This is a genomic window from Bacillus sp. 3103sda1, from assembly GCF_024159135.1.
Lineage (GTDB): Bacteria > Bacillota > Bacilli > Bacillales > Bacillaceae_G > Bacillus_A > Bacillus_A rhizoplanae.
The window spans coordinates 2,703,501-2,761,171 of sequence record NZ_JAMYWS010000001.1 but is presented as its reverse complement, the minus strand read 5'-3'; the positions used below and the strand labels follow the sequence as shown (position 1 = coordinate 2,761,171).

The following is a 57,671-nucleotide window of genomic DNA, read 5'->3' as shown; positions in this document are numbered from 1 at the left end:
CTAATCACTACATCATTAGTGAAAGTAGGATTCTATAAATTTTGGAGGAAGACATATGAAAAAAAAGGTTCTCCTGTTTACAGATTTGGGAATTGATGATGCATTTGCTATGCTGTACACCTTTTTTCGTAAAGATATTCAACTTGTAGGGATTGTAGCCGATTATGGAAATGTATCAAGAGAAAATGTAATAAGAAATATTAACTATTTGAAGTACATAGCGGGAAGAAAAGAGATACCTGTATTCCTTGGTGCTTCTGTACCGTTGACAGGTATATTGGTTCAGTATTTCCCTGAGGTACATGGAAAAGTCGGATTAGGACCTATCATTCCCCCTGAAATTTCTTATCCAGTTTATCCTTTAAATGATATTTATCAAATTATACATTCAAATTTAGAAGACCTTATAATTATCAATTTGGGAAGACTTTCTTCGCTAGCTACGACCTTTGTATTGAATTTAGAAACAATGCGAAACGTAAGAGAATGCATTTGCATGGGCGGAGCTTTTTTCTATCCAGGTAACGTGACTGCCGTGGCTGAAGCTAACTTTTACGCAGACCCTTATGCAGCAAACTTAATTCTGCAGCATGCGAAGAACTTAACAATTATTCCGTTAAATGTAACTCAACATGCGATTGTTACACCCGAAATGGTCCAGCAAATCGATGCATTTCATCGGAATACACAGGATCTTGCAGGACTCATCATCAAACCTATGTTAGACTATTATTATAATTTCTACTCCAAGTCTAATCCTGGTATAAGCGGAAGCCCTATGCATGATTTTGTAACAGTGTGGTATTTGCTGAATCAAGAGGCTGTTAGCCTTTCAAGAGTACCCATTAAAGTTATTCCTGATCAAGGAGAAGGATTTGGTCAAAGCATTGCAGACTTTCGTTTTGTTACTAATCCAGGCTATAAAACACATAATGTAGCTTTTCAGTTTGATTATGAAAGATTCAAGAAGGATATTATGGAAACGTTCTTAAAGAAGAGAGTGTAACATACTTTATTAACTTCAGATAATACGGATTATGTGAATGAAAAGTCACTTCACTTAACGTACAGGAATTCGACTTTTTAGGTTAAAATTCGCTTAGCATACAAAATTTCCGAAATGTTGGCTGTACCCCATCGCCATCAAGTTAAGAAATGCATTGTTCCTCAAAACGAAAAAAATGAGCCAAATTCTTATAAATAGCTGTAAAAAGGTAAAATTTTCGTTATGAGGGTGTCTTAAAATCTTAGCTTGATGGGTATGCGTCAGTACCCCAATTAGGCAGACTAAAAATTTTAGTCTGCCTAATTGTTTTTAAATGGATAATTTATATGTTTATTTATTATATCTTTGAAGAAATGCCGTAACCTTCTCTTTTGCAAACTGAGTACTCAAACTACCTGGGTTTATATCGAATCCATGGTCAACGTCTGGAAGAAGGTAGAATTCATGAGCTACATTTTTCACATTCAGTTCTTTGTCTAACATTTCACCTTGTTCTACTGGAACTATACGGTCACCTGTTCCTAATAATGTAATGGTCGGTGGTGTGTTGTCTTGAATATAATTGATCGGTGAAAGTAATTTATATCGTTCGGGAAATTGTGAAACAGTGCCTCCAATGTACTCTTCCATAACACCGTGTACATAATTAGTGCTCGGATTATCATTATAAAACATTGTCATATCTGCTGGCCCATACATGTTAATGACAGAGTTAACATGTACTTCTGGAACATTAGTTGAGGCTGGTAACTGTTCTTCCCCCATACTATAAGCAGCCAACATAGCGAGATTCCCTCCTGCCGATTCCCCCATTACATTTATTTTATTCGGATCAATCTGATAGGTATCTGCATTCTGTAATACCCATCCTAGTGCTGATTTGATATCTGCTACTTCATCTTTCCATCCTGCTTGTGGGGGCATACGATATTGTACGTCAAAAACGGTGTATCCTAGGTCATTTAGCCATTGTTTCCAGTGTGGAGCTTCCCCTTTATCACCCGATACCCATCCTCCTCCATGCACTAGTACAACAGCAGGCTTTAATTTGTTTTTTGAAGTCTCTTTGGCTGGCCACACATCCATCTTTAATTCAATACCATCCGTAGTTTTTCCATACACTACATTCTCCATGGGTTTTGTTGATATAGTTTGGCTGTTGAAAAAGTGGGAACTAAGAGAAACAGTAGCGTCTTTACTGTTAGCATAGCTCAACATACTAGTAATTGGCTGTACAGTTAGAAAGATTAATAGTAGTGACAATGGTACTAAAATCACCTGTGCAATTTTGGCTTTTTTCCAAAAAGCTAGTATTAAAAGAACTATTATGAACAGTGTTACAATTAATAGAGACACTGGAAATAACGCTGTGGCCCAAGCGAGTGAACTCATTAATTTATCCATATCACTTGGATTCAGAATATAGTACGATATTATGCCAATGATAGGGAATGCTACTAATGTTAGGATGGTCAAAATCCACTGTATAATGCCTCTAGGTCTCCAAGATGTTGTATGTTTCATTTTTATTTAACCTCCATATTATTAAGATTTTAAGTATAAAGTATTTTCATCTCATTTGCTATTTAATAAATGTTTATTTCGTATACGCTTTATAAACAAAACAATTGCTGTTTTATATTAAAAACTTCTTAGCGTGGGTTTTTTCCGAAATGCTGGCGGTACCCCATCGCCATCAACTTAAGAAATTGATTGTTCCCCAAAACGAAAAAAATGAGCCGAATTCTCATAAATAACTGTAAAAAGGTAAAATTCTCGTTATGGGGGTGTCTTAAAATCTTAGCTTGATGGGCATGGGGTGAAATCAGATGATAATAAATAAGGCATACAAATTCCGAATATACCCAAACAAAGAACAAGAAATCTTAATCGCTAAGACTATTGGTTGTTCTCGCTTCGTATTCAATCGCTTTTTGGCGCGTTGGAATGACACATACCAAGAAACTGGAAAAGGATTGACATACAATTCTTGTTCAGCGGAACTAACACAAATAAAAAAGGAATTCGTATGGCTAAAAGAGGTAGATAGCATTTCCTTGCAATCTACACTTAAGAACCTTGCTGATGCGTTCACTCGTTTTTTCAAAAAACAAACTGATGCACCTCGCTTTAAGTCTAAAAAGAATAAGGTTCAATCCTATACAACAAAACACACAAACGGAAATATTGCAATTGCAGGAAACAAAATAAAATTACCGAAACTTGGCTTTGTTCGTTTTGCAAAATCAAGAGAAGTAGAAGGGCGTATTTTAAATGCTACCGTTAGACGTAATCCAAGTGGGAAATACTTTGTTTCAATTCTTGTTGAAACAGAGGTGCAACCATTAGAAAAAACAGGTTCGTCTGTTGGTGTTGATGTTGGATTAAAAGACTTTGCTATTTTGAGTACAGGAGAAGTATTTTCTAACCCAAAATGGTTTCGTAAGCTTGAAGAAAAATTAGCGAAAGCACAGCGTATCCTTTCCAATCGTGTGAATGGTTCTTCGAATTGGAATAAGCAACGTATCAAAGTCGCTCGTATTCACGAACGAATTACTAGCGCAAGAACAGACTACTTGCAAAAAATCTCTACTGAAATTGTCAAAAACCACGACATCATTGGTATTGAAGATTTGCAAGTATCGAACATGCTAAAAAATCACAAGTTAGCAAAAGCAATTAGTGAAGTATCTTGGTCACAATTCAGAACAATGCTGGAATATAAAGCGAAATGGTATGGAAAAGAAGTAGTTACTGTATCTAAAACATTTGCTAGTTCTCAACTGTGTTCGTGTTGTGGCTATAAAAACAAAGACGTTAAAAATCTGAACCTTCGTGAGTGGGAGTGCCCTTCTTGTGGTATACATCACAATAAAGATATTAACGCAGGACAAAATCTTAAAAACGAAGCCATAAGACTTCTAACCGTAGGAACTACGGGGCTAGCCTACTAAAATAACCAAAGGATACTTTGGTGTTCATAGGAATCTCCCACTTCAAGCAACCTGTAAGGGTGTTAAGTGGGGGTAGTTCAAACATAGATAGAGGTGAAAAAAGATGATGCTGCAAGAGATGGCACTTCGTATATTTGTAGCTATATTGGCAGGAGCACTTATTGGAACAGAACGCCAGTGGCTTCATCGTATGGCAGGATTAAGAACGAATGCTTTGGTTTCATTAGGAGCATGCTTGTTTGTTTTATTGTCAGTTATTGTGACAGGGGAATCTAGTCCAACCCGGATTGCAGCTCAAGTTGTTAGTGGAATTGGTTTTTTAGGCGGGGGCGTCATTATTCGAGACGGCTTTAGTATTCGTGGTTTGAATACTGCTGCAACATTATGGTGTTCTGCAGCTGTTGGGACTCTTGTCGGAGCAGGTTTTTTAACAGTAGCTATACTAGGGGCGTTTGGAGTTTTATTAGCTAATATTTTCCTTCGTCCAGTTGCATTATTTATGAATAAAAAATCAACTGATCAAATGCCAGAGAAAATGAATTATGTGATAACTGCAACATGCTCTAATAAAGACGAAGTGCATATTAGGTTGTTGCTAATGCAAGTGCTAAATACAGAAGGAATTCAGTTAAGAGAACTATATAGTGAAGAGGTTGAAGAAGGTAAAAAAATAATGATTCGAGCAGTTTTACATTGTGATGCTAAGAAAACAGCTTTTATTGAAAAAGTGGTGAATAGCCTTAGTTTAGAAGCAGGCGTTACAGCTACTGGATGGAAATCTATTTCTGGACAAGAGGTTGATTAATGTTTTTTTATAAAATTAAAATAATAAATTTGGTACATGTCAAAGGTCAAATGTTTAATATGGAAACGCCATCATGAAAGGATGAATCAACACATGCACTGTGTTGATTCATTTTTTATTTAAATTACATTTGAAATATTTAGATTATTCTGTATAATGTAAAACAAAACTTTTTAAATCCTACAGTGAGGCGGTCAAAGATATGAAGAATGTGAAAGAAATGATCAAAATTGAAGATATTCTCGTTGCGTATAATACGTTAAAAGATGTGATTCGAAATACATCTTTAGAGCGAGATCCTATTCTATCAGAGAAATATCAATGTAACGTATATTTAAAACGAGAGGACTTACAAGTTGTTCGTTCCTTTAAAATACGCGGTGCCTATAACTGTATTAGCAATTTACCGATGGAAGAGTTGAAAAAAGGAGTTGTATGTGCTAGTGCGGGTAATCATGCACAAGGTGTAGCTTATACATGTCATAAATTACAAATTCCAGCAAAGATTTTTATGCCAAATACAACACCAAGTCAAAAAGTATCACAAGTGCGCTTTTTTGGGGGAGATTACGTAGAGGTGATGCTGCAAGGAGATACATTTGATAGTTCTTATGGGGAAGCAGTAAAATATTGTGAAGAGCAGGGATTAACATTTATTCATCCGTTTGATGATCCACATGTGATTGCAGGACAAGGGACGATTGGTGTAGAAATTCTACATGATACGGATTGTACGATTGATTACATGTTTATGGGAATTGGCGGAGGAGGCTTAGCAGCTGGAGTTGGAACATACGTAAAAGGAATTAGTCCTTTAACGAAAATTGTTGGGGTTGAACCAGAAGGTGCTGCTTCTATGAAAGAGGCGTTTGCGCAAGGAGAGGTTGTTAAGCTTCCGCATATTGATTCGTTTGTGGACGGAACAGCGGTCAAACAAGTTGGTTATCTTACATATGAAGTTTGTAAACGTGTACTAGATGATATTGTCGCTGTACCAGAGGGGAAAGTGTGTACGACATTACTTGAACTTTATAATAAAAATGCAATTGTTGCAGAGCCGTCTGGTGCCCTGCCAATTGCAGCGCTTGATTTATATAAAGATGAAATTCGTGGAAAGACGGTTGTTTGTATCGTCAGCGGCGGCAATAACGATATTGATCGGATGCAGGAAACGAAAGAGAGATCGTTAATTTATGAGGGACTGAAGCATTATTTTATTATTAATTTTCCGCAGCGTCCCCGTGCTTTGCGTGAGTTTTTAGATAACGTTCTTGGGCCTAATGATGATATCACCCGTTTTGAGTACACGAAGAAGAACAATAAAGATAATGGTCCGGCTTTAGTTGGAATTGAACTTCAGCAAAAAGAAGATTATGAGCCTCTTATTAGACGAATGGAAGAACAGGGCGTACGTTATATGGAAATCAATCACAATCCAACATTATTCAATTTATTGATCTAAAAGGGGTATTGAAAATGAATTTAGAAAAAAAGAAGTCAGGTGAAGAAGAAATAGCAGAACTGAAAGAGCTTGTGAAAGAATTGCACGGTTCCATCCATCAACTGCAAGCAGAAGTGCAGCAACTGCGGCATGAAAGACCAGTTGTACAAATGAAAAAGAGAATTGAATGGACGCCAGCAATGATTGGGCAAGTTGGAGGTTTAATTTTAGGTGCTCTTGCAGTTATAGGTATCTTTTGGTGAAGAAGAAAGGTTTGCAGCTCATGCTGCAAACCTTTTCTACATTAAATAACGTAAATAAATATACACGTGTGATAAAAGTAGGGCAACAATAGTTAATGGTAACCCGATTTTTAAGAATTCCATGTAAGAGAAACCGTATCCTTCCCGTTTTGCAATTCCTGCTACAACGACATTGGCAGAGGCACCAATTAGCGTACCGTTTCCTCCTAAGCAAGCTCCAAGAGATAATGCCCACCATAGTACTTCAATTTGCGGAGAATCCGGTGAAAGTCCAAGTCCGCTTGCTAAGTTTTGAATAAGCGGAATCATTGTTGCTACAAACGGAATGTTATCAATTGTGGCAGAAGCAGCACCAGATACCCATAAAATTAAGATGGATGCATAGCCAATATCTCCATTTGTTACATCCAATACTTTCTGTGCAAGTGAGGAAATAAGTCCAATATCAACAAGTGCACCGACAAGAACGAATAAACCTGCAAAGAAGAAAATTGTTACCCATTCAATATGAGCAAATACATTTTCTATCTCGTGTTCTTTTACACCGATTAGCATTAAAAGGACAGCACCAGTCATCGCAATTACAGCAGCATCAACATGAATAATAGAATGAAGAATGAATCCAAGTATTGTTAATGCTAAAATTGATAAGGACTTAACGAGTAAGCTGCGATCACGAATGTAGTCTTTTTCATTTAAAGACATCAGTTTCTGAATTTGTTCGTCGGTTGTTTTTAATTTGTTGCGATACATAACATATAAAATAAGTAATGTAACGGCAGCAATAATGGTAACAATCGGTGCTAAATTCAGTAAAAACGCATTAAAATCAAGATGCTTATTTGCAGATCCAATCATAATGTTTGGCGGATCACCAATAAGTGTCGCTGTTCCGCCAATGTTAGAGAATAATACTTCTGAAATTAAATATGGAACAGGAGCTACCTTTAAAATACGTGTAATCGATAATGTAACTGGTACGACTAATAAAACGGTTGTTACATTATCTAAAAAGGCAGAACCAACTGCGGTTAAAAGGGATAGGAGCAGTAAAATTCGAATTGGTTTTCCGCCGGCTGCTTTTGCAGCTTTAATAGCCACATATTCAAAGACACCAGATTGACTTGTAATATGTACGAGAATCATCATCCCAATTAATAGAGTAATGGTTTCCCATTGAATATGTGTAGTAAAGGCAGTATGTAAATCTACAATTCCCATAATAACCATAATTGCAGCCCCAAGCAAAGCAATGACAGCACGGTTAATTTTTTCTGAGATAATAAAGCCGTATGTTACTAAAAATACAGCAATGGCAAAGTAATATTGCCAGTTTGCAACTTCATGTGCTGAATGTTCCAATGTGTTCACCTTCTTTTTTAATATCCTATACATAGTTGTGTATAAAATTGTCGAAATACATTCCTCTGCATAAATTTCATTGTAGCAAATTCGCATACAGAAAGAAATGAAAATACAGAACACACAAAAAAAGATATGTAATTTCACATACCGTATTAAAAATATAAAATAAAAAGCAAAAAAATAGGCAAAGTAATCATTGTCCTCTATTATAAGAGATAGCAATTTACATTATTTTTTCGTAAACTGATTAAAAGAGGTGAAATCCGATGGAAATAATTACAGATACTTCTGTCGTACAAAACGAGATTGAACGTTTTCTAAATAATGATGTATACCTTCATTTAGAAACAACGAACGGTGCATATGCTTCGCATGTAAATGAAAAAACGATGACAGTTGGGGCATTTGTGCGTAATGCAGTAATTCGCTTTGAACGCGGTAAAATTACGGGAACGAATCCATACCGTATTGGTTTAAAAATGGAGCACGGCTGGGTATATGCAGAAGGTGTAACACATTGGGAAAAAGATGAGAAAAATCGTCTTTTATTAGCAGGTCATGATGAAAAAGGACGTCTAGCAGTTGCGCTGCAATTAAGTTTAACGCCATTTGCATAAGGAGTGAGATTATGGAAAGACACGTACTTGTAGTATTTCCGCATCCAGATGATGAATCATTTGCAGCGGGAGGAACAATTCGTCAATATCGAAATAATGGAATACCTGTTACGTATGCTTGCGGAACACTTGGGCAAATGGGACGTAACATGGGGAAAAATGTATTCGCAAATCGCGAAACGATTCCAAGCATTCGAAAACAGGAATTAGAAGAAGCTTGCCGGGCAATGAGCATTGAAGATCTACGTTTACTTGGTTTCCATGATAAAACATTAGAATTTGAAGATGTTGATTTTGTAGCGGATAAAATTGAAGAAGTGATTCATGATGTGAATCCTTCCTTAATCATCACATTCTATCCAGAGCACGGTGTACATCCAGATCATAACGCATTTGGACGCGCAGCTGTTCGTGCGGTAGAACGTATGCCAAAAGAAGAACGTCCAGTTATTCATGCAGTGGCGATTACGAAAAATCGTGAGGAAGTATTAGGAAAGCCAGATGTAATTAACAATATAAGTGACGTATTAGAGCAAAAGCTAGCAGCGCTTCGTGCACATCGTTCGCAAACAGAAGCGATGTTAGAAGAGATGGAAGCAAAGCTAAAAAAACAAGACCCAGCGACATTAAAATGGTTACAAGGTGAACAATTTTGGACGTATAAATGGGAATCATAAGCTAGAAAAAGTAAATTTTCTAGCTTATGATACAAAACGAGATGCTGCAATTATGGCATCTCGTTTTTTGTTAGATAGGCACATTTATCTAATCTCTCTCATACAATACAAGCGAATTGTAGAAAGAGGAGGTAATAATCATGGATTATTCACACGAAGATGTGCATGGAGACTTTCGAAATGGTTATCAGTTGAGCGGAGAAGTGGTTTCTAGTGTTGATCCGTATGTTGTGCAAACGTTACAAATGATTGTTGGGAAAAATGTTGTCGTGGATACAATGCGTGGTAGCGTGCATGGCGTATTAAAAGCTGTCAAACCAGATCATATTGTAATTGAAGAAAAGGATACACCTTTCTTTATTCGAATGCAGCAAATTGTTTGGGTAATGCCGGAATAATAATACACATGAAACAACCTTTATCTTTCATACATCAGTAATGATGGCAACGATGAAGATAAGGGGGCTTCATACCGATGATAAAACGAATTGACAAGTTGATTATCCCACTCCCTGACCCGAAGTATGCTGATGCAAACGCAGCGGCTGCGGTGCAAGAATTGTTAGGCGGCCGTTTTGGTGAGATGTCGACACTAAATAACTATATGTTCCAATCTTTTAACTTTCGCGGTAAGAAAAAGTTAAAACCGTTTTATGATTTAATTGCCAATATAACAGCGGAAGAATTTGCACATGTTGAATTGATTTCAAATGCAATTAATCTTTGCTTAACTGGAACAACGCATGCGGGAGATCCTGATATTGGAACAATGAAAGCTGCGAAAGATAAACGTAATACGCAGCACTTTATTTCAACCGCACAAACTACTCTTGTCGGTGATTCAATGGGAAAAGCATGGAGTGGAGATTATGTGTTTAATAGTGGAAATTTAATACTAGACTTATTGCATAACTTTTTCCTAGAATGCGGAGCACGGACAAACAAAATGCGTGTTTATGAAATGACAGATCATCCAACAGCGAAAGAAGCAATTGGATATTTACTTGTCCGCGGCGGCGTTCATGTTTTGGCATACGCCAAAGCGTTAGAAGTAGCAACAGGTGTTGATGTGGCAAAAATGCTTCCAATTCCAAGCTTATCTAACAAAGTATTCGATGTGGCAAGACGCTTTGAAGATCAAGGTGCCCACTTAAAACTGTACCGTTTTAGTGATAATGATTACACAGACTTAAATAAAATTTGGAAAGGAAAGCACCCGGAAGATGGGCAGCCGCTTCAAGTTATCGATGGCCCCCCACAAGGTGCGCCAATTCCAGACTTAGATGAATTGCCAGAAGAATTTGCCCCAGGGATATCACAGGAAGATTTCTTTGAAATTGTGAGAAGGTTACAGAGATCGGCTGGGTTGTAGGGGAGAGTGTTTGAAAAAAATCCCAACATCTGTTACTAGTGTCAGATAAATTATCATGCTTTATTTTGAATGAAAAAACCGATGTGAATTGGTTTTTTCATTTTTTTGTATTTGTTGATTTTTAGTGAATTAAAAATAGCTATTAAAATTATTTAAGAAGTGAAAATTATAAGTGTATCGGAAGACAGTGTATACCAGAAAGTGAAGTTCATCGCATTTTAAGATTGAACACATAACAAACCATAGCTATACATGCTCATGTTTCATCGAACAAAAAGGAGATTTAGAACGTCGGATTCAAAATGTACAATAAAAAATGGAACATATGAATTTCGAATTGGCTCACATTTTTTCAAACGGTACATTAGGTGAGCATAATTCACGCTGCTGCATCATATAAATTTAATAGCGTCTATGAAAATCATAGAAGTTATTCCAAGTAAATTTATATAACGAGAGGGGGAGTATAAATGAATAAAACGCTTTCTACAAAATTAGTTGTTGCAATTGGAATCGGTTCAGCAATATACGGTGTATTAGGATTATGGGGATTTTCCATTGCACCGAATACTTTCATAAAACCAGCGCTGGCTTTATTAACGATTTTCGGTGCTATCTTTGGACCAATTGCAGCTTTATTAATTGGACTAATCGGTCATACAATCACAGATGCCATTGCTGGCTGGGGCATTTGGTGGGGCTGGGTGTTAAGCTCAGGAATCATTGGTTTATTTATGGGATTTGTCCAAAAGCGCTCTACATTTAGTGTGAAAAATGGAAGGTACAGTAAAGGGGATATTATCCACCTTTCTATTACAGGTGTAATTGGTATTCTTTTGGGAATCATCTTTGCAGGTGTATTTGACATTCTCATTATGGGCGAGCCGTTCGATAAGATTGCTATCCAAGTAGGCGGTGCGATTATCGCAGATGTTCTCGTGTTTTTCATCCTCGGTTTACCAATTGTGTTAGGACTTGCGAAAGCCAATAAAAAGAATACTCAATTAAAGATTGAGAAGTAGGAATATACATATGAAACCGATTATTTCTTTTGAAGATTTCACATTCCAATATAAAAACGTAGCTGAACCGACGATACAGGATATTACCTTTCATATTTATCCTGGCGAAAAAGTATTAATCGCTGGGCGAAGCGGATCAGGAAAATCTACATTAGCTCATTGTATCAATGGGCTCATTCCTTTTTCTTATGAAGGGACAAGTACAGGAAATCTTTCTGTATGTGGTATTGACCCTAGACATACGAGTATATTCGAGTTAAGTCAACGCGTAGGAACGATTCTACAAGACCAAGATTCCCAATTTATCGGATTAACAGTTGAAGAAGACGTTGCGTTTGCAATGGAAAATGATTGTGCGGAGCAAGGGGAAATAAAACAAGTTGTAGAACGTTCGCTTAAAGAAGTAGACATGATTAAGTTTCATTCACATAGTCCTCACGATTTATCAGGGGGACAAAAACAGTCAGTTTCTCTAGCGGGCATACTAGCTACAAACGCTGAGATTTTGCTATTTGATGAACCTTTAGCGAATTTAGATTCTGTAAGCAGCCAAAAAGCAATCCAACTTATGAAAAAGATTCATAGACAAACGAATAAAACAATCATCATTATTGAGCATCGCATTGAAGAAATGCTCGATCTCGACTTAGATAAAATCATTCTTTTGGAAAATGGCCGCATCGTAGCAATCGAAGCACCGACTGATATATTACAGACAAATGTTTTACAAAAAGTAGGGCTAAGGGAGCCAGTATACATAGAAGCATTAAAAACATTGGAATATCCATTCTCGAATGAAGAAGTTTATCCAATAGAAAATATTAATTCTCATATATTACATGAAACGTTATCAAAATGGATGTTACAAAACCCAATACATACAGCAATATGTGAAAAAGAATGTATATGTAAAATAGAAAATATATCTTTTGCATATCCAAACAGTAATTTTGCATTGAAGGATGTATCTATGTCTATATACAAAGGTGAAGTACTCGCTCTTTTAGGAAACAACGGTGCTGGAAAATCAACATTTGCTCATATCATGACGGGAATGAAAAAAAAACATCAAGGTAAAATTCTTTTGGAAGGAACTGATATTACAACATGGTCAATCCGGAAGCGGGGAGAGGCCATCGCTTATGTGATGCAAAATCCTAATCACATGATTACACAAGCAACTGTTTGGGAGGAAGCTGCATTTGCTTTAAAACTGAAGAATGCTTCAGAAGAAATGCAGAAAATAGTAGAAAATGTATTACAAATTTGTGGTTTATATCCATTTCGAAATTGGCCGGTACAAGCATTAAGTTATGGACAAAAAAAGCGTTTAACGATAGCCTCAATTCTTGTTACAAATCCCAAACTTATTATTTTAGACGAACCAACTGCAGGACAAGATTATTTTCACTACAAAGAGTTTATGATGTTTATACAAAAATTAGCGAAACGTGGAATAGCTTTTTTATTCATTACACATGACATGAACTTAGCGCTAGAATACGCAAATCGGGCGATTGTACTACATAACGGAGAAATCATTGCAGATGATGCAGTAACTACCGTGTTGGCAAACGAGCGTATTTTAAAGCAGGCAAATCTCCGTGAGAGCTCACTTACTGGCTTAGCGAAACATGGGAATATGCCAATTCCACAGCTATTTGTTCAATCTTATATGGAAGCAAGGAGGAGGGATCATTCATGAGTAAGATGGGGACACTATATATAGAAGGTAAATCATATTTCCATCGTATGGATGGCGCTGTAAAACTAATCCTATTTATTATATGGATGATTCTCACATTCCTATTCTTTGATTTTCGTATTTTATTATGCTTATTTCTAATCGGATGCATACTACTAGGCATCGCAAAAATTCCAACGCGCAGCATGTTGATTATTTTTAGTGTTATTTTCACATTTAGTATTCTGAATTCCATCATGATTTTACTCATTACCCCAACACATGGATCGGAGCTAACCGGTACATATACGTCACTTCTCCATATTGGCTATGCAACTATTACACTAGAAACTCTTTTTTATGCAATGACACTATCATTAAAATATTTTACCTTATTACCGTTTACACTTATTTTTATTTACACAACACACCCGAGTCAATTTGCAAGCAGCTTAAACAAAATTGGACTGCCTTATAAAATTGCTTATGCAGTTAATATTGCACTGCGCTACATTCCGAATATACAAACGGAATACGAACTCATTAAACATGCACAGGAAGCAAGGGGAATTCCATTTCATAAAGGAGAAGCAACTCTTTTTCAACGCATTAAAAATCGAATGACTATTTTTTGGCCGCTTGTGATACATTCATTGGATCGAATTGATACTGTTTCGAATGCTATGGATTTACGCGGTTTTGGAAAAAAGGAGAAGCGAACATGGTACTATAGGACGAAAATGCAGCATCTTGATTATATGGCTATTCTTATTGGGATTTGCATTTTGATTATTGCTATTTATTTGAAACTCACAATTTTTTATTCGTTTTGGTATCCTTTATGAGCATTAAATGAATATTTGGTGGCTTGCGTATAATAGATGACAAACGAAAATAGGGTATTATCCAAGTCAAAGAGTACTAGTTTTATATCTTGTAACATGCGCTTGCTCCTTTTAAGTCCTCCTTTTTAAAGAATTAATCGAGTCTATTAATGCATTCTTTACTTTGATTTTAGTATAATTGATATAGTTATCAGTAGGAAATAATTTCAAAAGGGGGAGTTGGTTTTGGAAAGAGTTAACGTGGTTTCAGCTTTAATTTATGATGATAATGAGAATATATTAATAGTAAAAAACATAAAGGGTGATTCTTTTTATTGGAGCCTTCCGGGCGGAGCAGTTGAAGGAGAAGAAACTTTAGAACAGGCTATAATCCGTGAAGTAAAAGAAGAAACGGGATTTAACGTTGTTGTTACCGGGTTGAGTTCCGTTAGAGAAATGTTCTTCGAAGAAAGAGGTCATCATGCTTTAATCATTACTTTTCATGCAAAGATTATTGATGGTGAAATAAACATTAATGATCCTGATAATGATATTGTTGAAGTAAGGTGGGCAAATAGTGAATCAGTAAATGAATTAATGCCATCCTTATATGAGAGGCTAAAAATAAATTCTGATACTAATAAAACACCGGCTTTTTATGCATTTGAAGGTACCAAATAAAATCGAGAAAAGGTTTTATTATTGATAAAAGAGTAGGATACATAGGGATTTTGTTATAAACATAAGAGAATCGTTCCTTTTGATTGGTTTGGTTGTGGTGACTTGATTATATCAGAAAAAGGCGATTTATATACAAAGGAAGAGGCTGCCCAAAAGTTTTACTTTTGGGACAGCCTCTTTCACTATATAAAGGGGAGTGGAACCTATTTTACACCAACTGCATCATATGACTGCTTCACAGCTGCCACTTCTGCAGAGTTTGCGCCGTATAAATCAGCTGCTGCTTGTACTAAGGCAGCACGCGCTTGACTAAAAGTTGCAGATTCAGTTAAGTATACTGTATTTGCACGATAGTAAATTGCACCTACTTTATCTTTACCAACGCCATTCACTGTTACACCATAATGTGTACCGCCATTTGCTAATAAGTAAGCAGCTTTATTGATAATACCGCTATTTGTATGAACGCCGCCATTATCGCTCGTTCCAGTATAACGTTTAGAGTAATGATCTGGGTCACCATATTTTGTTGGATCGCTCATAGAACGAAGCGCATCCCCAGCTTGACCAGGCGTATAAATATCTTCACCAACTTCCCAATCTGGATTACGGTTATCATAGTATTCTATTAATGTTCCAAAGATGTCAGAGAATGCTTCATTTAACGCACCAGACTCATTTTGATAAATGAGGTTTGAACTATATTCTGTCACGGCATGTGTTAACTCATGTCCGACAACATCGATACCACCGGAAAATGCAATAAATGTAGATCCATCTCCATCACCATAGACCATTTGCGATCCATTCCAGAAGGCATTGTTATAATTTTTGCCATAGTGAACCGTAGATTTTAACGGTGCACCAGCATCGTTATAAGAATTGCGGTTAAAGGTGTTTTTGTAATAATTATATGTTACACCTGCATAATAATGAGCATCCACTGCTGCTGCATCGGATTTAGCATTAAAGACGTTATCTGTATCTGCCCATAACGTTCCCGGCAATCTTGTCCGGTTGTTCCCATTGTATGTGTAAATTGTTGCACCGTGTGTATTATCTTGTAAATAATAACTAGATCCAGAGAGTGTTGTATTAATAGACTTTGTATCGCCTAATACCCCTTTACCGGTTCCTACTGTACTTGTACCTGTTACAGGTTTACTTGGAGCCGTATTGTCATTTGTTGCATTGTGGATTGTATTATATTTGTTTAAAACTTTACCGCTATCAGCTTCAATGAAATAATAATAGTTTCCTGGCTCTGGATCTAAGAAATTCAATTTTACAACATATGCATATGTTGTTTCCTCACCATTTTGATATACATATAAGTCCGCAGACGGCTCTACTTCATATTTTGGGGTAAATCCTAAATCTTTTTGTGCGATTGCAATCGCTTTTTTTCCTTCAATTTTATTTTTGTTCTTCAATTTCTCTTTCTTATCTAAATCAGGTGCAACTGTTCCTGATACAACCTTTAATACACCATCTTTCCCAACATGAGCTACTTGAGTAGATCCCCATACTGGTACACCTTCATATATTTGCTGTAAACGGATAACTGTTGCTTCTCCAACAGGGTCTTTTATAATCTTTTGTACTTTAAAGGATTCTTCTGCACTTTTTTCGCCTAGTTTATAATCTTTTTTAGCAGTGTTTAAATAATCAAATACAACAGATTCTGCCTTCTTTCCTGATGCACTTGTTAGATTGCCCGATACAAACTCTGGAGACTGTACCGTCTCATTATATTTCTTTGTGGAAAGTACGTTCTTTGAATCTGCAAACGCAGAGCTTGTCCCTCCAAATGTTGTCACTGCCATTCCAGCTGCTAACACAAGTGCTAGACTCTTTTTCTTCATCATTTTTTCCCCCTAACAAAAATTTTTAAAAAGAGAGTAGCTTAATGGTAGCATTAAGTTTCTATTATTAGAATACTGAAAATTCAAATAATTTATTTCTCAAGTTTTCTAGAATTTTGATGAACAATTTAAAAAGAAAAGCTGACTCGAGAAGTCGTTTTTCAACAATATTTGATTCAGCTTCTTTATTGTTTAAGTATCTATTAAGATTGATTAAAATCCTTTAAGAATGATAAAAAATGAAATAAACTCAATCTACTTTTAGGTACTAATTGTTGCTTTGAAATAAAGTTTGATTAAAACGTAGCTACAAACGTTGATTTAATAACAAAAAAACGCTCATTTTGAAAAAAGATTGATCAAAATGAGCGTTTTTTATTTCAGTTGGATATAAGTTTTTATAAAAAAGTTTGATTGAAAATCACTTAGAATTCTTTAATTGGAAGAGGAAAAGTATAGCAAATTTTTTACAAAAATCGTGACTTTATTCAAAACATCGCGTCTTTTTTATAAACGTCGTAACTTTATTTTAAAGCCACAATATCCTGAATGTGATTTCCATTTATTGGACAGATGGCGGTGAAATCGTTAGATGCTACCTCACCCCCTATTTGGTGCAATATTAATGACTAGAGATTACAGGATTCGAATCTCTAGTCTATTTATCCTTTTTAAGATACGAAATATTAATAATATTTAAACATTTACTTTATATTTACTTTACAAAAATATCTTACGCTTTTAATTAACAAATACTTTTTGATTGTTAAATTTCTAGATTAAAGGTGTGAGAGACTTTGAAAAAAATAGTAGTTGGGTTCGCTGCGTTATTTTCCTTTATCACATTAATGTTTTTACCTATTAATGCATCTGCCCACACTGATAACAGTGAAGGGTATTCGAAAATTACGATGGATAGGGATAAGCTTCATGTAGAATTGCAGCTTGATTTTTTCGAACTGGGGAGGCTGATTGATTTTGGTGTTAGTCCAGGGGATCGGGAAGAGATGCTGAATACAGCATTAGAAAAACATCGTGATGCTGTAGCTGAATACCTTGATTCCCATGTTGAGGTATTCACCGATGGAGCGAAAGCAAAAGGCTCCGTTAATTCAACAAAGATTGAACGCAGGGTGGGACGGGAGTATGCCAAAATTGGGCTTGAATTTCCAGCTCCTTCAGCCAAATCTTCCATTCAAATACATTATAGTGTTTTCTTCGATGACAATGATACGATGCATCGAAATATCGCTTCATACGACTTAGAAAATAAAAAAGGCCAATTTATTTTCAATACAGAAGACAGGGAACTCAACGTCGGAAAGGATAGCGCAGCAGGACAGTTTTTTCGCTTTGTTCAACTCGGTTTCCACCATATCATGATCGGCTATGATCATATCCTTTTTGTTATAGCACTCGTATTTGGAGCCCGCCGAATAACGGACGTTCTAAAAGTAATTTCTGTATTTACCTTAGCCCACAGTATTACTCTTGGCTTAACAGCGTTAAAATTGATTCACTTCCCTGCAGCCATTGTCGAACCGCTCATTGCTCTAAGTATTGCATTTGTAGCAGTAGAAAATTATTTTGGCTTTTCATTAAAATATCGATTTGCAGTTGTATTTGGGTTTGGACTTATCCACGGGATTGGCTTTGCTGGTGCTTTACAGCTTGCTAACGACGTGACCTGGAGATCACTGTTATCGATTTTGTCATTCAACGTTGGTGTAGAAGCAGGACAAGCCTTAATTATTCTGATTTTATTTCCTTTACTTGTGTATATCCGCAGGTTTCAATGGTCCACTGTCGTACAGGCAGCAGCGACGGCTGGTATTTTTGGAATCGGGCTGATTTGGTATTTCGAGCGTTTCTTCGCTTGATAAAATAACTAAGCTTTTAAGGTGGTGGTACGAACATTACTTATTGAGGTTCAAATTATCGGGGGAATTTATATAAAAAATCAGGAGGAGAAATCATGAAGCCAATAGAAGCCAAAGGGAAAAATATAAAACAAAAACTTAAACCTGTTGCTGCAGTTGTAATGTGCGGCCTCGCTTTTGCTGCTGTAGTTAAACCAGTTGTAGCGGAAAATCCTACAGCAACTATAAAGGGTACAGTCTTCGCTGACAAAAACGGAAATGGGAGCCGTGATGGGAACGAGGAGGGCATTCCGCATGTTTCCGTATCTGACGGTAAAAATATAACGGTTACAGATGATCAAGGAAACTATACGTTAACGATTGATACAGATAGACGTCAGGACGATATTGTTTTTGTAACAACCCCAAGTGGATACAGCGTACCGACTGACAAAAACAAGACACCTCAGTTTTACAGACAGCTTGGCAATGTGCAGCCTGGGGAAACAAAGGAGCAAAACTTTGGTCTCCTACATACGCCGGAAAGCAGCAATCCTAATTTCAGCTTTGTCAACATTGCCGATGTTCACGTCCAGGCAGGTACTGCAAATAATCGTGAACGCTTCACAGATCAGTTAGCACAAATCAATGAATCAACCGGAAATCCGGCATTCATCGCCGTAAGCGGGGATTTGACCAACCGGGCAGACCCAACAGAATTCCAGGATTATACTGCGAGTACGGCAACATCTTCTCTCCCGGTTTATCCGGCAGTTGGGAACCATGATTTTGGGCCGGGAACGGATTATCAAACGAGAATTAACCGTTACCGTACTTATCTTGGACCGGAGTGGTATTCATTCGATTATGGCAATAGACACTTTGTAACATTAGAAAATGTATTGGGTTTCAAAGAAACTGATCAATTCGAGTGGTTAAAACAGGATCTTGAACTGAATGCAAAAGACAAAGAAGTTGTTGTATTTGTTCACAAACCGATGAATACTCCAGAAACCCCGACGCCAGAAAATACGAAGCAATTTATTGATCTTCTTAGCCAATATCATACGCGCTTGGTGATGGTAGGACATACTCACGTCAATGATGTAGCCCAGGACACAATTCCAGGCGCTAACCATGTGACAACCGTTTCTAGTGCCTATACAATTGACCAGATGCCGAACGGATTCCGCATGGTTACCTTCCAGGGAGACAAGCAGGAAGAGCAATATAAAATGTATGACGTGAAGCAAAGCGCGGCGATTGTTCATCCTGCAGCAGGCAGCGAAGTTCCACAAGGAAAAATGGACATTTTGGTAAATGCCTATAACACAACAAGTAACGTCACTAAGGTTGAATACCGTATTGATGGCGGTTCGTGGAGAAAGCTAAAGCAAAGCAGCGGTATGGCCTGGTATGATCAATGGGATGCTGGAAAAGCAGACAAAGGTCAGCATGCCATTGAAGTTAGAGTAACAGATGATGGGGGCAAGACTTGGGTTAAAAATAATACGTTTAGCATTGTTGATAATGAAACTCGGATTAAACCGAAGAAGGGAACAGACTGGTCGATGTTCCACGGCAATGCCCAGCATACCGGGGAGGCAAAAGATACACTTGCAGCTGGTCTGAGCCTTGATTGGACATACCGTACACCTGGAACAATCCTTACTTCGTCACCTGCCATTTCAAATGGTGTGGTTTATATTGGTACACGTGATGAAAGCGGTAATGAGCATCACGCTATCCATGCAGTTGACCTTGAGACAGGAAAAAAGCGGTGGGAAGTAAAAGCAGACGCACAGGTACAAGCTTCGCCTGCTGTTGCAGACGGAATTGTATATGCTTCGTCGATTCGCGGTACACTTTATGCCATGAATGCAGAAACCGGAGAGGTAATTTGGGAACAGACTGTTGGGAAGGATGAAGTACAGCGCGCTTGGATGTACTATTCTCCAACGGTAGTAGATGGAGTAGTCTACCAGGCATACAGCACAGGCAGCGGCGGTAAAATGATGGCTCTTGATGCCCGCACAGGTGCAGAAATATGGAATGTTCCTTTAGCTGGCGGCTGGATTGTAGAATCCACTCCTGTCGTTCAGGACGGGAAAATTTATGTTGGAGGAGATGGCGGCTGGCTGATCTCACTTGACGCTTCAACCGGTAAAGAATTATGGAGGAAAAAACCTGTTGGCGGCTGGATGCACTCTATGCCTTCTATCTCGGATGGACGGATATATATGGGGTACGGCGGCGGTTTGCTGGTTACTCTTGATGCAGCTACGGGCAAAGAGCTATGGCGTTACAAGAGCCCGGATTCATCCTATATTGCTGGCGATACAACTGGATCCTCTCCTGCAGTAGCGGATGGAGTGGTGTATATGGGATTCCCGGATGGAAACGTAGCTGCGTTCGATGCAGCCACTGGTACAAAGAAGTGGAGCTATCGCACGAAGGGTGGGATTATTTCTTCTGCGGCGGTTAGTGGTGAAACTGTATTTATCGGCTCGAACGATGGAAAACTTCATGCATTTGACAAATTGACCGGACAACCTTTATGGGAGCACGAAATAGGAGCATGGGTAGCTTCTTCCCCGGCTATTTCCGGAAATACGTTAGTTGTGGGAGCATTAGACGGGAACCTGTACGCCTTTACTCCAGGAGGAAAGGCTGCACAACGCTGGCCGAGACTATCTGGACAGGTAACGGACAGTGTAACAGGAGAACCGATTGGAGGGGCAACGATTGTTGCGACAGACAGCCAAGGAAACAGCCAGGTTTCTACAACAAATGCTGACGGACAATACCTTATCGGACTGCAGCCTGGCAAATATTCTCTTACAGCTAAACGTAGGGGCTATCAAAGCGGTGCGCCAGTTTCCGTAGAAGTTGCCAGCGGGGAAGTGAAAACAGTTGCATTTAAAATAAGTGAAATCACAGCACCTGTGGCAGGAATGTCCCTGGAAGCGCCGGATTTTAATGCTGGAAGCCCGCGGCTCGATGCCATGACGGGACAAACCTATCACTATATCATGAATAACCGCATCCAAGCGACGATTTCCTCACAAATTGGCGCTAATAACCTGGCAGGTACATTTCAGCCAGGCTGGCTTGGGGACATTGCCTTGCTTGATGACAACGCACTGGAAACGCTCGATTGGAGTGAATGGATCCTTTCACCGACAATGAACGATCCAAAGCGTCCTTGGAACCGTGATGGAGAGTGGCTGTCATTATCGAATATCGAAACGGTTGGCGATACCATCCAGGCATCCGGACAGGCACAAATAGATCCTTCTATTAAAGCTTCTGTTACGTATCGGGCACTTCCAAATGCACCGGTGGTAAAGTTTACGCTCGAATTGGAGAATACGGGTGAGAAGGATTTCAATGGTTATTTCCAATACCTGCTTGATCCAGACAGTGCAGATGACACAGCGTTTGTTCCAGGGATTACGAAAACAAATCCCGGCTTCATGACTTCAGGATGGACTGGAAACTATATTTATGACGGTCCGAAAACTGCCATCTCCAGCCCTGCTCATGGAATTGCTTGGACGAAGGACCAGCCCTCCGGATTAAGTGCTTTTGGATATATCTTCGGAGCATCGTTTGATGCTAGCATGAAAGCTGGCGAAAAACGTACGATTAGCTGGTATCATATTACGGACTATCCTGCCGACGGAAGCAATCCTGCAGCAAATATTGCTAAATGGGCAAATCAACTTGCTTCCATTGATCCGGATGTTGGTTTGGAATAAAGTTTGATCAGAAATGTTTTGCAAACCCTTATTTAGTGAGAACCGAAAAGAATCCATTTTGAAAAAAGATTAATCAAAATGGATTCATTTCTTTTTGGATGAACTTTTCGTTTTATAAAAAAGTTTGATCAAAAATGCGTAAATATATAGAAAATAAAAAGAAGCTGATCATGTACATATAGTAGGTAATCAGCTTCTTTTTATTGTGAAATAGACTTTTTCAATGCCCTCTGTAGCTTTTGAATTAAGTTTGATAAAAAGTGTGTGATAACGTATTTCATCGCAACTTTTTTATAAACGTCGCGACTTTGTTTTAAACATCGTAACTTTTTTATAAACATCATGACTTTATTTCAAAGCTACACTAATAGTTTTTTATCCATTTTGAAAGTCTGTGAAAGAAATTCAATAATAGTGATTCATGAATCATTTCCATAGCCCTAGATAGGAATCTTTACATAGTGTATAGAATATCCCAAAACAATCTTATTTTTTAGTTGAAGGAGATGTTGAAATGGAAGTAACCATTCGTCCCGTTCAGATACAGGATGCTAGCGCAATTCATCGTATTTGTATACAAGATGCAGTTTTGCCATATATGGTTTTCATGCCAAGTATGCGAGTAGATGCTATGGAAAATAGAATTCGTAACTTAGGACATAATCAATTTGAATTTGTTGCGGAGTTTGATGGTAATGTTGTTGGATTTGTAGGTTTAACGCAAGGACAAGGACGAAGATCGCATTCGGGAGACATATTTATCGGTGTAGATAGTGAATATCATAAAAAAGGAATTGGGAAAGCATTACTCACAAAAATTCTCGATCTTACGGACAATTGGCTAATGCTTGAAAGGGTAGAACTTGGCGTTCTCGAAACAAATCCTGGTGCACAAGCGTTGTATGAAAAATTTGGCTTTATAGAAGAAGGAACAAAGAAGGGGAGTTTAAAAGCAAACGGTAAATTTATTGATGAAATTATGATGAGTCGCCTTCGTCCAAATGGTCTGGTTATGCAAGCGTGATTATTGTGTAATTACAATAAAGTCATAGACTAAACAAGAAAAAGGTATAGGCTACATTCAAATCCTCATCATATTTTTTGAAAATATGATGAGGATTTATTTGTTTATGCTTTTTTCATTTATCTAAAAGCGAATGAATGAGGTGACTTCTTTGTTTAAATGGAACAAAGAAAAAAGTAATATAGCCTTCTGATAAAGTAAACCAAAATAATGAAATGATAGAGAAAACAACGTTTGAATACAAACGTTGTTTTTTATGTACTTTTCTTACAATTTGTCTTGTTATTTCTTAAAAGGTCATTTTATTTCAAATAATGTTGTAACAATAATACTGTATGATGCATAGCATAAAGTATACACTGTATGACATATAGTATATAAAAAATGAGGTGGGTGAATGAGTACATTATTGAATTCATTAACGACAGAGCTTAGGAGAGGAACGTTGACATTAGCCGTTTTAAGTCAATTACGAACACCCCAGTATGGATATTCACTTGTTCAGTTATTGGAGGAATCGGGCATTACCATTGAACAAAGTACCTTATATCCATTGCTTCGCCGATTAGAAAAACAGGAATTAGTGACGAGTAGTTGGGATACATCAGAGAGTAGACCCCGTAAGTTTTATGTTTTAAGTGAATATGGGTTAGAGATCTTTTTGCAGTTAAAAAAGGAATGGCTTAAGAATTCGAAAGAACTCTATAGCTTATTAAAAAAGGAGGAAGACGATGAATCTGATTGAGATTTATATACACGAAGTTACTCGGAGACTGCCTGAAAAAAATCGTGAGGATATTGCTCTAGAGTTACGGTCAACCATAGAGGATATGCTGCCTGATGATTACAGTGAAGAAGATGTAAAGGCGGTTCTTGAAAAATTAGGGAGCCCAGTCACAATGGCTAATGGTTATCGAGACTGGCCAACGCACTTAATTGGTCCCCGCTATTTTGATGGATATGTGACGCTACTAAAAATGATTTTACCGATTGCCGCTGTCATTTCGTTAATCTCGGTGATTGCCGAACATTTTATTGGATATAGTGGAGAACAAGCGGTTATAAGTATTGTTTTTAGTCTTATAGGCAAAGGAATAGGGAGCATCATTGAAGTAGGGATCTACGTATTCTTTTGGCTAACACTTGTGTTTGCTATTTTGGAAAGAGCAGATAAAGGAAGAGATGAGGAGCCATTAACAGCAAGCTTTAAAAAATGGACACCTGATGATTTGAAAAATATCCATAATATTCCTAAGAAAAAAGCGATTTCAAAGGGCGAAGTATTTGTAAGTTTAATGTGGACTGCGATTTGGTCAACTTTTTATTTTTATGCAAATCATCTTGTAGGTGTATATGAACGCAGTAGAGACGTACTTGAATTCGTGACCCCAACTTTTAATCAGGAAGTTTTACTTGGATATTGGCCAATCGTTCTTGTTGTAATTGGTCTCGAAATAGCATTAGCTCTTTATAAATTATTAAAGGGGCAATGGACAAAAGGAATAGCAATTTGTAATACTGCACTCCAGCTTATCGCAACCATTGTATTCATTGTTATAGTAACAAATCCGAATTTGATGACCCAAGACTTTATTACGTATATGGCTGATTTATTTACCATAACAACTAATCAATTTAAAACATGGATAGTTGGCGGTGGAATTTTCATCTTTATTTTATTTACAGTAATCGGTGTATTTGATGGCTTCCGTAAGGCTAGAATTCGTTAATATATTTGCTTATTAAACTACCATTACGTACTTTAAAATTAGAATAATCATGTTGCTATTGTATCCTTGAAATAAAGTTGAACCGTTTTGAAAAAGATGAACTGTTTATAAAAGTTAAACCGTTTTTATGGTTAATTAAGAAACTGTTGAGTGATAATAGAGTTGTTCCGTTAAAGGGCCATAATATTGAATAAGAGATCACATAAAACCTGATTTTTTTGTGCTAACAGGATTCTGAAAAAACCAAAAACGTTGATTCATCTACAATGTATAAAACTGTATAAACGATAAAATATGAATAAACACCAATCCCTTGAACTGTAAGGGATTGGTGTTTTTGCTCACTTCATATAGATTAGCTAGTATACAACAGGTATAAAATTTAATAAGGCATCTTTTAATATAAAAAGTGAAATCACTAATTTTTTATCGCGAACTAAGACTTACAACTGAGTCTATAATTTGGTCCCAGTCTTTACTATGAATCTCATGACCTGATCCATCAAGAGCCACTAATTCAGCATGGGGAATAGCTTTCGCAAGAGCAAGTCCATGCTCGTATGGGAGAGCTGGATCTTCTGTGCCATGAATAATGAGGACAGGTACGTTGATCTCACCCATTCTATCGTAATACTCGTCTCCGCCTTGCAGCATGGCATGATTGAATCTGCTCGGCAGCTGTTTAGCTCGGGCAGCCTCTCTTTCCGCCAGTTTATATATTCTTACCTCCTCGTAAGGTTTGGAACCACATAAAGTTTTCCATCCACCCGCCAGATAGGAAATGACCGTCTCACGATTTGACCAATCTATGGAAGCACTTTTCGCATGGTAATCCAGTATGCTTTGATCCATTGGAGGCAGTTTTTTCATCTCAGTCCCGAACACACTTGATGCAATTAGGGTAAGCGTAAATATGCGTTCTGGATATCTCAGGGCAAGAATCTGACCGATCAAACCGCCCAGGGACATTCCAACGATATGGGCCCGTTCTATGGAATAAGCATCCAGGACTCCAACCGCATCGTCAGCCATGTCCGTTATTGTATAGTTAGAAGTCCCAGGTTCATAAGTGACGGATCGTCCCAAATCACGATGATCGTACCGAATGACAAATCTCCCCTGATCTGCAAGACGGAGGCAGAAGTCCTCATCCCACCAGTCTAATGAAGACATCGCTCCCATGATTAAAAGCATAGCAGGATCCTTAGGATTTCCAAAACTTTCTGTACATATATCTACTTTATTTACTTTCAGTATCTGTTCACTCATGTTTTTACCTCCTTTTAAATGTTAAATGATTTGGGAATTATAACCATACTTATTTCTGTTAATATAGGGGTATTCCCCATCGCCATCAAGTTAAAATTTTATAATGCCCCCAAAATGAAAATTTGTTGTCTTTTATAGCAAAGAAGTTCATTTGTAAAATGACAATAAAGTTATTTAATTTTAAAAGCTCAAACAAGCATAACCCCGTTCTAAATTTGGGACGGGGTTAAAAATATAGTTGTTTAATCTCGATGCGAGATACTTCACTACACTAAAAAATATAACAATAAAGTCGTTTGAAATCTGAGTTTTAATTAACAATCGCACTCTTTTGCGGAAGATTAAGATAATGATTATAATTGCAGCCCATTAGCTGGTTGAACTAACATATCTTTTTGTTCAACACTGTATTGAGTCTAATAATTACAGCAAATATTTTACTGTCCGTAAAGCGTACTCGATTATTACGCTATCGTCCTCTGTTTATTTGAATTTAGGTCAAATTTTTAACTAAATAAATTGTGCCAATAGTTGGTTAAATTTCTCGCGTTCTTCCCAGAAAAGGCCATGACCACTATATTGAAACGGAACAAGCTGTGAATTTCTTATCTTTTCATTTAGTTCCTGAGCTTGTGCAAATGGAATAACTTTGTCATGAATGCCGTGAACGATTAAAGTAGGAACATTAATTTTCGGAAGATCCGCATGTAGCTTCTCATCTCTTAATGTAGTTATAATAGCAGCTGTCGACCAACTTGCTGCTTGTAGCCCCATTTGCAAAAACCAGTCCGAAAATGGTTTAGTTATATACTGAAAGAAAAAGCCATCTGTTACGTCCTGCATCATTTTAGGCCGATCATTTAAGGTTTCTTTAAGGTAGTTATTAGCAGTTTCTGCGGTAAATCCAATTGGAGCGGCCGCATCAATAAGAACAAGCTTTGATACCCTAAAACCATTGTGACGAGACATATATCGAATTGCGATAGACCCACCGGTAGAGTGACCCACAAGAGTAAAATTGTTTATTTGAAGTGTACCAACTACTGTGCGGATATCATCTGCAAGTCTGTTAAAAGTATAGCCGCTCATTGGTTTATCCGAATTGCCAAATCCCCTCCAGTCTATACCAATACAGCGATAGCCCATAGCAGGAAGAACATTAAACTGATATTCAAACTGTTTATGGCTTAACGGCCAGCCATGTAAAAATACGATGGTCTTATTTCCCCCGGGGTTAATATCTTCTACATATAAATTCACACCTGACTCTACGGTAACAAAGTATCCCATGAAGATTCCTCCCTAGTTAATATAGTTTCAACAATAGATATTCATTTTGGTTAATATAAATGAGTACCAATTCAAGTTATAGGCCAGGGAAGCGAAACAGGACGGGCTTTATTGAACTATCCTGCCCCTTTAGTTTAAGTACATTTATTCACAATCTCCTCTATAAATTTAAACATAAATAATCAATTTATTTTGAAAATAAGTTACTCAACAATCTGACCCGATACATCAAGAAAAAACGCTCGATTGTTGAATACAATGATTGGTATTTTTTAAACAACTTTATTGTCACTTAACATATTTTTTAAACGATTTTTTTGTAAATTAAATAACTTTATTATCTCTACACATCATTTTTATCGTTTTGGGGTAATCTATTTTCTTAACTTGATGGGCATGGGGTATTCCCTCCATACTAAAGTTTTCTTTACCCCTTTTATTTCTTATGCTGCTATGCATACTATTCCTTTTAATTCTAGGTATTTGGAAATTAATGTTTAATGGTTAGTACTTATAAAACTATTACATCGTGGAAACAATCTTCACCTACTAATGTGATTGATAAAACAATCTCTAAAACCGCAAGTTATGTTATTCCATTAAAGGGCCATTTAATGTAAGAAGAGAAATGAAAATCCATCTCTCTTTATGTCGTAGTTAACACAAACTGTGAATAAAATATTAAAAGAAAACAAGTGAACAAACTGATTTTTTTGAATGTAATGTTCGAAACTAAAATAAGTAGGGAGACGGTGCAGTGAGCGAAATAGATAAACGAAACAGATTAAGTAAAGAACCTTTTGCTTATCAAATAACGAAAAAAGGAACGGTAGTAATCTATTACGGAGGTAAACAAATTAAAATTGTAAAGGATAGAGAGGCAGAGCGTCTTATAGCAAGAATCAAAGAAGTTGAAGATAATATAACTGAAGTACAGTTATTGTTAGCTAAAATTACGGGTAACTTTAAACGTGGTAATGAGAAATTTGGTAAAAATAAAAGCAAATAAACTTAGCCTTTACTTCGTAGTTCGCAAACAATGTTGGATGGTTTAACAATCGGGTGCGTTACTGGAACAATGATAATGCGGTTTTTTCTTCAAGTAACGGGGACAAGTTAATGGAAGAAGCTATGTGAAAATATAAATTCATGTGTTGATGTTAAAATGTAATATACAAAATCCAGGAGGTGATTATATGGAAAAATCTATACATTATACGATTGAGCCCCCTGATAACTTTGAGCAATTACTGACCCTATATGAATCTTTAGGATGGAATTCACTTAAATTAACAGTTAATGAATTGGAACAAATGTGTAATCAAAGTTGGTATGCAATATATGCTTTTGATAAGCAACAATTAGTAGGTATGGGACGTGTTATTTCGGATGGTGTAATTACTGGAATTGTATGTGGAGTGTGTGTGCTACCAAGCTATCAGTCTGAGGGAATCGGAAAAGAAATGGTGAATCGAATTATTCAACATTGTGAGCAAAATCGAGTAATTCCTCAACTTATGTGTGTAGAAAGTTTGGAAACATATTATGAAACTTTTGGATTTAAGAAATTTACCATTGGTATGACAAAGAATATAAATCGATAAATTTAAATTAATTTATAGTAGGGGCCTTGGCAGAAAAACTGCGATTTTCTGCCAAAACCCCTTGTAGAATTAACGGGTGCTCATATTGAATAAGCAATGATCTTCAACAATCGGGCGCTTTAATTGAAGAAAAGTTGAAATGGTCAAATATACAAAACCAAAAGAATCATACGACGAATTAGAAAAATTAACAGCTAATGCGGAAAAAGTATTACAATTGCTGCAATTACCTTATCGAGTAATTACATTATGTACAGCCAATATGGCATTCCCATCTGCAAAAACATATGATATTGAAGTATGGTTACCGAGCTATGGAACATATCGAGAAATTTCTTCTTGTTCAAACTGTGAAGATTTCCAAGCTTGCCGTGCAGGTATTCGTTTTGGTCGTACACAAGGAGCAAAACCAGAATTTGCGCATACATGAAATGGTTCTGGATTACGGTAGGGCACACAGTAGCAACGATTTTAGAGAATTACCAACAAGAAGATGGATCAGTTATGATTCCGGAAGTATTGCGCTCATACATGGGTGGAAAAGAAGTTATTAAATAAGAAAGAGTAAATATGAAAATAAGAAACAAGCCTCAGTAGGCTTGTTTCTTATTTTGAACAGATATATCTGTTCGATCAATGATTAAATTATATGTGAGTCCCATTAATACTAATAAACCTCCAACGATCTTACCAACCGATAGTTCATGTGAATTGAAAAAATCAATGATAATTCCCATACTTAATTGACCAATAAAAATGAGTAATGTCAAATAGAAGGAAGATATTTTAGGGATAATATAGTTTGATAATCCAATTACGATAACACCTACTAATCCTCCTAAATAAGCGAAAAACGGTATGGATTGCAATGTCGTGTAGGACATATTAAAAGATTCATTACTAAAAACTAAAAATAGAAAAGAAAAAGCTAGACCAGTGATATAGTTGAAAAAAGTACCTTGGAAAATTCCAATTTGAGTTGCTAAGTTTGCATTAATTACTCTTGCGATTACAATGGAACATCCAGCTAAAATGGCAATACATATATATAACATCATTTACCCTCCGTTAAAAAATATTCATGACAAAAATTCCAGAAGCAATAAGTAGTAGGCCGACCATTTTCTTTTTTTCAAACTTCACAACTTTCATTCCTAATAATCCGAAATGATCGATGATAATAGAAGTAATCGATTGACCGAGTAAGCCTAAAGCGATTGTTAAGGATACACCAAGCTCCGAAAAGCTAATATTGTTAAATAGTACGGTGAACACTCCAATAGCTCCTGCGCTATATAAGTAGAGCGGGATTCCTTTGTGAATCTTAATTTTAAATTTACCAACTAGTAAAATGATAATAACCGCAATTAATCCAACAATATGAATAAGAACGCTGGCGTTATAGTTTCCTATAACTTCTGCTAAGATGCCGTTTAATGGAAGCATAAGTGCGATAAAAGCACCAATAAGTGCGGAAAGTAATTTGTACATAGCGTTTCCTCCTTGCAATTTTAATCATAATTTATCATGATTGGATTAAGGGGTATTATGACATATGTCATAGTAAAGAGGGGATTTGGAGGATTTATGAAAAAAATATATGATCCGCATAAGTTAGATGAGTATATTCAAAAGAATAATATTGAGGGATTTTTCAGTAGCGATATAAAATCTGTTATGGAATTGTTGTTATTTAAAAAGAATGAATACATATGTAGAGAAAATGAAACGCTTTCTTACCTTTACTTCTTTGTAGAAGGAAAAGCGAAGGTATATACGACTTTAAGTAACGGTAAATCTTTATTATTAACTTTTTATAATCGATTTGAAGTAATCGGAGATGTAGAATTGGTCCGTTCTCAAAAAACTTTTTCAAATGTTCAACTGATAGAGGATTCATATTGCATTGGAATCCCACTAGAAAAAATTAGAGTACGTTTACTTCATGACGCAACTTTTTTAAGCTTTATTTGTGATTCTTTAGCCCATAAACTAGCTAGACTTGCTCAAAATAGCTCTATTAATTTACTTTATCCACTTGAGAGCCGATTAGCGAGTTACATTCTTGCGACAAGTGAAAAGGTTGAGGATAGAGAAAAAACAATGATATTTCAAGGGAATTTAACTGAAGTATCGGAGCTATTAGGGACGAGTTATCGACATTTACTGCGAACATTAAATACTCTTTGTGATAAAGGAGCGTTAGAAAAGAAGGGAAGTTATTTTGAAGTAATAGACGAGCCTTTACTGGAAGAGTTGACGGCAGATGTTTATAAACAAAATTAAATATATGTTTGTAAGGAAAGCAGTGAGTAGGGTAAGATGATTTTTATTAATGATGAAAATACGATAAAAAATGAAATAAGTACGATCTTCCTTTAGAATAATGAAAAGCCGATTTTCCTTAACGTACAGGAAATCGGCTTTTTTCTTGTCGAAATTTGCTTAGCGTACAGTGGGCATGTATTTATCATATTTGGCGAGAAGACCCCCACCTCAAGCGCGAAGCGGTAGGTGGAGGATGAATCGCTTTTTTGTTTTTTTAAGTATATAAATAGAAACGTATGTTCCTTTTTGGTATACTTTTTGTATACAAAACAAGAAAGGAGTGTGTCCAATGAAAAAAGCATATTTTTCAATTCGTATCTATAAGAATGCACTGAATCCGAAGTATGTTGAAGCTATTGGACAGGCTCTTTTCGTATTTAATCGTGCGAAGCATTTCGCTTTCCAAACGCAAGTGTTAGAAAAACGTTCTGGCACCTCCAGACGTTCTGATAGTATGCAAATTACTGTAAAATCACGATTTAGTCTGAATGACTATTATGCAAATAGTGCTGTACAGGAAGCCAATGCACTGTTTTCTTCTCAGACAGAATTGAAGAAATTGTATATCGAAAATAAAGATGAACAGATTAAAGCTGTAAAAAAGAAGATTAAGAAAACCAAGTCAGATTTGACAGTGCTGAATAAAATGAAAACATCTTTTATCAAAGGAAAGCCAAAGTTCAATAAAACGTCCAAAGAACAACAAATTGGACCATATTTTGTTGTGCAATTTAAAAAGAGAACAGATATTTACTATCATGCCTATCAATTTGAGCATGAATATTTAAATGTGCGTATTCAAACACTTCGTTCTCGTTTAGGAAGCCTTGAATTTCGGTTGGATAGACTACAAAAACTACTTCATAGTTTAAAAAACAAAGTTTCTTCTGTTGTATTTGGGAGTAAAAAACGATTCAAAGCACAACATACTGTAGATACTTATGTTCAAAATCATACCCTTTGGGTTCAGGATTTTGAAAATGCCCGTTACAATCAAATGTTGATTTCAGGTCGAAAAGATGCGAAATCAGGAAACTTTGTATTTACATACAATACAGAATCACAATTTTTACACTTTACAACACCAAACGGAGTTGCAGTTGAAATTCCGAACCTTACATTTCCGTATGGACAAGAACAAGTGAATGCAGCTGTTCAAAACCAATGGAATTGCAAAGATAAAAAGAATGCAGGAAAACCAATCAGTTGGGCAATTGAAGACCACGGGGATTACTACATTTTTAAATGCTTAATAGATATTGAAGAGAACCAAAATAAAAACTTTAGCAAATCCGATGGTGTCATTGGAGTAGACTGTAATTTTGATCACTTTGCTTGGTCAAACATCAATAGACAAGGACAACTCATAAAAACGGGTGTATTATCCTTTGATATTTTAGGTAAAACATCAGAACAAATTACTAAAATTATGGAAGCAGAAGCCATTGCATTAGTTGATATTGCTGTAAAAGCAAACAAACCGATTATTGTAGAAAAATTAAACACAACAAAAGCAAAGGTTAAGAACCCTTATGGCAACAAAAAAGCAAACATGATGATGAGCATGTTTGCTTACAAAAAGATGATTTCAGCTATTAAAATCCGCGCTGAGAAGATAGGTGTAGCAGTATTTGAGGTAAATCCAGCGTACACTTCTCAAATTGGTAAAATCAAATACATGAAACGTTTTGGTATCAGTATTCATCAAGCAGCTTCTTATGTCATTGCTAGAAGGGCAATGGGATTTAAAGAAAAACTTCCACCAATTTTGTATTCACTATTACCGGAGAAGATGGTAGGTCTGCATCATTGGGCGCAATGGAAGTGGTTGTCTGGCATCCTGTCTGATTTGCGTGTTCACACATTCTATCAGATGGAGCTTTCGAACCATAACAAGATTCGTTCTGTGAACGAACTTTTTCCTCCAGGGGCTCTTACAGACTTGGAAGTAAAAGGTTTGTCTAAGTTTGAAAGCAGAAAAACCATACCTTGTTGAATGGGTATGGTCTTCTAAGCATTTTGTCTTAGTTGTCCCTTTTGGGAATCCCCTTCCTCAAAAATTCGTTAGGATTTTAGGTGGGGGTAGTTCAATAAGAATAACGGAAGAATATATAGAAAATGCTACATAAATAGGAAGTTTGATTAACTTAGGGGGGACAACCTTGTTCAATCGGATAGTAAAAGCTGTACCTAATTTATTTACGCTCGGAAATTTATTGTGCGGTGTTTTTTCAATTACCCTGAATATGAATGGCTTTTTGGAAGCAGCATCCATTTTTATTTTCTTTTCGGCTGTTTTCGATCTTCTTGATGGAAGGATTGCGAGAAAATTAAAAGTGAATAGTGAGTTTGGCGTAGAATTGGATTCCTTAGCTGATATTGTTAGTTTTGGAGTTGCTCCTGCACTTCTATTTCATTCGATAGCAGCACCATCTATTTTAACTTCTTTGGCATTTATCCTTTTTCCAATGATGGGTGCTTTAAGATTAGCTAAATTTAGTGTTAAACCAACTATTGGATATTTTAAGGGATTACCTATCCCAGCTGCTGGATTACCATTGGCCGGTATGAGTTTGTTTTCATATAGTAATGCATGGATTACCTTAATCCTTGCTCTCTTAATGGTAAGTCCAATTAGGTTTAAAAAACTTTAATTTGGGTCCCGCTCCATTGCCATCAAGCCTTTATGGAATATCGTTTATCCCGCATTAACGGGCAGTAAGATCTCCCACCTCAAAATTGAGAGAGAAGTGAAGAAGATAGATGGGGGATAACTGCCCGTAAAAGCCCGATTGGTGAGAGATCTCCATCAGTGGGGGGATGAAGAAAACCCCACCTTCAAAACGCGCAGGGCATAGCCCGGTTTAAGGTGGGGATGAATTGCCATTACATTCATAAAAAATTTTTGGTATTGATACGAATATATGTTCTCTTTTTGGGCGTTTTGTAGTATCATGAAGGAAAGAGGAGAGGGAGGTGAAAATCATGACGAAAGAAAAAGAATATGCAACCTATCAAATTTGGATTAAGCAAGGTCACAAATTGTACGCCTACTTCATGGAAATGTGTCAAAATGCAAAAAATCTCTACAATACAACGAATTTCTATATTCGCCAAGTATATACGGCCTTACATGCTGGTAAACCATTACAGCCACTTCAACAAGAAGTCCTCCATACATTACAAATGTACATCGAAACCATGAATGAAAATCAACTTCGTGCGTACCAAAAACGTTTGCAAAAACAGAAAGAAAAACCTGTAGAAGAACGGAACGAAATCAAGTGTAATTTGTTTGCATTCCCTACAAAAGAGAGATCATTCCTATCGTATAACTATCTGGATTGTTTGTTTAAAACAATGAAACAACAAGATTATATGAACTTGGCAGCGTAAACGAATCAAGCGGTTATGAAGAAGTTATATCAAAACTGGAAATCATTTCTTGCATCCATCAAGGCATATATGAAACATCCTTCCACTTTTACGGGTAGACCTCGCATTCCAAAATATATCAAATCATCTATGAAAGAAATTGTATTCACGAATCAAGTATGTATACTCCAAGATAAGTACATTCGTTTTCCAAAAACAAGATAAGATTAAATGTCGGTAAATTGTTCGGATCTATCGAAAATCTCAAAGAGGTACGTGTTTCCCCTGCTTACGGGAAATTTAAAGTGGAAATTGTGACAGAACAGTCCGAGCCAGCACCTGAGTATGTTGACAACAATCGTTATATGAGTATTGACTTAGCGATCAATAACATTGCAACTATCACAACGAATACAGGGAACATCCCGCATAATCTACTCATTGAAATGATCACCTATAAAGCAAAACGAAAAAGTATTACTGTACAAGTCGTAGAAGAATCGTATACAAGCAAGACCTCCTTTCTAGACAATGATGAAATCCCAACTTACGGTGAGGAAAACATTCCTGAGTTCAGTGGGAAACGGATCAAACGTGGATTGTATCGTACGAAAGGGAATTTTCTACTAAACGCAGATGTGAATGGTTCCTATAACATCCTAAAAAAAGCAGTTCCAAAGGCGTTTGCTGATGGAATAGAGGGGTTGTGCCATCAGGCAGCTGTGTCAACTCCACTCGTGTTAAGCATCTCTTGAAGGTGATACACGAGAAACCCCACTTCAAGATCCGAAGAAGATAAGTGGCGGGAGTTTTCATATCGAAATTTACTTAGCATATATTTTCATTAAAATGTGGGCGGGACCCTATCGCTATCAAGTTAAGAAATTTCCTGTTCCCAAAATTGAAATTTTCATCTCTCCATAGTTGTTCGTGGGAATACAGATTTCGGTTTTCTAGGTTTGAAATAAAGTCACGATGTTTATATAAAATAGGAAAAAAACAAGGAATCACTATATAAATAGTAGAAGAATTATATACAAGCAAGATTAGGATATTAGAAAAGCTCTACTAAAAAGGGTTTCAAATTAATGTAATAAGAAAAAGCTAATCGAGTTGTTTTTACTACTATTTAGGAAGGGGTGTAAAACTTGCATACAAAACGGTGTACGCATAATAATTGCAAATGTTTTATTGTACCTAACTACATTTTGGAGAATTTAGCACAAAATGAAGTAGAAGCAGCACGAATTACTTTAGAGAAAAGTCTAAAAGTTCGAAAGCGTAGAATTTTGAAAGAATATAATATTGATGGTGTTGTCGCCTTAACTGATGCTGGAACAGGAACGCGAGGTGAGTCTGCCCGCCATGTATACGATTGCAAAGGGAGGACAAACCTTAGAGTGAATGAGGTTAGAAAAGAAGGAGACAGATCAAGTGGGGATACTGTGGTTAACCATGCGTACGATTATGCTGGAATTGTGCGTGACTATTTTAAGAATGTGTTCCACCGTAATTCTATTGATGACAATGGGCTAGATCTCATTCTGAATGTTCACTATGGGCACAACTTTCAAAATGCCTATTGGGACGGTGATGAAATGGTGTTTGGTGATGGAGATGGAATTATTTTCACAAGTTTTTCAAATTCACTCGATGTTATTGGGCACGAACTTACACATGGTATTACTCAATTCACTAACGGATTAGAGTATGAAGGACAACCCGGAGCTTTAAATGAACATATTTCGGACGTGTTCGGAATAGCAATTAAGCAATCTTATTTAAAGGAAACAGCACGAGATGCGGATTGGCTAATTGGTGCTGATATAATGGGACCAACACTAAAAGGACAAGCACTTCGTTCAATGAAAGCACCTGGTACTGCATTTGATAACCAACTAATGGGTAAGGATATGCAACCTGATCATATGAAAAACTATTATCAAGGAGATCTTGATCACCATGGTGTTCATATCAATAGTGGCATACCAAACAAGGTGTTTTATCTTGTATCTATGGAGATTGGAACAGATAAGGCAGCTTTGATATGGTATAATGCAATACAAAATTTATTTACAACTACAAACTTCAATCAATTTGCACAAATCGTAATTAAAGCAGCGCAAAAACTTGTTGATAGTAGAGAAGTTCCTAAAACGGCTGCAAAAACAGTAGAATCTGCTTTTAAAACGGTGGGAATACCTTCTTAGACATATTCTTTATCATGAAGTTGGAGGCTTAATATTCATATGCATATCCAATTTAGCTGTATCGGGGGAATCGCTAATCTCCATTTAACCTTTCAGACAAATACGGTCGAGTTACCAAAGGAAATAGCTAAGGAATTACTTGATTTAATCAAGCAAGCTAATATTTTAAATCTTAAACCAAGTGAATTAGAGGTTGTTACAACCAAATGGGCAGATGCTTTTTCTTATCAGCTAAGGATAGAAGATGGAAAAGAGCCAAAATCCTTTTCATTTACCGATGTAACAGCTCCGCAGGAAGTACAACCTTTATTGGATTATTTACGTAATTTGGCGATCGCAGAAAAAATGAAAGAATAATAAAAAAGAACTCACTATGTATATATTTATATAGTGAGTTCTTTTTGTTTTGGGGTAATCCTAAATTCTTAAGTTGATGGACATATATGGTGACCCCATTAGAAAAAATGCATCCCTAAAAACACCCTTTATATGTCCACTAAGATCAATAGTCAATTCATAGAATTGAAACTACTTTTTTGCATTTTAAATTGATCAAAAAATGTGTATCCAGAGAATTTACATATAATAAACATGTAATAAGAGTCTTTTTGTAAAATTAAAGAAAAAGAATTATGCCAAGTCGTAATTCTTTCAATACAACACATTCCACTATATAACTGAAAGGGGATTCGAGTGCAGAACTAAATAACTAACGGAGGGATTTCAATGATCTATTTAATTACTGGACCGATGGCAAGTGGCAAATCTACTGTTGCAGAATTGATGGCAAAAAAATTTGAGAAGTCAGTACACTTACGTGGGGATATCTTTCGTAAAATGATTGTTTCTGGCCGAAAAGAAATGAGCGGAAATTCTAGTGAGGAAGCTGAAAATCAGCTAGATTTGCGCTATCAACTAACAGCAGAAGTTGCAAAAGGTTACAGCAATGCGGGTTTTACTGTTATTGTGCAAGATAATTACTATGGTGAAAAACTTCCGTATATTCTAGAATTAATGGCTCCTAAGAAAGTGGCACCTATTGTTTTAATTCCTAATGCTAATGTTATCCGAGAAAGAGAACGTAATAGAGGCAAGGCTGGTTATATTGGCTTTAACGTTGATGGTTTACGAGAAGAGTTTTTAAAAACTACTCCGCATATTGGATTATGGATTGATAATAGTGTAGAACAACCGCATGAAACAGTTGATCACATTATGAATGAGTTAGGAATGGAATCAAACTAAAAATCCTCATAATAGGTGATAAAAAGATAATTTCAAATTTCCACAAAACGAATAATTATGATAAGTAATATTCCGATACTTGCTAGGTAAAGGGATATTTTTTTGATTAAGTTAAATTCACTAAATTTAATCTTTAGTAAATTAATAATTAATATAGTAAAATAAAAGCCTGAAAATGAAAAGGGGTGTTTTTCTTGCGTACAATGCAACAATTATTACAAAAACGAGCAACACAATCACCAAGTATTGAAGCACTTGTTGGTGGAGGGGCAAGATATTCATTTAAAGAATATAACGAACGAGTAAATCAGCTTGCGCATTACTTGTTAAACAGCGGTGTGCAAAAAGGAGATCGTATCGGTGTTTTATGTAAAAATAATCATCCGTTTCCAACGATTATGATGGCAAGCTTAAAAATCGGTGCCGTACTCATACCCTTTAATCATCAACTTACTATTTATGAATTAGAAACGATTGTAAAAGAAGCGAAGCTAAAGGTATTATTTTATGATGCTGAATTTAACGAAGTTTTATCTAAAGTTGAAGCAGTAAAAGAAATTCAACATGTACTAGAAACTGGGGAAAGTATGGAAGTATCAAATTTATTTGAATTACGATTACAAGACCAGCCGAAGACGGAACCAATGGTAGAAGTTCATGAAGATGATGATGCGATTTTTTTATTTACTTCTGGAACAACCGGAAATGCGAAAGCATGTGTCATTGGTCATAGAAATTTACATTATTATTTTACGGAAATTGCAGGCCAAAGGGAGGTTCCAGTAGGCGGACGTTTTCTTTCCGTGCATCCACTTTTTCATATGAGTGGTGTACTTTCTATATTAAATTGTATTTATTACGGTATCACGATGATTTTTCTATCTGACTCAAATCCTAGTCTCATTTGGGATACGATTGAAAAAGAGAAGATTACAACTATGCTTGCGTTTCCAGCTGTGTACAGTTATATGCTTGATGAATTAAATAAAAAAGAACGTAATATTCCTTCTTTCAAAGTAGCACAAAGTGGTGGAACAAAAGTACCTGAAACTCTTATACAAAAGTATGCGGAGAAAGGAATCTTTATGGTACAAGCATATGGTAGTACAGAAGGTTGGATCGTAAGTTCATGGAGACCAGAAATGGGGAAAGAAAAAATTTCTTCTGTAGGAAAACCTATTAAACATGTAGAGGTAAAGATTATTCATCCAGAGACAGGAGAAGAATTACCTGCGAATGAAGTTGGAGAGATTATTGTAAAAAGCCCATATATGTTTAAAGGTTATTGGAATAACGAGAAGGCAACAAGAAAAGTAGTAAAGAATAATTGGTTTTACATGGGTGATGCCGGGATGCTGGATGAAGACGGATGCTTATATATAATGGGAAGATACAAAGATGTGATTGTACATGGTGGCGATAATGTATATCCAGATCAAGTAGAAGAAGTAATTCATGAAATAAGTGGTGTGTTAGAAGTTGCAGTAGTTGGAATTCTAGATGATTTTTGGGGAGAAATTCCAAGAGCTTATATCGTGAAAGACATTCACACATCATTATCAGAAGAAAATATTATTCAGCACTGTAAGCTAAAATTAGCGAGCTATAAAATACCAGAAGTAATATTCGTTGAGGAATTACCAAAAAATGCTTTAGGAAAGGTATTAAAAAGAGAGTTAAAGAGTACTACCCTAGTAAAAAATGATTAAAGGAGTTACCTATTTTAAGTGATAAGTCCGGTTATGTTTTATACATAACCGGACTTTTTACTTGTTTTAATGATTTACTAGATTTTGTATAAGATAATAAAGAATATTCACTCAATAATTGTGTGAGTAATATAAGAGATGCTTTAGAAGTTTTATAAGTTAAGAGTTGTCATATTGCAGTTATTCCTTTTGCCAAATCACCCAGTACATCATAATCAACCTGAAATGTGTTCGTATATATTGTCTAATTTTTTACGGACTGTGTAAGCTGCTAGTCGAGAAAGCTAACTTTTGGGTATAATAATAAAGAAATTTATCAATTTATAGTATCGATTAGGAGCTCAGTAGATATGAAAACAGTTGTTGTCGTAGGTGGAGGTATTACGGGACTCTCTACTATGTTTTACTTAGAAAGATTAAAAAAGGATTACAATATAGATTTAAAATTGATCCTTGTAGAAAAAGAGGAGTATTTAGGCGGGAAAATTCACAGTGTAAAAGAAAATGATTTTATTATGGAAACAGGAGCAGATTCAATTGTTGCTCGAAATGAAAATGTGATGCCTCTTGTAAAAGAACTGAATCTAGAAGATGATATGGTATATAACGAAACTGGTATTTCTTACATTTATTCAGAGGATACGTTACATCCTATTCCCGCTGATACAGTATTTGGAATCCCTACAAGTGTAGAGTCGTTGTTTAACAGTACGTTAGTCTCAACGAAAGGGAAAATTATTGCACTGAAAGATTTTATGACTAAAAACAAAGGCTTTACGAAAGATACATCGCTTGCTTTATTTTTAGAAAGCTTTTTAGGAAAAGAATTAGTTGAGAAGCAAATTTCTCCTGTCCTTTCAGGGGTATATTCCGGTAAATTAAATGAACTTACAATGGCATCTACATTACCATATTTACTTGACTATAAAAATAAATACGGCAGTATTATTAAAGGGTTTGAAGTGAACAAAAAACAATTCCAGGCAGCTGGAAATAAAAAGTTTTTATCGTTCAAAGGAGGACTCTCTACGATTGTTAATCGGTTAGAAGAGGTGTTGACTAAGACGGAAATACGAAAAGGAGTAACAACGACAAATGTAAGTAGAGTCGGTAATGGGTATGAAGTTTCTTTTTCGAATCAAGAGAAAATAAAAGCGGATTACATTGTTTTAGCTGCTCCTCACGATATTGCACAAGCAGTATTAAATTCTGCCGAATTAAACAGTGATTTCAATAAATTCAAAAATTCATCTCTTATTAGTATTTATTTAGGATTTGAAATACCTGATAATCAATTACCGGCAGATGGGACAGGCTTTATTGTTTCAGAAAATGGTAATTTATATTGTGATGCTTGTACATGGACAAGTAGGAAATGGAAGCATACATCAAATAAACAAAACTTATTAGTAAGAATGTTTTATAAAAGTTCAAATCCAGCGTATGAAAAGATTAAAAATAATAGTAAAGAAGAATTCATTCAAGTTGCTTTATCTGATATTAAAAAAAGTCTTGGAATTCAGGGTGAGCCGCAGATTGTTGAAGTTACAAACTGGAAAGACTTAATGCCAAATTATCATTTAGAACATAATCAGGCAGTTCAATCTTTGAATGAGAAATTGTCAGCTGCTTTTCCAAATGTTTACTTAGCTGGTGCTTCATATTATGGTGTAGGCATTGGAGCTTGCATAGGGAATGGAAAGAATACGGCAGATAAGATTATGAAAGCATTACATACTTGTTCGGAGTAATGCCATCTTTATCCCACATTAACGGGCAGTAATACTCCCACCTCAAAATTCGGCGAAAGCAAAGAAGTTAGGCGGGAGATAAACTGCCCGTAAAAGCCCGATTGGTTCAACTAATAATCAGTGGGGGATGAAGAACCCCCACTGATTAAAGTTTCACTTTATATTTTTGATAAAATCCTCCTCTAGTATAAGAGGAGGATTTCGTACGTTGTTGTACCTATATAAATCCATTTTAATTTTTCGACATCTAAATCCCTGCTATGCAGAATAAAAAGTAACCTACACTCGTTTGCTATTCAACTTCAATATACGACTGACGAAACGATGAAACTTGTTACTAATAATAATCAAAAAAACATTTGACAATAATCAATTTTCTGATTATTATTGATGCAATTAATAATAGGAAATAGTAATAGCGATGAAGAGAAGAGTAATTAAGAAATGCTATGTAACAGAGAACTCCAGTAGCTGAGAAGGAGAGATAGCGTTCTTAATGAAAAAAGACTTGGAGCTTCGTACGGAACTAAGATGATTAGGGATAATGCGACGGGTTCTCCCGTTATAGAGATAGGGTATACGCAATTTGCCGTACCCGAAGAGGTTGATATGGTGACATATCAATAAACTGAGGTGGTACCACGATGAGCACAACTCTCGTCCTCAAGATTCATAATCTTGGGGGTGGGAGTTTTTTATTTTCTAAATTGAGAAAGTTTATAAAAGGAGGAGTATTGTAATGAATCCAATATTATTAGATGTTCCATTTCAAATAGAAACAGAAAGACTTATACTACGAGCGCCCTTACAAACTGGAGACGGAAGGATTGTAAATGCAGCAATAAAAAATTCCTTTAATGAATTAAAAGTTTGGTTACCCTTTGCACAGAACATTCCTGCTGTTGAAGAAACAGAAATCAACTTGAGAGAAGCGCATATTAAGTTTTTAAAAAGAGAGAGCTTTCGTTTTCTTATTTTTCATAAAGATACCAATGATTTTATTGGAACAGCAAGCCTTCAAGGAATAGACTGGGACATTCCTAAATGTGAAATTGGATACTGGATTAACACACCGTTTAGTGGAAATGGATATATGGTAGAAGCTGTAAAAGGATTAACCAACTTTGGGTTAAACCAAATTCAATTTAAAAGAATTGAAATTAGGTGTGAATCCACAAACTTTAAAAGTCGCTCTATCCCTGAAAAGTTAGGATTTGAGTTAGAAGGGATACTAAAGAATGAAGATTTATCGGCAGATGGAAAGACATTAACTAACACTTGTATTTATGCAATAACTTAATTAGGTACTAATTAGACAATGCATTGATAGTTTTGCTAGTAGTCAGTTTCATAAATAGAACTGTTATGATTTGTGAATGAGTAATAAAAGAAGGATTCTACATTTCATCCATAGAACAAGTAGTATGTCTAAGAGAGGATATAAGAAACGAAAAGTTAACATAATATAATTATGTTAATCTATAAGCTTATAAACATTTTAACAGGGAGAATTACAATTGAAGTATATTGAGTTTGGGATTGGGAATAAGTGGTTTGTCAGAACGGAAATAGAATATGATGATGGAACTGAAACGGAGCAGCGTGGTATTGTGAAACCCATTCATTTTGAATCAGCGTATATGAGATGCTGGGTAGGGAAAAATTGTTTCATTATAGATACAAAAGAAGGTTTTAAGAAAATGAAAAAGAACCGTAATGAACTCAAATTCATTTTTGGAATTGTAAGCAGGAGATAAGTAGAGAATGAGAGGAATCAAAAGTGTATGGTATGTAACCTTTTGATTCCTCTCATTTTTATCCCGCATTAACGGGCATTAAGCCCTCCTCCTCAAGATGCAGAGAGAAACGAAGAAGATAGGCGGGGGACAACTGCCCGTAAAAGCCCGATTGGTTCAACTAACCATCGGTGGGGATGAAGCCCCCCACTGATGGAAGTTTCACTTTATCTGTGTCCTTGTTTTCTTGCTTCTGCAAATCCATAGTATGCACAAGCGCCGTTTTGAGAAAGATCCCTTACTTCAAATCCGCATTTTTTATAAAAATCAAAGTTATTTGCTGAGGTATTTGCAAACCAATCACCGTGAGGTAACTTTTGTAAGCATAACTCTACGAGCTTTTTTCCGATACCTTGTCCTCTATAGTCACTTTTTACGATTACATCCATAATCATAGCGGCCATAATTTGGTCTGATATGACTCGTATCATCGCAATCATTTCCTCATGATCCCATACTGTGAAAGCCCAAGTAGAGTTTTCGAATATTAAAGTGAAGCGTTCATCTTGCCATGTAGGAGTATGATTTCCAACCCAACCAGCATCCTGAAACAAACTCTTCACAGCAGAAGCTGGGATTCCTTTCGTTCCTTCGCGAATAATGAGTCCATTATGATAAATGTACATAATATACAGCCCCTTTTTATTTTTATCATTTATTCGTTATGAAGCAGCAACTTCCTGCATGATTGACTAATAAAAAAGGACTGCTGATGACAAAAGGATAAAATCGAAAATTAAGGTAGAACAATAAGAGGTTAGTTTAAGTGAGATTGCTAGGTTTTCGAATCTTTACAAACAAAAGTTCACTTATAATACCTATGCCAATGCCTATCCCATAAGCTAATAAATCGCTCCACAAAAAGCCATAACCTAATATCAATCCGCCTAAAGTTGTTTCTCGAATATGATCGATCCAACTAGCATGGTACAATTGACTGATTTCAATGATATAACAAAATGATATAGCAAGTAATGCAACGGTTTTTGTATGAGCTCTTTTAAAAATAAATCCAAAACCAACAAAAATCATTAAAGCCCATAGTGAATCGCCTAAATATGTATTCAAAATATGTGGTAGCACATGAGCCATCTTTCTTGAGTATAGCCCTAATACAATTACAATGATGGTCATCATTGCGTACAGTAATCGATTGCGTTTATATGTCATATGTAAATTTCTCCCCAAAGTGTTCTTTCAAAAAATGAAAGAACAGATATTTTGTATTTTTACTGATTAGGATATCAAAGCTGATCTCAAAGATGCTTTTGAAGTAATTTTATAAACTTTCTATATTCTAAAGCAACAAATAAGACTTCTAAACGAAATTGGATATTTATGTTAAAGTTGGGTGTGAGTGTGAAGAAATGATTTAAACTAAAGTATTAGACTAAATAGTAGATATGAGGTTTTTATAAGGGAAATAAGGGGAATTCTGAGAAATCATACATACTAAAACAAGCATGTATACATTTTTGCATAAAGCTTTCAATAGAGAAAAAGGCTTAATCCTTTATAAAAAAGGCTTAGCCTCTTTATTGATTATTTACAATGTCGCGTTATGTTAGCTTTACATGTATAAGTGTGTATTATCAGAAAAGACCCTAGCTTACTGTAGCTTTGGAATAATGTTTGATCAAATTGATACTATAAACCTTGATAAACGAGCAAAAAGAAAGGGCGTGTTTTGAAAAAAGATTGATCAAAACACGCTCTCGATATATTAAATTTAGCATTGAACTAAAGAATTAATACCAACCAGTATATAAATATTCCCAATGACCACTTGAAAAGTAAACATTAGCTCTAGCATTTGCGATATACCCTGCATCATTAACCTGTTTAGTATAACAAGATGTTTGTCCTAGTGATTTTTTAGCATAATATGAATAAGTTACGCCATCACTTCGTTTAATTTGTGCCCATCCTTCTCTTGCTGCTGGATCGCCACCAAGAGTTAATTTTGCCCAAGCACTTCTACAAGTAGGGCTATAGCGAAGTTCAACCATAGCACCACTATACCAACTGGTGTTATACAAATCAGGTATTGTTTTTGCATCTCTAGCGCATCCTGTAGCAATCGGGTCTGATCCATTAGCAACTGCAGCATAAGTTGTACCGCTATTAAAAAAGAAAGTTGAAAGTGCAATAACTAGACCTAAGGTAGCAGTAATAAATTTTTTCAATGCATTCCCTCCATACATATATTTGAAAAAATTCCTACACTTTTTTCTATTTCAACACACAAAAGGTAACTTTTGTAATAATTAAGATTGATATTTTGATAGAATAGGGGAAATTTTTTTTGTAGCTTTGAAATAAAGTTTGATCAAAATTGTTTTAGAAACCTTGATTTATCAATGTTCTCATAAAAAAGAAGGCTGTGTTTTAATCAAAATTTTTTCAAAACAGTTAAACTTTATTTCAAATCAATACTTACTAGGGTCTTTCTATTCATTAATAGTAAGTTGCACTTCCGGATCCCGTTATATAAGGCCAAGGGTGTGGATTTGTGAATTTTAACCAATAGTAACCAGAGGGTAGTCGTGATCCACCGTATTGATAAGTATAAATAACAGATTTTGAACCATTTCGTGGATAATCTGCATGGCTAACTGCATAATCCCAACCAACTGTTGGATCTTTCATTATTGTTACTCTAAAGTTCCCCGAATAGCCAGGATTGTATGGAGTTCTAGAAGACAAGGATACTTTTAAACGACCTTTACTGGAATCGTAATAAAATCTAGTAGCACCATTTAAATTCGAATCAAATGCATAGGAAAAGTACCAAGGTAATCCTCTCGTGGAAAATGCTGTGATGGATTCTTCTTTAACTTCCGATGTTTGCACTAAACCTGAAGAATTGTCTTGTGATACATGAGTACTGTTCGTCGAAGAAGTAGCAGCCTGTGCATGGTCACTAAAAAGAAACGTAGTGAAAGCAAAAATTATAGTAGCAACAGCCGTACTAATTTTTCTAAACATCTCAAGACCCCTTTCAAAATATTGGTATTTGAAAACATACAAACCGGTTCGTATGTTTTCAGGACTTGCAAAAACATACTAATCGGTCAGTATGTTTTCATTCTAATTAGAATTATCTGGAAAGTCAATGTAGAAATTGTAAAAAGTTTTTATTTTATAAATTATCTGATAAAATTCAATTAAACATTAGAGTTCATTCATGCCAAAAATGGGCAATAATTCGTAAATTGGACTAATTAGCGTTCGTTTTTTTATATCTGATAATTGAAGAAGAGGGGAAATTCATATGAAGTACACAACAGGTGAAGAAACAAAAAAGAAGATAATAGACTCTGCATTCCAGCTCCTCGCAGATAAAGGGTATGAGGCGATGAGTATTGATGATGTAATGAAAGGGACTGGAAAAACAAAAGGTTCATTCTACGTCCATTTTAAGAGCAAAGAAGATTTGCTATATGAGGTTATGCGGACTCGGTTAAACCGAGAGTTTGATCATATTGTAAAAGAGACTTTCAAGGAATTGTCGGATGAAACATGCAATGTTCAATTGATATTAAACCGACTGATGCATCGAGTACACACAGGAAAAGGAGGAGCAGATCAATCATTATGGATATTTGTGTATCATAAAATCCTTGTTCTGTCTCGGAAAAATCAAATTATTAGGGAATGGCTAATGGAACAATATCGTGCTTGGGTAGACTTTATGTCAGAAATCCTTCGTAGAGGCCAGGAGTTAGGACAAGTCCGTACCGATATAGAAGTTAGTGTGATGGTAAACATGCTTATCAGTTTATTGGAAGGCTATGAACTTCGTTCTACGGTTGATCCAGAAATCGATGTTTACGAACAACTTAAACTCACTGAATTACTCTGTCTAAATAAATGATTTGAATATCATTAGATAATTGTTGGATGTTCTTTTCACTGCCGATAATACTAATTATATGAATGGGAAGTTTCTTCAAATCTTCTGGGGGAACTTTTAAAGGTTTTACAATAAATTGGTTTTATGCTAACAAAAGGTGCTTTCATGTGCAGAAAATACTTTTTAAGTTTACAACTATTTTTAAACAGTCTAATACTTGTTTATATAAATAAAATAATAACTTCTGATAAGGAAATATAAACAAAGGCCAAAAATTTCTCAGCCTTTGTTTATATTGTAAAGAAAATTAAATATTAATAACATCATGTTTTTCTTCATCTAAAAAGGAAAAGAAGGGAAGTAACATACCGAATAAAGCAGGAATGATAATGAAACTACCAATCATGATATACAAAAGACGGATGCCAGAGACTTCTACAATTTGTCCCGCAAAAAGAATACCTAAAGGCATAGTAGCTCGAATTAAAAAGAGACGAACAGAAAATACTTGTCCCATAAGGTGAGAAGGGACAGTTTTTTGAAGGAGACTCGTTTGATGAATGTTGAAAAATGGGAAACAAACACCTCCAAAAATTTCGCACAAAACTGCAAGAGGAAAGGATGTTACAAAGCCAAGTAAGAAAAAAGATAGTCCGCCCATGAAAAGACCTGAAAGCATAATATATCTGAGCGGCCATTTATTTCTCCATTTACCTACTAAAAAAGAACCGACCACATACCCTAAAGGAAAACTTCCCATAAATAGGCCGTATGAAAAAGATGTCCCTTTTAATTCTTCTATTATATAAGGAACATTGATTACCATCGTTACCCCGACGCTAAATTGGACTAAAGAAGTAAAGAAACCAAGCCATCTGAGCGGACGTTGTTTGAAAAAGTATTGATATCCGGCAATGATTTGTTTTAACCAAGTAGCTTTTTTACTATCGTGTATAACCGAAGGCTCATGGAGATAAGAAAGGCTACCGGCACTTATAAGAAATAAAATTCCTACCACTATGTAAGTAGACAAAGTTCCTATGTAAGCTATTATGAGTCCTACTAATGTAGGAGCTAAGAAACTCATGGTACGCATTGTTCCATCAATCCAGGCGTTGGCCTGTGTTAATCTGTCCTGTTGTACAATCGTAGGAAGCAGGGCCGATGCAGCTGGAACATAAAGAGGCTGTAGAATTCCAAGTACCACTTGAATAACAAACAAACTCCATATCTCAATCTGCCCCAAGAACATAAGAAGAGCAGGTAAGAAGAACACAATTCCTCTTAAAATTTGAGAACATAGCATAATATATTTACGGCTTGTCCGGTCAATGAAAGGGCCGATAAAGAGTTGAAGAATTAAAGACGGGATAAAATACGTTAACCATAGCGTCCCCATAGCCGATTTTGATCCGGTGATTTCGTATAATAGCAGTGAATTACATAGCGCTCCTATCGTTCCTCCAAGTTCAGAAATGGTTTCCCCGAGCCATAAACATAAAAAAGAACGATTTGAGAACACATGTTGATTTTTCTCCATCTCTTTACTCCTTTCCTAGAAAACGCTGTAATTTCTCTTGAAGGGAAGTTAAGTGGTCAAGCTGTATATAATACCGAGAACCTTTGCCATTAATGATCCGAGCTGCCCGGAGTAAAGATAAATGATGATGGAGCGTTGTCTTGGGAGTTTTGAGCTTCTCGGTTAACTCTTGAAGTGAGTGATCTCTTTCAGTTAGTAATTTAATAATTTTTAATCGTGTTTCATCTCCAAGTGCTTTATAACTATGAACTAATGTGGAAGGCGGAGAATAAGGATCTTCTACTAAACTCACGTTATCGTCTGAAATGGGATAATAAAATACTTTAATCCCTGGTAAAGTCGTTTCTACGTTCCAAGGCCGGTACACATATTGTGGGATAAGTGTGACTTGATGAATGGAAGGTTCAGGTTGATATGTACTACCTGTTATATATTTGACAAGTTCTTCGGGATGATAAGTTGATTGAAGTACACGTTTTTGCTGGGCATCACGCTCAAGCATGCTAGTAAACTCTATGTAATTAGGTTGTATCACTGTTTCATACCAACCTTCAGAGATGATTTTCAGGTGTCGTTTAAGTACAGAAGTATCGATAGATGAAATATGTTTAATGTATGCCGGGAAAAATTTGTGATGTTGACAAGCTTTTATGAAGGAAGTTATAGCTGTTTCTTCTTTATGGGATGCTTTTCTCCGATTGTCTTCATGCTGCAATCCGATATAAGGCAAACAACGCCAACGTAATTCCTCTTTAGTTAGTTCGTCAAGAAAATGAAAAAAACTTTCAAGAGAATCAAAAGAACGGGAGTGAAGTAATTGTAGTAAAGCGAACCATGTATTGTGTTTGTGTGTGTATTGTAGTTCTTTTTGAACGGCAGCAGATAATTTTTTTTCAATGTCCTTCCAATAATCTATAGGCTTTTCAAAAGTATGGTGAAAATCGTAATACGTACAAGCCGCAATACCTAGTCCCATTTCGAATAAAATCGAATGTTTAATTTGAACAGAATAAGTTTCTCTTGTCGCATTTAAGTTTATTACTTTCATTGTTCATCCTGGTTACTAAAATCTAATTATTTCTAACATTCGTCCCCGAACCAAGAAAAAGGGGACATACCGTGACGATTCTCACGTCACTCCGTCAGGAAAGGATTCTAACCTTTGTCATGAACCTATTGTTCAAGATAACCTGCGGCGCTCTGTTAAAGCCGGCTTATTGCGATAAACCATTCCTTCCAACGGTCAGTTTATCACAAAGATTTTAGTACCAGGATTACACCTCCTTTAATTGTAATTTCTGGTTCTTTATGATTAAAGTTTTATGAATAACATTCCACAGTTTCCAACTATGGTTTTCTTTAAAATGATCAATATTTTTGAGCATCATACCTATATATTTTCGTCTTTGTTTTCCATGATTTGATTGTTTCTCGGATTCTTCCATTGACCCAAGAATACGAATCAAATGTGGTTTAACCAAAGAACGGAGTTGATTTAATAATTTCTTCGGAAGTTTTTCCTCTAAATCTAATCCTCTTCTACCAATCACCAAAGAGGCTGCTTCATGTACAGATAAACCATACATTTTACTGTATTTGAATCGCCCAATGACAGAAGTATAGGCTGGATTTACTTTCTTAATTTTAAATCCAAACTTCAATCCTCTTGAAATAATGGCTTTTTGAAGCTTGTTTTTCGCGAAAGAATGCGTGAGTCGATTAAACTTTCTATTTGTATCGTGCGTTTGTTTGAGTGTGATATTCTCTAATACAATAGCGCCCACGTTCCAATCCAATAGATATTCAATCATTTCTTTGGCTACTTCTCCTGCCACATTGCTTCTACGATTACTTTTTACATATTCCATTTCATGACAATAAAATGTTTTGCTTTTAAGTAAATTTCCTTGCTTTGTCAAAATAGAAACAGCTATCTTATCAATATTTACATCAATTCCTGCAATGATATCAGAGTCAATCTTATCATTCCATCCTAATTCAGAACCATAAGTCTCCCTATCATAGGTGATATGAACATAATAAGTACCATTTCTTCTTTTTAACTCAATGGAATATACTTTATATTCTTCAATCGGTTTTCCTTTAGAATTAAAACCAACAATGGTAGGCATGACAACATCTACAATTTCATTAAAATATTTATTGGGAATATGAAGTTTGAATCGTAATCGAGGACTGTTTTTCCCAGTAGATAGAACTGGATTTGCTACTTCTAAGTAAAATTGTTGTTCTTGCTCGTCGAATAAAATACGAATATTTAAATTCCCTTTTTTCGTTTTATCTCCGCGAGAATACAATGTATTCGAACGAAGATCTCTCCATTCTTCTTTAGAAATCTTCTGTTTTAATCGTTGATAAAATTGTTTTTTTCCTCCGAAAATGACAGTAGGAATTGTCTGATTTTCTTGATGTTTCAAAAGAACCGTTTCTTTTTCCTGTAGTTTAACCAAACGTGCATGTAACCCTTCTAAACAAAGTTGCAATGGAACCTTTTTAGGTTTCTTTTTACCTGTTTGATAGTCTTCTATTTTTTGTGTTGTTTTTTGAATTTTACCTTTTACACCCTCAATACGAATAGGTAATAATTCTTTCTGACTGGAAATAATAGCCTGCGCTTGCATGACTGCATCTTCTGCATACCGTTTATTTAAGTTAAAAAGCACGTTCACTTTTTTAATGAGTTCTCCAGCTTTTTCACCTTCTAAGAGACGATTGAATGAATAACGTATAGAAGTACAGAATATTTTCACTAACTGATGAAGTTTTTCAAATTCAGAATCATTTTCATCTTGTAATGTACAAATTCGAGTTATCTTCATACAAGACACCTTCATTCATTTTTTTAGATTCTCTTCATTCCATTTCTTTCTTCTGCGTTTCCCATAGATTCAATTTGAAAAAGATGTTGTAATTACAATTCAGCCCTCAGCCAATTCTTGTTGTTCATTTTTGGTTTATCACTGTAATTTTAAATTAACTATAACATGACAAATTTGTCTTCAAAAAGAAATAGTACTTTTATCATTCTAAGATAAAAAAATGTTGTTTTTAATGATGGAGCACACTCTGCATATAATATCCTAAAAACTTATGGTGAAGAGCTAAAACAATAGTGCAATTCCAAGTTTTGGATTTATATAGATTTCATTAAAAAACGTGAATTATTTTTAAACTGTTGTTACCTCTTTTTTTATTTTATTCTACATTTTTGGAATTTTATTTTCAATAATTTTCGAATATTCTAGTAAAATGCGTAGAACATAAGATTTAAAGGAAGGGTTTTCTAGAATAGTGAAGAATCTTTATATGGTTAAAACACATTAAATGTATAAGGGTGAGGGAAATATGCATATACAACAATTTAACCAACACATTGAAGAAATATTTGGAGAACATTTACATAAGTATGGGGATCAGTTTGGTATAACAAACGTAAGTAATGAAAATTTTCATAAAATAGGTTACACAACAAACTTAACATTAGAAACAATTGAAGAAGCAAGGAAAGAAAATGTCGATATGATGATTACGCATCATGCTGCATGGGAGTTTTTATACGGAATGGAAGAAGCTTGTATATGTAAACTGAAAGAATATAATATTAATCACTTTTGGGTACACTCACCGTTAGATTTCGTTGAATTTGGAACGTGTACGTCGTTGTTTCATGCAATTGAAATTGATGAAATGATAACGTATTCATCTTGTGATAACGAAGAATTACCTGGCGTTGGTGAATATACAAATCCAATTTCATTTTCGCAGTTAGTCGAAAGAGTTGAGAGTAAGCTTGGTGAAAAGGTGAAGGCTTGGAAAAATAATGATAAGGAAGTAAAACGAATTGGTATTATAACAGGAGCAGGGCATTCGACTGACCATATTCAAGCAGCACTGGACAGTGGCTGTGATACATACATAACAGGAGAAAAGACGTTATATACAGTGCAATATGCGAAGTTTAAAAATATTAATCTTATCGCAGGTAGTCATACATTTACTGAAATATTTGGTTTGGAAAGTTTAGTGAAAAGACTGCAGGAGTTCGATAACTCTCTTGAGATTGTTCAGTTGTATGAAGCGCATATAGAGTAATAGATTATTAGCACCCTATTTGTTCCTTTAAAAAATGAATAAGATTAGGTCATAGATATTTTCTACATTTATAGCATAATAAAATGGGGGAGAGAGGGACTGGATTGAAGATTAAAACATATTTGTTAAATGCTTTCACTAAAGGTGAAAAAGGCGGGAATCCAGCTGGGGTTGTTTTAGATACAAAAGGTCTTACAACAGAAGCTATGCAGGCTATTGCAAACAAACTAAATTTCTCTGAAACCGCCTTTGTGTTTCCTTCTGTAACTTCAGATTACGAGATTAGATACTTTACCCCCAATGAAGAAGTTGCTATATGTGGACATGCTACAATTGCTGCTTTCTCCCTATTAGCTCAGATTAGAGCAATAAGAAAAAAGATATACACAATAAAGACGAAAGCAGGGATATTAAGTGTACAGATGCATAACAATAAAATGATATCTTTACAACAAAATCTTCCTGATTTTCTTAAAACAATTCCCCGTGAAGAGATTACTAAGTCTTTAAATTTAGATGAAGAAAAACTAATACCTGATATGCCCATTCAAATTGTATCTACAGGCTTACGCGATATTATTATACCTGTAAGAGGACTTTCAGACCTGCTAGAGATTACTCCTGATATGAAAAGAATTGCTGAAATAAGTAAAAAATATAATGTAACTGGCTATCATGTATTTACACTGGAAACACTACATAATTCTACAGCTCATTGCAGAAACTTTGCACCTCTATTTGATATTCCAGAAGAAAGTGCTACTGGTACATCAAATGCAGCACTAGCATGTTATTTAATAAAACAAAATAAAAAATTTGAAAAATATAGTACCTTTACCTTTGAGCAAGGGTATGTAATGAATAAACCTTCAGAGGTTGTTGTAAATGTATCTACTAACCTTGGTAATATTACAGATGTTCAAGTAGGAGGCTTTGCTTCTAATTTTCAAGAAAAATATATTTCTATTAACAGAAATAAGGGGGGAGCGAATTGAATAAATATAGTTTACTCTTATTCGATTTGGACGACACACTTCTTGATTCCACTTGGTTTAATGTCGGACTAATTAAGACTCTTGAAATGCATCCTATAACAAGAAACCTTGACGCATCGGTATTCCTTGAGAAAAAATTACATATCCCAAAATCCTTATTAAAGCGTTTTAAAAATCGGGAACTAACTCCAGCGGAATTTAGAAGGGCTAGGTGGAAGCATGCTTTTGCTCATTTTAACGTGTTACCTGATGTAGAACTTATTGATGAGCTTGATACACTTTTTATTAAAACAGGTATGGCTTGCATTGGTATAAATAATTCAATTATAAGCTTATTACATGAATTAAAAACACATTATGATCTTGGAATAGTCAGCAATGGATTATATGATCCGCGATTAAAAATTCTCCAAATGGGATTGTCGAAAGTATTTAGCAACGACACAATATTCCATGCTGAGCAATTAGGCTATAGAAAACCAGATCCAGAAATTTATACGGTGGCATTGGAACACTTTGGTAAAAAGCCGGAGGAGACTCTTTTTATTGGTGATTCTTGGGCCCATGACATAGTCGGGCCCATAGAAACAGGTATGGACGCCATTTGGGTTAATCCAAAGGCCCTTTCCAAAACTACTGCACATACTCCAATTGCAGTTGTATCAGATGTCACAGAAATACGGCATATATTGCTACACAATAACTAATTTAACGGAATTTAAAATGAATTAAGGAACACTTAAAATAACAAACTTTCGAAAAATACACAGTATTGGTTATTCTACAATTGTTAATTCATAGATTCCATCAAACGAGTTTGATTCAGGAGGCTGAACATCCTGAATCGTTGCGATATTCCCAACCTTTATCTTGTCGCCGTTGGTGATTTTTATCATTTCTGGTGGTACATATCCCCCATTATTTTCACCATGCAGCGGTAACCATTTTATTGATTTGTCAGTTACCTCAATAATTTTATATTGAATTGTGCCGTCGTATTTTATTTTTCCTACAACATCCTTAACGATTATTGCTTTATACTTTCCATCGCTGGTTTTCTCGAAGCATACGTGATCACTAACATCAATTATGCCGTTTCTTTTATTGTTCCTCCATGTAGTACCACTAATTTCAGAATAATTGATTTCTGCAGCGTTTTCTTTTTTATTTTGATTAGAATCTTCGAGATACAATACGTCTTCTTTAATGGCTGTAACCGTATATTCTCTCCCTTCTACAACTTTACCTATTTCTTCTCCCTTTGATGTCACCGACTCTTTTTGATTCGTTTCCTTTTGAACAATATTTTTTTCACTACATGCTGCCAACATCATAATTAATAATCCAGTCGTTAATAATGACCTTTTCACTAGATTTCCCCCTTAGGCCCATAAATAAAGTATTTTATTCTATTATTATATCTCGAAAAACGAATATTTCGAAAAAACGGTTTAAACATAATCTTGATTCAAGAGTATCAATGAATCTGAACAAGTAGGATATACAGAAAAAATCTTACTTTAATGCATTTATTGTATATTTACATAACAACTACTTATGATAAGAAATTGAAAGATCCCATGTTTGCAAAAGGAAAAATACATTAAAATATACAATTTATATAATTCCATTTAAAAAATACAGTATTTATCTTAAAAGAAGGGATACTACTTCTCTTTTTATAAAAAAAAGGGGGGAACAAATGGCTGAACAAGTTAAACATGACGATTTTAAAGAGCTATTAGTTGGGCTAACAAGGATCGAAACAAAACTTGATACACTAGGAAAGTAAGCGTCAAATATTCCCTACCTACTATTTGTAAATAACCCATGAGATAATCTCCTTATATACTACATGTGGAGGTTTTTTTATGAAAAGACACCTATTAAAGAAAGAATGGGAAACTTATATTCAAGACTATAAAAACAGTGAATTATCAAAAGTTGCCTGGTATCAAAAACAGAACCTACCAGTTTATCGGCTATATTACTGGCTGAAAAAATATAGTGTGGTTGAAACCGCAAAAGAGAACAATTTAAGTTCCTATCATTATCTTCGTTATTTGTTTGAAACGCTCCCCAATATCGATTTAAATAATAAAGAGGACATTGATAAAGTCTTGCCGTGGTCAACGGATTTACCGTCTAGATGCAGAGTACCGAAAAAAAGTGAAGTAAACGAAAAATAACTCCAAAATCAACTTTTATTGTATGTTTTAGAGTTACTTTACGTTTACTTTTAAATCCACATCCATCAACTTAAGAATTTTATAACACACCCAAAACGAAAAAATGTACATCTCCAGACGAAAATGTACGTTTCTTTGTTTTGGGATACTTGCTTTTCTTATTTTGATAGTGATGTGGTGAGACCCTTTAATTGTAATCATCATTTTGATAATCGTTATCTAAGCTGAGCACTCTTCCATGTGGACGCTATTCTATGTGGAAAGTATTGGTATTACGTTATTACTTGTACTGAGGCTCTTCTTGTTCAATTTGCTGAAGACGAGGATTTAAAGATTCAATAATTTCTTGAGTTTGTTGTGCTGCACCTTTATATAATTGTTTTGCTTGCTGATTATCAGTATCAAGAACAAATCCTTCTAGGCATGCTTGAACACTCTTTAATCCAGAGATAGTTTGTTTAAGTTTAGTGCTTACTGTCATGTAGTATTTCCTCCTTGTAAATGTATTTCAAAATATAGAATGCCTATTCTGTTATCATAGTACGATTTCCAATTTTAGGGCTATCAGAAATAATAACCCTAAATTAGAGTTATGTGAATGAGAAATTTTACAGTTAATTATTTGAAGGAGGATTTTTTTTAGCCAATAGATACATGGAATACTGTTAAGTGGTGTTATGTTAACTTGACGTGAATAGAATATTCATAAGAAAAATCTACCATGTGAGAACGTAAATTATTTATATATTCTATGGTAAAGATTAGCTTCATGGATGGATATGGAATAGTTTTGTCCCGATAACAAAAACTAACAGAAAGAAAACGATAATATATAAAGGAGATTAAATATGTTGAAAAAGATAGGAAAAACTTTCCTGGTACTCCTCTTTGTATTTATCGGCGTATGTTTTGTTTGGGATGAAATTGACAGAACAGCAGCTGAAAAAAGTGGGAGATTTGGTCAGCAGCCTAGCCAATATCCTATTCGTCAAAGTGATATTACTATGTATACAGACGGGAAACAGTTCAACAATCAATTATTTTCAGATATAAAGAAAGCAAAACATTACGTGCATATTAACTTTTTCTCTATTGCTGATGATAAAGTAAGTCATCAGTTTCTGGAGTTATTGAGGCAAAAAAGTCAGGAAGGTGTAGAAGTATACTATGCAGTGGACAGGCTAGGTGGAATTTTACTAAAGAAAAAGGAAAGAGAATTATTAGTTAAAAAAGGAGTGCATTTTACGTATTACAATAAGCCTGCTTTCCCTTATCTTTCTTCTTCTGTGAATCATCGGAATCATCGTCGTATTTCAGTTATTGATGGAAAGATTGGGTACATTGGCGGATTTAACATTGGCAAGAAGTATTTAGGAGAAAAAGAAAAACTTGGTTACTGGAGAGATTATCACCTTCACATACGAGGAGAAGGAGTTCAAGATCTAGAACAC

General features: G+C 35.6%; 52 protein-coding genes, 3 pseudogenes and 1 other annotated feature (1 of these 56 only partly in view). Of the genes and pseudogenes, 39 read left to right on the top strand and 16 right to left on the bottom strand.

Annotated features, from left to right (window positions below; translation table 11 throughout):
* Positions 1 to 55 precede the first annotated feature (55 nt).
* The gene (locus tag NKR74_RS13665; RefSeq protein WP_253629921.1) at positions 56 to 1,006 is read left to right on the top strand and encodes a nucleoside hydrolase; all 951 of its coding nucleotides are present in this window, start codon (positions 56 to 58) and stop codon (positions 1,004 to 1,006) included.
* A 330-nt stretch (positions 1,007 to 1,336) separates the two neighbouring features.
* Here NKR74_RS13665 and NKR74_RS13660 read toward each other — a convergent pair whose 3' ends face one another.
* Positions 1,337 to 2,530: an alpha/beta hydrolase fold domain-containing protein gene (locus NKR74_RS13660; RefSeq protein WP_253629920.1), complete on the bottom strand. Its 1,194-nt coding sequence runs from the start codon at positions 2,528 to 2,530 to the stop codon at positions 1,337 to 1,339.
* 305 nt (positions 2,531 to 2,835) lie between these two features.
* Between NKR74_RS13660 and tnpB the strand changes: the two genes are divergently transcribed.
* From tnpB to NKR74_RS13640, 4 genes are all read left to right on the top strand, one after another.
* A complete protein-coding gene (gene tnpB / locus NKR74_RS13655) occupies positions 2,836 to 3,960 on the top strand; it encodes an IS200/IS605 family element RNA-guided endonuclease TnpB (RefSeq protein ID WP_253629919.1) in 1,125 nt (374 codons plus the stop codon).
* 103 nt (positions 3,961 to 4,063) lie between these two features.
* Positions 4,064 to 4,765 (top strand): MgtC/SapB family protein, encoded by a 702-nt coding sequence (locus NKR74_RS13650; RefSeq protein WP_253629918.1) that lies wholly within the window; start codon positions 4,064 to 4,066, stop codon positions 4,763 to 4,765.
* Positions 4,766 to 4,967: 202 nt separating this feature from the next.
* On the top strand, positions 4,968 to 6,227 hold the full coding sequence (ilvA, locus tag NKR74_RS13645; RefSeq protein WP_253629917.1) for a threonine ammonia-lyase IlvA: 1,260 nt from the start codon (positions 4,968 to 4,970) through the stop codon (positions 6,225 to 6,227).
* 14 nt (positions 6,228 to 6,241) lie between these two features.
* A complete protein-coding gene (locus NKR74_RS13640) occupies positions 6,242 to 6,469 on the top strand; it encodes a hypothetical protein (RefSeq protein ID WP_253629916.1) in 228 nt (75 codons plus the stop codon).
* Between the two features lie 36 nt (positions 6,470 to 6,505).
* On the opposite strand, the gene NKR74_RS13635 is transcribed toward NKR74_RS13640, so the two are convergent.
* On the bottom strand, positions 6,506 to 7,927 hold the full coding sequence (locus tag NKR74_RS13635) for an ArsB/NhaD family transporter (protein ID WP_253629915.1): 1,422 nt from the start codon (positions 7,925 to 7,927) through the stop codon (positions 6,506 to 6,508).
* A gap of 173 nt (positions 7,928 to 8,100) precedes the next feature.
* On the opposite strand from NKR74_RS13635, the gene NKR74_RS13630 reads away from it, so the two are divergent.
* The 8 genes from NKR74_RS13630 (at position 8,101) to NKR74_RS13595 (ending at position 14,711) form a co-directional block, all read left to right on the top strand.
* Positions 8,101 to 8,451, top strand: a complete 351-nt coding sequence (locus NKR74_RS13630) for a YojF family protein (RefSeq protein ID WP_253629914.1) — start codon at positions 8,101 to 8,103, stop codon at positions 8,449 to 8,451.
* An 11-nt stretch (positions 8,452 to 8,462) separates the two neighbouring features.
* Positions 8,463 to 9,128, top strand: coding sequence for a bacillithiol biosynthesis deacetylase BshB2 (gene bshB2 / locus NKR74_RS13625; RefSeq protein WP_253629913.1), 666 nt, complete (start codon positions 8,463 to 8,465; stop codon positions 9,126 to 9,128).
* 140 nt (positions 9,129 to 9,268) lie between these two features.
* Positions 9,269 to 9,526, top strand: a complete 258-nt coding sequence (locus NKR74_RS13620) for a YuzF family protein (RefSeq protein ID WP_253629912.1) — start codon at positions 9,269 to 9,271, stop codon at positions 9,524 to 9,526.
* Between the two features lie 77 nt (positions 9,527 to 9,603).
* Positions 9,604 to 10,500 (top strand): manganese catalase family protein, encoded by an 897-nt coding sequence (locus NKR74_RS13615; RefSeq protein WP_253629911.1) that lies wholly within the window; start codon positions 9,604 to 9,606, stop codon positions 10,498 to 10,500.
* A 470-nt stretch (positions 10,501 to 10,970) separates the two neighbouring features.
* Positions 10,971 to 11,522, top strand: coding sequence for an ECF-type riboflavin transporter substrate-binding protein (locus tag NKR74_RS13610; RefSeq protein ID WP_098310193.1), 552 nt, complete (start codon positions 10,971 to 10,973; stop codon positions 11,520 to 11,522).
* Between the two features lie 10 nt (positions 11,523 to 11,532).
* Positions 11,533 to 13,227 carry an energy-coupling factor transporter ATPase gene (locus NKR74_RS13605; protein ID WP_253629910.1) on the top strand — a complete coding sequence of 565 codons (1,695 nt, stop codon included), beginning with the start codon at positions 11,533 to 11,535 and terminating at the stop codon, positions 13,225 to 13,227.
* Positions 13,228 to 13,232: 5 nt separating this feature from the next.
* Complete coding sequence (locus NKR74_RS13600) at positions 13,233 to 14,051, top strand: energy-coupling factor transporter transmembrane component T family protein (protein ID WP_253631154.1); 819 nt, start codon at positions 13,233 to 13,235, stop codon at positions 14,049 to 14,051.
* Between the two features lie 225 nt (positions 14,052 to 14,276).
* Positions 14,277 to 14,711: an NUDIX domain-containing protein gene (locus NKR74_RS13595; RefSeq protein ID WP_253629909.1), complete on the top strand. Its 435-nt coding sequence runs from the start codon at positions 14,277 to 14,279 to the stop codon at positions 14,709 to 14,711.
* 203 nt (positions 14,712 to 14,914) lie between these two features.
* Here NKR74_RS13595 and NKR74_RS13590 read toward each other — a convergent pair whose 3' ends face one another.
* On the bottom strand, positions 14,915 to 16,576 hold the full coding sequence (locus NKR74_RS13590) for a M4 family metallopeptidase (protein ID WP_253629908.1): 1,662 nt from the start codon (positions 16,574 to 16,576) through the stop codon (positions 14,915 to 14,917).
* A gap of 797 nt (positions 16,577 to 17,373) precedes the next feature.
* Between NKR74_RS13590 and NKR74_RS13585 the strand changes: the two genes are divergently transcribed.
* The 5 genes from NKR74_RS13585 (at position 17,374) to NKR74_RS13565 (ending at position 24,950) form a co-directional block, all read left to right on the top strand.
* The gene (locus tag NKR74_RS13585; RefSeq protein WP_253629907.1) at positions 17,374 to 18,456 is read left to right on the top strand and encodes a HupE/UreJ family protein; all 1,083 of its coding nucleotides are present in this window, start codon (positions 17,374 to 17,376) and stop codon (positions 18,454 to 18,456) included.
* Between the two features lie 95 nt (positions 18,457 to 18,551).
* On the top strand, positions 18,552 to 22,196 hold the full coding sequence (locus NKR74_RS13580) for an outer membrane protein assembly factor BamB family protein (protein ID WP_253629906.1): 3,645 nt from the start codon (positions 18,552 to 18,554) through the stop codon (positions 22,194 to 22,196).
* A gap of 514 nt (positions 22,197 to 22,710) precedes the next feature.
* Positions 22,711 to 23,220, top strand: coding sequence for a GNAT family N-acetyltransferase (locus tag NKR74_RS13575; RefSeq protein WP_253629905.1), 510 nt, complete (start codon positions 22,711 to 22,713; stop codon positions 23,218 to 23,220).
* Between the two features lie 397 nt (positions 23,221 to 23,617).
* A complete protein-coding gene (locus NKR74_RS13570; RefSeq protein WP_253629904.1) occupies positions 23,618 to 23,965 on the top strand; it encodes a PadR family transcriptional regulator in 348 nt (115 codons plus the stop codon).
* Positions 23,952 to 24,950 carry an HAAS signaling domain-containing protein gene (locus NKR74_RS13565; protein WP_253629903.1) on the top strand — a complete coding sequence of 333 codons (999 nt, stop codon included), beginning with the start codon at positions 23,952 to 23,954 and terminating at the stop codon, positions 24,948 to 24,950. Before NKR74_RS13570 ends, NKR74_RS13565 begins: the two co-directional genes overlap by 14 nt.
* 426 nt (positions 24,951 to 25,376) lie before the next feature.
* Here the strand turns inward: NKR74_RS13565 and mleCBF are convergent, their stop codons facing one another.
* Both mleCBF and NKR74_RS13555 read right to left on the bottom strand, forming a co-directional pair.
* Entirely contained in the window at positions 25,377 to 26,219 is an 843-nt protein-coding gene (gene mleCBF / locus NKR74_RS13560; protein WP_253629902.1) for a CBF family alpha/beta fold macrolide esterase, read from the bottom strand.
* 510 nt (positions 26,220 to 26,729) lie between these two features.
* On the bottom strand, positions 26,730 to 27,509 hold the full coding sequence (locus NKR74_RS13555; protein WP_098310204.1) for an alpha/beta fold hydrolase: 780 nt from the start codon (positions 27,507 to 27,509) through the stop codon (positions 26,730 to 26,732).
* Positions 27,510 to 28,266: 757 nt separating this feature from the next.
* On the opposite strand from NKR74_RS13555, the gene NKR74_RS13550 reads away from it, so the two are divergent.
* From NKR74_RS13550 to NKR74_RS13540, 3 genes and pseudogenes are all read left to right on the top strand, one after another.
* Positions 28,267 to 28,518: a hypothetical protein gene (locus tag NKR74_RS13550; protein ID WP_098310205.1), complete on the top strand. Its 252-nt coding sequence runs from the start codon at positions 28,267 to 28,269 to the stop codon at positions 28,516 to 28,518.
* 187 nt (positions 28,519 to 28,705) lie between these two features.
* Entirely contained in the window at positions 28,706 to 29,113 is a 408-nt protein-coding gene (locus tag NKR74_RS13545; RefSeq protein ID WP_098310206.1) for a GNAT family N-acetyltransferase, read from the top strand.
* Positions 29,114 to 29,243: 130 nt separating this feature from the next.
* A pseudogene (locus NKR74_RS13540) lies at positions 29,244 to 29,671 on the top strand (aminoacyl--tRNA ligase-related protein); the annotation flags it as partial.
* Between the two features lie 32 nt (positions 29,672 to 29,703).
* Here the strand turns inward: NKR74_RS13540 and NKR74_RS13535 are convergent.
* Positions 29,704 to 30,168, bottom strand: coding sequence for a DMT family transporter (locus NKR74_RS13535; protein ID WP_098310207.1), 465 nt, complete (start codon positions 30,166 to 30,168; stop codon positions 29,704 to 29,706).
* 13 nt (positions 30,169 to 30,181) lie between these two features.
* Positions 30,182 to 30,604 (bottom strand): DMT family transporter, encoded by a 423-nt coding sequence (locus tag NKR74_RS13530; protein WP_098310208.1) that lies wholly within the window; start codon positions 30,602 to 30,604, stop codon positions 30,182 to 30,184.
* A 96-nt stretch (positions 30,605 to 30,700) separates the two neighbouring features.
* Between NKR74_RS13530 and yeiL the strand changes: the two genes are divergently transcribed.
* The 11 genes and pseudogenes from yeiL to NKR74_RS13475 all read left to right on the top strand — a co-directional run bounded on the left by yeiL (position 30,701) and on the right by NKR74_RS13475 (position 43,488).
* A complete protein-coding gene (gene yeiL / locus NKR74_RS13525) occupies positions 30,701 to 31,399 on the top strand; it encodes a transcriptional regulator YeiL (RefSeq protein WP_253629901.1) in 699 nt (232 codons plus the stop codon).
* A gap of 331 nt (positions 31,400 to 31,730) precedes the next feature.
* Complete coding sequence (locus NKR74_RS13520; protein WP_253629900.1) at positions 31,731 to 33,437, top strand: IS200/IS605 family accessory protein TnpB-related protein; 1,707 nt, start codon at positions 31,731 to 31,733, stop codon at positions 33,435 to 33,437.
* A gap of 166 nt (positions 33,438 to 33,603) precedes the next feature.
* Positions 33,604 to 34,095, top strand: a complete 492-nt coding sequence (gene pssA / locus NKR74_RS13515) for a CDP-diacylglycerol--serine O-phosphatidyltransferase (RefSeq protein WP_253629899.1) — start codon at positions 33,604 to 33,606, stop codon at positions 34,093 to 34,095.
* Positions 34,096 to 34,426: 331 nt separating this feature from the next.
* Positions 34,427 to 35,571 (top strand): annotated as a pseudogene (locus NKR74_RS13510) (zinc ribbon domain-containing protein).
* 393 nt (positions 35,572 to 35,964) lie between these two features.
* Positions 35,965 to 37,026 carry a M4 family metallopeptidase gene (locus NKR74_RS13505; protein WP_253629898.1) on the top strand — a complete coding sequence of 354 codons (1,062 nt, stop codon included), beginning with the start codon at positions 35,965 to 35,967 and terminating at the stop codon, positions 37,024 to 37,026.
* A gap of 39 nt (positions 37,027 to 37,065) precedes the next feature.
* Complete coding sequence (locus NKR74_RS13500) at positions 37,066 to 37,383, top strand: protealysin inhibitor emfourin (protein WP_253629897.1); 318 nt, start codon at positions 37,066 to 37,068, stop codon at positions 37,381 to 37,383.
* Between the two features lie 369 nt (positions 37,384 to 37,752).
* Positions 37,753 to 38,271, top strand: coding sequence for a phosphotransferase-like protein (locus tag NKR74_RS13495; RefSeq protein WP_253629896.1), 519 nt, complete (start codon positions 37,753 to 37,755; stop codon positions 38,269 to 38,271).
* 194 nt (positions 38,272 to 38,465) lie between these two features.
* A complete protein-coding gene (locus tag NKR74_RS13490) occupies positions 38,466 to 39,980 on the top strand; it encodes a class I adenylate-forming enzyme family protein (RefSeq protein WP_253629895.1) in 1,515 nt (504 codons plus the stop codon).
* A 350-nt stretch (positions 39,981 to 40,330) separates the two neighbouring features.
* Positions 40,331 to 41,731: a protoporphyrinogen oxidase gene (locus NKR74_RS13485; RefSeq protein WP_253629894.1), complete on the top strand. Its 1,401-nt coding sequence runs from the start codon at positions 40,331 to 40,333 to the stop codon at positions 41,729 to 41,731.
* A 412-nt stretch (positions 41,732 to 42,143) separates the two neighbouring features.
* Positions 42,144 to 42,399, top strand: a binding site (T-box leader).
* 71 nt (positions 42,400 to 42,470) lie between these two features.
* Positions 42,471 to 43,031: a GNAT family N-acetyltransferase gene (locus NKR74_RS13480; protein ID WP_253629893.1), complete on the top strand. Its 561-nt coding sequence runs from the start codon at positions 42,471 to 42,473 to the stop codon at positions 43,029 to 43,031.
* 217 nt (positions 43,032 to 43,248) lie between these two features.
* Complete coding sequence (locus tag NKR74_RS13475; protein ID WP_253629892.1) at positions 43,249 to 43,488, top strand: DUF3977 family protein; 240 nt, start codon at positions 43,249 to 43,251, stop codon at positions 43,486 to 43,488.
* Positions 43,489 to 43,694: 206 nt separating this feature from the next.
* Here NKR74_RS13475 and NKR74_RS13470 read toward each other — a convergent pair whose 3' ends face one another.
* The 4 genes from NKR74_RS13470 to NKR74_RS13455 form a co-directional block, all read right to left on the bottom strand.
* On the bottom strand, positions 43,695 to 44,153 hold the full coding sequence (locus tag NKR74_RS13470; RefSeq protein WP_253629891.1) for a GNAT family N-acetyltransferase: 459 nt from the start codon (positions 44,151 to 44,153) through the stop codon (positions 43,695 to 43,697).
* Positions 44,154 to 44,289: 136 nt separating this feature from the next.
* Entirely contained in the window at positions 44,290 to 44,697 is a 408-nt protein-coding gene (locus NKR74_RS13465; protein WP_253629890.1) for a ribosomal maturation YjgA family protein, read from the bottom strand.
* Positions 44,698 to 45,275: 578 nt separating this feature from the next.
* Positions 45,276 to 45,713 (bottom strand): DUF2690 domain-containing protein, encoded by a 438-nt coding sequence (locus tag NKR74_RS13460; protein WP_253629889.1) that lies wholly within the window; start codon positions 45,711 to 45,713, stop codon positions 45,276 to 45,278.
* Between the two features lie 271 nt (positions 45,714 to 45,984).
* On the bottom strand, positions 45,985 to 46,515 hold the full coding sequence (locus NKR74_RS13455; protein ID WP_253629888.1) for a hypothetical protein: 531 nt from the start codon (positions 46,513 to 46,515) through the stop codon (positions 45,985 to 45,987).
* Between the two features lie 286 nt (positions 46,516 to 46,801).
* On the opposite strand from NKR74_RS13455, the gene NKR74_RS13450 reads away from it, so the two are divergent.
* Positions 46,802 to 47,404, top strand: a complete 603-nt coding sequence (locus tag NKR74_RS13450; protein ID WP_253629887.1) for a TetR/AcrR family transcriptional regulator — start codon at positions 46,802 to 46,804, stop codon at positions 47,402 to 47,404.
* 286 nt (positions 47,405 to 47,690) lie between these two features.
* Here NKR74_RS13450 and NKR74_RS13445 read toward each other — a convergent pair whose 3' ends face one another.
* The 3 genes from NKR74_RS13445 to NKR74_RS13435 form a co-directional block, all read right to left on the bottom strand.
* The gene (locus NKR74_RS13445; RefSeq protein ID WP_253629886.1) at positions 47,691 to 48,923 is read right to left on the bottom strand and encodes an MFS transporter; all 1,233 of its coding nucleotides are present in this window, start codon (positions 48,921 to 48,923) and stop codon (positions 47,691 to 47,693) included.
* Between the two features lie 4 nt (positions 48,924 to 48,927).
* A complete protein-coding gene (locus NKR74_RS13440; protein WP_253629885.1) occupies positions 48,928 to 49,971 on the bottom strand; it encodes an ArsR/SmtB family transcription factor in 1,044 nt (347 codons plus the stop codon).
* Between the two features lie 226 nt (positions 49,972 to 50,197).
* Positions 50,198 to 51,763, bottom strand: a complete 1,566-nt coding sequence (locus NKR74_RS13435; RefSeq protein WP_253629884.1) for an IS200/IS605 family accessory protein TnpB-related protein — start codon at positions 51,761 to 51,763, stop codon at positions 50,198 to 50,200.
* Positions 51,764 to 52,289: 526 nt separating this feature from the next.
* On the opposite strand from NKR74_RS13435, the gene NKR74_RS13430 reads away from it, so the two are divergent.
* The 3 genes from NKR74_RS13430 (at position 52,290) to NKR74_RS13420 (ending at position 54,738) form a co-directional block, all read left to right on the top strand.
* A complete protein-coding gene (locus NKR74_RS13430; RefSeq protein WP_098310225.1) occupies positions 52,290 to 53,036 on the top strand; it encodes a Nif3-like dinuclear metal center hexameric protein in 747 nt (248 codons plus the stop codon).
* 104 nt (positions 53,037 to 53,140) lie between these two features.
* Entirely contained in the window at positions 53,141 to 54,031 is an 891-nt protein-coding gene (locus NKR74_RS13425; protein ID WP_253629883.1) for a PhzF family phenazine biosynthesis protein, read from the top strand.
* On the top strand, positions 54,028 to 54,738 hold the full coding sequence (locus tag NKR74_RS13420; protein WP_253629882.1) for an HAD family hydrolase: 711 nt from the start codon (positions 54,028 to 54,030) through the stop codon (positions 54,736 to 54,738). The genes NKR74_RS13425 and NKR74_RS13420 overlap by 4 nt, the downstream gene beginning before the upstream one ends.
* A 69-nt stretch (positions 54,739 to 54,807) precedes the next feature.
* Here the strand turns inward: NKR74_RS13420 and NKR74_RS13415 are convergent, their stop codons facing one another.
* Positions 54,808 to 55,401 (bottom strand): hypothetical protein, encoded by a 594-nt coding sequence (locus tag NKR74_RS13415; protein WP_253629881.1) that lies wholly within the window; start codon positions 55,399 to 55,401, stop codon positions 54,808 to 54,810.
* A 332-nt stretch (positions 55,402 to 55,733) separates the two neighbouring features.
* Between NKR74_RS13415 and NKR74_RS13410 the strand changes: the two are divergent.
* Both NKR74_RS13410 and tnpA read left to right on the top strand, forming a co-directional pair.
* A pseudogene (locus tag NKR74_RS13410) lies at positions 55,734 to 55,817 on the top strand (hemolysin XhlA family protein); the annotation flags it as partial.
* An 85-nt stretch (positions 55,818 to 55,902) separates the two neighbouring features.
* Complete coding sequence (tnpA, locus tag NKR74_RS13405) at positions 55,903 to 56,220, top strand: IS66 family insertion sequence element accessory protein TnpA (protein ID WP_098310228.1); 318 nt, start codon at positions 55,903 to 55,905, stop codon at positions 56,218 to 56,220.
* 280 nt (positions 56,221 to 56,500) lie between these two features.
* On the opposite strand, the gene NKR74_RS13400 is transcribed toward tnpA, so the two are convergent.
* The gene (locus NKR74_RS13400; RefSeq protein ID WP_253629880.1) at positions 56,501 to 56,701 is read right to left on the bottom strand and encodes a DUF1657 domain-containing protein; all 201 of its coding nucleotides are present in this window, start codon (positions 56,699 to 56,701) and stop codon (positions 56,501 to 56,503) included.
* A 367-nt stretch (positions 56,702 to 57,068) separates the two neighbouring features.
* Between NKR74_RS13400 and NKR74_RS13395 the strand changes: the two genes are divergently transcribed.
* Positions 57,069 to 57,671: the 5' portion of a phospholipase D-like domain-containing protein gene (locus NKR74_RS13395; protein ID WP_253629879.1), read on the top strand. 615 nt of this gene lie beyond the right edge of the window; 603 of the gene's 1,218 nt are visible here — the first part of the coding sequence; it begins with the start codon at positions 57,069 to 57,071; its stop codon lies off the right edge, out of view.

Bases quoted from the DNA above. Each gene is read 5' to 3' on its own strand.
- NKR74_RS13650 (WP_253629918.1), top strand. From the start codon at position 4,064: ATGATGCTGCAAGAGATGGCACTTCGTATATTTGTAGCTATATTGGCA.
- NKR74_RS13450 (WP_253629887.1), top strand. From the start codon at position 46,802: ATGAAGTACACAACAGGTGAAGAAACAAAAAAGAAGATAATAGACTCT.
- NKR74_RS13665 (WP_253629921.1), top strand. From the start codon at position 56: ATGAAAAAAAAGGTTCTCCTGTTTACAGATTTGGGAATTGATGATGCA.
- NKR74_RS13575 (WP_253629905.1), top strand. From the start codon at position 22,711: ATGGAAGTAACCATTCGTCCCGTTCAGATACAGGATGCTAGCGCAATT.
- NKR74_RS13570 (WP_253629904.1), top strand. From the start codon at position 23,618: ATGAGTACATTATTGAATTCATTAACGACAGAGCTTAGGAGAGGAACG.
- NKR74_RS13435 (WP_253629884.1), bottom strand. From the start codon at position 51,763: ATGAAGATAACTCGAATTTGTACATTACAAGATGAAAATGATTCTGAA.
- NKR74_RS13470 (WP_253629891.1), bottom strand. From the start codon at position 44,153: ATGTACATTTATCATAATGGACTCATTATTCGCGAAGGAACGAAAGGA.
- NKR74_RS13520 (WP_253629900.1), top strand. From the start codon at position 31,731: ATGAAAAAAGCATATTTTTCAATTCGTATCTATAAGAATGCACTGAAT.
- NKR74_RS13615 (WP_253629911.1), top strand. From the start codon at position 9,604: ATGATAAAACGAATTGACAAGTTGATTATCCCACTCCCTGACCCGAAG.
- NKR74_RS13480 (WP_253629893.1), top strand. From the start codon at position 42,471: ATGAATCCAATATTATTAGATGTTCCATTTCAAATAGAAACAGAAAGA.
- NKR74_RS13630 (WP_253629914.1), top strand. From the start codon at position 8,101: ATGGAAATAATTACAGATACTTCTGTCGTACAAAACGAGATTGAACGT.
- NKR74_RS13535 (WP_098310207.1), bottom strand. From the start codon at position 30,168: ATGTTATATATATGTATTGCCATTTTAGCTGGATGTTCCATTGTAATC.
- NKR74_RS13565 (WP_253629903.1), top strand. From the start codon at position 23,952: ATGAATCTGATTGAGATTTATATACACGAAGTTACTCGGAGACTGCCT.
- tnpB (WP_253629919.1), top strand. From the start codon at position 2,836: ATGATAATAAATAAGGCATACAAATTCCGAATATACCCAAACAAAGAA.
- NKR74_RS13430 (WP_098310225.1), top strand. From the start codon at position 52,290: ATGCATATACAACAATTTAACCAACACATTGAAGAAATATTTGGAGAA.
- NKR74_RS13580 (WP_253629906.1), top strand. From the start codon at position 18,552: ATGAAGCCAATAGAAGCCAAAGGGAAAAATATAAAACAAAAACTTAAA.
- tnpA (WP_098310228.1), top strand. From the start codon at position 55,903: ATGAAAAGACACCTATTAAAGAAAGAATGGGAAACTTATATTCAAGAC.
- NKR74_RS13455 (WP_253629888.1), bottom strand. From the start codon at position 46,515: ATGTTTAGAAAAATTAGTACGGCTGTTGCTACTATAATTTTTGCTTTC.
- NKR74_RS13530 (WP_098310208.1), bottom strand. From the start codon at position 30,604: ATGTACAAATTACTTTCCGCACTTATTGGTGCTTTTATCGCACTTATG.
- NKR74_RS13485 (WP_253629894.1), top strand. From the start codon at position 40,331: ATGAAAACAGTTGTTGTCGTAGGTGGAGGTATTACGGGACTCTCTACT.
- mleCBF (WP_253629902.1), bottom strand. From the start codon at position 26,219: ATGAGTGAACAGATACTGAAAGTAAATAAAGTAGATATATGTACAGAA.
- NKR74_RS13500 (WP_253629897.1), top strand. From the start codon at position 37,066: ATGCATATCCAATTTAGCTGTATCGGGGGAATCGCTAATCTCCATTTA.
- NKR74_RS13660 (WP_253629920.1), bottom strand. From the start codon at position 2,530: ATGAAACATACAACATCTTGGAGACCTAGAGGCATTATACAGTGGATT.
- NKR74_RS13545 (WP_098310206.1), top strand. From the start codon at position 28,706: ATGGAAAAATCTATACATTATACGATTGAGCCCCCTGATAACTTTGAG.
- NKR74_RS13605 (WP_253629910.1), top strand. From the start codon at position 11,533: ATGAAACCGATTATTTCTTTTGAAGATTTCACATTCCAATATAAAAAC.
- NKR74_RS13610 (WP_098310193.1), top strand. From the start codon at position 10,971: ATGAATAAAACGCTTTCTACAAAATTAGTTGTTGCAATTGGAATCGGT.
- NKR74_RS13555 (WP_098310204.1), bottom strand. From the start codon at position 27,509: ATGGGATACTTTGTTACCGTAGAGTCAGGTGTGAATTTATATGTAGAA.
- NKR74_RS13590 (WP_253629908.1), bottom strand. From the start codon at position 16,576: ATGAAGAAAAAGAGTCTAGCACTTGTGTTAGCAGCTGGAATGGCAGTG.
- NKR74_RS13445 (WP_253629886.1), bottom strand. From the start codon at position 48,923: ATGGAGAAAAATCAACATGTGTTCTCAAATCGTTCTTTTTTATGTTTA.
- NKR74_RS13440 (WP_253629885.1), bottom strand. From the start codon at position 49,971: ATGAAAGTAATAAACTTAAATGCGACAAGAGAAACTTATTCTGTTCAA.
- yeiL (WP_253629901.1), top strand. From the start codon at position 30,701: ATGAAAAAAATATATGATCCGCATAAGTTAGATGAGTATATTCAAAAG.
- NKR74_RS13600 (WP_253631154.1), top strand. From the start codon at position 13,233: ATGGGGACACTATATATAGAAGGTAAATCATATTTCCATCGTATGGAT.
- bshB2 (WP_253629913.1), top strand. From the start codon at position 8,463: ATGGAAAGACACGTACTTGTAGTATTTCCGCATCCAGATGATGAATCA.
- NKR74_RS13620 (WP_253629912.1), top strand. From the start codon at position 9,269: ATGGATTATTCACACGAAGATGTGCATGGAGACTTTCGAAATGGTTAT.
- NKR74_RS13635 (WP_253629915.1), bottom strand. From the start codon at position 7,927: ATGCGAATTTGCTACAATGAAATTTATGCAGAGGAATGTATTTCGACA.
- NKR74_RS13640 (WP_253629916.1), top strand. From the start codon at position 6,242: ATGAATTTAGAAAAAAAGAAGTCAGGTGAAGAAGAAATAGCAGAACTG.
- NKR74_RS13495 (WP_253629896.1), top strand. From the start codon at position 37,753: ATGATCTATTTAATTACTGGACCGATGGCAAGTGGCAAATCTACTGTT.
- ilvA (WP_253629917.1), top strand. From the start codon at position 4,968: ATGAAGAATGTGAAAGAAATGATCAAAATTGAAGATATTCTCGTTGCG.
- NKR74_RS13465 (WP_253629890.1), bottom strand. From the start codon at position 44,697: ATGACATATAAACGCAATCGATTACTGTACGCAATGATGACCATCATT.
- NKR74_RS13400 (WP_253629880.1), bottom strand. From the start codon at position 56,701: ATGACAGTAAGCACTAAACTTAAACAAACTATCTCTGGATTAAAGAGT.